Origin of the sequence: Tumidithrix helvetica PCC 7403 (genome assembly GCF_965232925.1) — a bacterium.
Lineage (GTDB): Bacteria > Cyanobacteriota > Cyanobacteriia > Pseudanabaenales > Pseudanabaenaceae > Tumidithrix > Tumidithrix helvetica.
This window is the reverse complement of sequence record NZ_CBDDRA010000034.1, coordinates 1-44945: the sequence shown is the minus strand read 5'-3', so window position 1 is coordinate 44945 and position 44945 is coordinate 1. Positions and strand designations below refer to the sequence as shown.

Genomic DNA, 44945 nt, shown 5'->3' with positions numbered 1-44945 from the left:
TAAGNCTGNCAAGGAAGATCGTAAGGTAGCCTTTCTAGAATACGCTTGGGATATGAGTAGTTGCGATCCTTGCTCGGCAGATCCGCTCACCCCTGAGGAATTACAAAAAGCTGGTGTGTTTTGGTTGGATTCCCCCAGTCCTGGTGTTCCTAATCTAAATTCCAGCTTTAGAAGAGGTAGACCCCAACCTACTTCTAGTCGCGTATTCATCTCTCGTTTCCACGTTCGCTATAGCCGCGATAAGTTCCCCGAAGATTTGATGTTTAAGGAAACTACGAACCAAGAGTCTTTTCAAGGTCGCTATGTCCTGCGCCATGCCTTTGAGGGAGAAGCTCGATGTGAAGCAGGGCAACAGTATCAAAAATCTCTACCTATCCGATACGAAAAAGAGGCAAAAACTTTGGCACAGTTGACGGGATGGAATATCCAAGATATCCGCCGCAAGCTAAAGCTACCTGCAACTGGTACTCAGGGTAGTTCTTTCTGGCGCACAATCTGGAAATAAGCGATCGCAGGTCATTAAAAAAATAGTAGCAAGAGCCGATCGTCTAAGCGATCGGCTCTTGCTTTTTGGTGTTTGACGTTTGGATGATGAGTTAGTCAAGGTTTTAGCATTAGTTGCTTTTGCGATCGCAACACAGTTTAATTTATTAGAACTTACCCTAGAAACCGAATCTATGAAATCAAAGATAAATTTTCTGAATCGCTGCTTTTTAGTTTTACCTGTAGCTGTATCTATCGTTATTTTGAGTGCAATATCAGCGCTGTTAATTGGCATGAGCCCTGGCTACGCTCAAAGTGACTCTGCACTTCAAACCGCCGAGGAGTGTAAAATCCTGCAAACTTCGCTTCAGACCCTAGTAAAAGCATCTGATTTTAAAAATGCCGATCGGATGGTGGAAGTTCTAAACATTTCTGTTCAAGATCTTGAGAAAGCAAAACTCTCAAACCCAGTTTTACAGTCGGTGCGATCGGGCTATGTAAAGGCGATCGCCAATTTGGCACAGGTCGTCAAAGCGATCGGTGCTGAACATCCCGATCATCAACCCCTAAAATCACAATTTTTCAAGCCTTCATTTACCGAATTTAGCAAAGAAATTAGCCCTTGGATTCAAAAAGCTGTGACTGAATGTCCCAATAAATAGACGATTCCCGATCTCAGTCGGTGATTTTTATCATTTTCTGGTAATGCCAAAAACTCCTCTAAGGTCAGCGGTTTTGGAGGAGTTTGTAACATTTTCTCTTTTTCGATTTGGGCTAATACATCTATCTCCAGTACTCACAGCAAATTAGCTTCAAAAGCACCACATACAGAAATCTAAAACCCAAGGCGGGGCTATCCATTTTCGTAGTGAATTAGATCGAAAACTGCTTTAAATCAGCGATTAGCAGAAAAGTTAGACTGATAACTGGCAGCCTGTAGGCGAAACATTTTTTCGTAAAGACCGCCTAAGGCGATTAGTTCCGCATGGGTTCCAACTTCCACAATTTGACCTTTATCTAAAACCACAATCCGATCGGCCATTTGTACCGTAGAGAAACGGTGGCTGACGAGGAAGGTCATCTTTCCTTTGGTGAGTAGGCGAAACCTTTGAAATAGATCGTGTTCCGCGATCGCATCCACAGCCGCCGTTGGTTCGTCGAGAATGAGGATTTGGGCTGAAGTCATAAACGCTCTTGCCAGACCAATTTTCTGCCATTGTCCGCCTGAGAGTTCGATGCCACCCGAAAAAATTTTTCCCAAAATAGTTTGATAGCCGCGATCGAGCGCTGCGATCGTATCCGTTGCCCCCGCATCTATGGCTGCTTTTTGAATGCGGTCTTGATTTTCACGTTCCTTTAGATCGCCAAAGCCAATATTATTTTCCACACTCAGGGAGTAACGGGCAAAATCTTGAAATAGCACGCCGACTTGAGCGCGAAGTTCGCTTAAGTCAAATTCTTGCAAAGGAATATCGTCAATCGTAATCTCTCCTGCATCGATATCGTAAAAGCGCGTGAGTAGTTTGAGTAGCGTTGTCTTGCCCGAGCCATTGATACCCACTAAAGCAATACATTCATTGGGCTGTACCGTAAGGTTGATATTTTGGAGAACGGGTTCGCTTGCTCCTCCATAGGTAAAGCTGACATTACGCAAAGCCAACCCTGACTGCATCGGTACTGGAAATTTTTTAGGGGACTTCTCAAGAGCATGACTGACTACCTGCGGTTTTAGATTTAAAAACTCAAAATATTGGGAAACATAGAGGTTGTATTCATAAATGGTCGCGATGTTTTGCAGAATTCCTTGAATCGCATTTTGAGCCTGTTGAAAGGCTCCCGCATACATGGTCAGATCGCCGACTGTAATCAGTCCTCGTACTGCCTGCCAAATCACCAAAGCGTATGCACCATAAAATCCAATACTCGCGACAATTCCAATGCCTACACGGGCTAATGCCTGTTGGAGTGCCAATTTCTTGGATTCCTGATTAAAGCGATCGCGAATCTCACGATATTCCTTTAAGAAGTAATCTCCCAAATTAAAGAGACGAACTTCCTTTGCAAAAGCTGGATCTGTCAAAATTTCGCCAAAATAGTCAGCCAAACGTTTGCTTTGGGTTTGGCGACGCAGCATCCAAAAGCGCCGACTGGAATAGCGCACGCCCACCCAAAAAGTAGGGAGAGAAGTTAAAAGCAGCAACACAACCACCAAAGGGCTAAACCGCAACAGAAGGGATACGAGCCCTGCAAAGCCAATCAGTTGCCCTGCCAGTTGCGTGAGATTCCCAATCACGCGGAGGGGATAAAAACTGCCACTTTGCTGCGCTCGGTTGAGCGTGTCATAAAACTCAGCGGACTCAAAATGAGCCAGATCCAATTTGGTTGCCTGTTCCAAGAGAATGCCATTGGCATAGAGGGAAAAGCGATCGCTGAGAACCTGCGAAACAAAGGCATTCCCCTGCTGAAGAGCCTCTTGGAGCAATGCCAAACCCAGCCCTAAGCCAGCCAGTCCCAATAGGGGCACAATGTCTAAATTTGACGTACCGATCGCATGAATCACGCGATCGACAATCAGCTTGGTGACATAGAGCTGTGCCACGGGAATTAATGCCCCCGTCACAGTCAAAGCCAAATTTAGCAGTAACCAACCCGATGCTGCCTGCCAAACTAGGCGCATCAATTTTGGCATATTGCTCAGCAAAGACGATAGTTTCGTTGAGCTAGGAGGCTGGGGGCGAGAATGACGCATAGGATTCGGGCGATCGGGGCTGAAATAGGCAATAGTCCAATGTAGCAAGAACGTAGAAAAATTAATTCGCGAATTGACTAGCCAGATCGGACAAGTATCGGTACAATTCAGCGCGTGTAGCTATACTCACCTTGAGTAGATAAAAGCAACTCACAAAATCGGTAGCTTTCATTTAAAATTCTGTGGTGGCAAACCTGAAAACTCAGCAGTCCAGATCGAGTTTCTTCGCGAATCTAATCTGCTGCCTACTCTGTGTAGGCATACTATTGCTTTGCTTTACACCTGCCGTTTTCGCGCAATCGGTGCAAGACCTGCACAACTACCAAAACCTAGTTGAGCAGCAAAAACAGATCGTCCAGAAGCAGCAAGAACAGATCAAAGCGATCACCAAACCCGCGCAAGATCGCCTCGATGCCTTGCGACGCAATGTCAAAGTTACGGCAGAACAAATTCAAGACAACGAGGAAAAACTTAAACAAGCTCAGACATCGCAGCAAAAGTTAGAAAAGAAGCTGCAAGAGCTTGAGTATGACCTCAACCGCAAGCGCACTGCCACGACGGCACGTTTGCGTTACCTGCAAAAACAACAGATGCAAAAGTGGTGGATTTTGCTCTTAAGCAGTCAAGACCTTAACCAGTTTGCCGATCGCCGCCGCCAGATCAATCGCATTTACGAAGGCGATCGCCAACTTCTTGCCACCCTCAAACAAAACACCGACAGAGTTGAGTCTCAGCGCAAGCAAGTAATTACCCAAGCCAATGAGATTGCCTTACTCAATCAAAAGCTGAAATATCAAAAAGCCAACTTTGAAGCTGAAGTTGTTGCCCAATCGAATGTAATCGATCGCTTGAAAAGCGATCGGCGTGCCTTAGAGCTTGCCGAAGATCGCTTAGCTCAAGATTCTCGCCAAATCACCAGTTTGATTTTGGCAAAGGCACAAACAGCACCTGGAATTATGATTATGCCAGGTACGGGGCAACTGATGTATCCCACCGTTGGCGAAGTGACCAGTCCCTTTGGTTGGCGGATGCACCCGATTTTGGGCTATGACCGATTTCACTCAGGTATGGATTTTGGCGCAGACTACGGCAGCATGATCTACGCATCCGATCGCGGTACGGTGATCTATGCAGGTTGGTATGGCGGCTATGGCAATGCGGTGATCGTCGATCACGGCAACGGCTTGACGACGCTGTACGGTCACTGTAGCGAACTCTTTGTGAATGAGGGGCAGACCGTGCAAAAAGGTCAGCCCATTTCTGCCGTAGGTTCGACTGGATTTTCGACTGGGCCTCACTTACATTTTGAGGTGCGTGCTAATGGGGAACCTGTCGATCCCGCTCAGTTTTTATAAGGAAATATCCCATGCGATCGACAGAGTTACTGATGGAACGGTATGACAAAATCGACATTCCACCAATCAAACCAATCGTGACCAGAGTAGAAAGATATGGTTGTAAATACGAAAATTGTGGACAGGAACAAATAGCCGAAGCACCAGTAGGGATGGAGTCAGGAAGTCCATTTGGGGAACGCATCGCCGCCTTAGTGACAACAATGAGATACAGTCACGGGATCAGCTATCGTCGAATGCAGCAAATGATGTTAGAGGTATTTGGCTTAGATATCTCTGAAGGAGCGATCGCCAACCTATTATCAAGAGTCAAAGAACAACTAGGCTCAGAAGTAGAACGAATACATCAAGCACTCAAAAGCTCACGACTAGTATGCAGTGATGAGACAAGTGCCAGAGTAAATGGTAAAAAACAATGGGAATGGGTGTTTCAGAACGAACAGGTGTGTTTCCATATCATTCGACCTTCTAGAGGAGGAGATGTGATTACAGAAGTGATGGGAGGACATCAACCTGAAGTATGGGTGTCAGACTTGTTTAGCGCCCAGAAGACGCATCCAGCCGTAGAATGGCAAGTATGTCTTGCCCACCAACTCAGAGATTGTCAGTATGGCATCGAAGCAGGGGATGAGATTTTCTCAGGCAGAATGAAAAAGCTCTTACTACGAGCTTTTGTAGTACAAAAGCGTTGGGCAGATTTAGCAGAAACCACAGGTTATCAATATCGATGTCGGTTGTATCGAGATCTTGATGCGGTTCTAGCTCTACTGCCCACACAAGAAGATGGAGTTAGATCACAAAATCGTTATCTGGGTTTACGAAAAAACTTATTTCTGTTCTTGGATGACCCGACAATCCCAGCAACAAATAATGCAAGCGAACAAGCACTGCGTTGGAGTGTCATATTTAGGAAAATCACGAATGGTTTTCGTTCCAATTGGGGACGAGATCTATTTGCGATGGTACGTTCTATTGTCAATACTGGAAAGCGACAAGGTTTGTCTGCTTTTGAGTCGATTCTTGCGGCTTTAAACCCTCTTGAATCATTATTTCTTCTGAGTTGAGCAATTACGGATTTTCTCTCAAACGCATTACTTTCTCAGCTACTCGTGGAATATGAGCTGGATCGACTCTTTATACTCCCCATTCCTACCTCGAACTGACTGCTTCTGCTCTAGCCATGACTGAGACATAAACTTAAAATATAAGGCTTTATCTGCCGTTAACATACTCCGAGCGGGAAGTCCTCGTCACCCACAGTTCGGGATGCTCATCGAGGTAGAGATTTTGAGATTTTGATCGTACAATACTGAAATGCTAACAAGGCGAATCCCCTACAGACTTTACCCCACCAAAGCTCAAGAGCAAACCCTCTATGAGTGGCGGAGACTGCATTGTTACCTCTATAACTCAGCACTCGCAGATCGTAGAAATAGCTACCAGCGCCAAGGTAAATCTGTAAACTACCTAGATCAACAAAACCGACTACCCGCCTTCAAAGAAGTGTGGACAGCGTATAAAACACTTGGCTCACAAGCCTTGCAAGTCACCCTAAAACGAGTTGACCTTGCCTATCAGCACTTTTTTGCAGGAAAAGCAGCCTATCCAAGATTCAAATCTATCCGCCATTATTCAGGCTGGACATACCCTGCCATTTCAGGGTGGAAAGCACTAACTGATGGTAAAAATGGCTATTTGGATCTATTGAATCTAGGTAAGATTCAGATGCGAGGACAAGCAAGACAATGGGGCATCCCCACAACTTGCACCATCCTGAACCGACATGGTAAATGGTATGCATCAATCACCGTGAACTGTGAAGTAATCAGAGAAACAGGAGAAGGTGCAATCGGCTTAGATTTTGGCGTGCATCATGCGATCGCCACGAGTAATAGTGAAATTATTGAGGCTCCAAAGTTCCTAGCTAAAACTGCCGAAAAGATCAAAAAGGCAAGTAAACAGAAACGGAGAAAGCAATCACCCAACTATAAGCAGAAAATCAAAGCTTCAAAACGTTGGAAAAAAGCACAAACCAAAGTTTCTAAACTAACACGCAAAGTCGCGAGACAAAGACAAGATTGGGTGCATCAAGCAAGTACAAAGATAGTAAGCAGTAATAGCCTAATTTGTACCGAGCAACTTAATCTCAAAGGGATGACCCGCAAAGCCAAGCAAGGAAGTAAGCGCAAAGCTCAGAAAACTGGGTTGAACCGCAATATGTTAGATGTAGGAATCGGTATGCTCAAATCGGCAATTCAGTACAAAGTCACTGAAGCAGGTGATCAGTATCTTGAGATTCCAACTCAAACAGCTAAACCTTCTCAAACTTGCCCCAATTGTGGCGATCAGCATAAAAAAGATCTCAGTGAGCGTATCCATCATTGTTCTAAGTGTGGCTACACAACCGATCGCGATGTAGCTGCGGCTCAGGTGATGCTCAACTGGGTACTTTATGATTCTGCGGTGTTTGGAACGAACATCGTCAAACGTGGAGGGCAAAGCGCTACTTCAAAGGCTACACTTTGTGGATCGATGAAGCAACTTGGCTCAAAGAAGCGTCAAAAACACGCACTCCTTGCAAATGGGGATTCAGAAACCCCTCACGCAGTGAAACGGAATGCGGGGTAGTTCATATATCGTAGTTAGCTTGGCATGGGATTTTGTATGCAAAAAACAATTTTGGCGGGTTTGGTTTTGGCTGCGGTGGGAGTTGGTATGGGTGCAGCGATCGCTTTTCGCTTAGTCAGTAACAGTACGAGCAGACTCTCAATTGCCACCACCCAATCTACAACCAGCACGCAACCAACCGATCTAACAACCTCTATAACCGAGAATAATCAAGCCATAGGTCAAGGCAAAACTGGCGCAGACAAGTCTTTCTGTCAGTTTAACGCGCTCAACTCGGTTACCAACTCCTTGTATCAAGTGCAGGCGATCAACGCGATCGCTCACGATCCTTTACCCACCTTATCTAACTTTAGTGGGCTCCTAAAACCAGAGTTTCTTGCCAGTTTTACACCTGCACCCTTTCCTAAAATTAGCGATCGCGCCCGTTCTGCTAGCGTGCCCATCATCATGTACCACGACATTACTACCAGCAAAGAGGTGTCATGGGATGTAACGCCCACAGAGCTAGAAGAGCAAATCCAAGCGATCTACGATAATGGACTGACCCCGATTACGCTCGACCAATTGGTCAATCATCTCCGTACGGGGTCATCTTTACCCGAAAAACCAATTTTACTGACCTTTGATGATAATTATGTGGGGCAATATACCTATGCCTTCCCACTCCTAAAAAAATATAACTACCCAGCGGTTTGGTCCGTTCACACGCGCTTTGTAGGTTCAACCGCTGGCAAACCGAAAGCCACATGGGATCAACTCCGAGAAATGCAGCGCAGTGGTCTAATTACGATCGCTTCCCATACGGTCAATCACTACAATATGTTGAAGTTAGATGATGCCAAAGTGGAAGAAGAACTACGCGTCTCCAAGCAGGTGCTCGAAAAAGAATTAGGCATTTTCATTCGCTACTTTACCTATCCTGAGGGTTCTTATAGCGAGCGCATCAAGCAAAAAGTCGCCGAAGTAGGCTATGAGGCAGCCTTGACCATGAGTCTCGATCCTTACCAAGAGAAACCTGCCAATACCTCTGAAGATATCCTCTCGATCATGCGTTACGGTCAGTCTCGCATTCGAGAAGCAATTCCACTTGCCTCGGGTGGAACGCCATCGGAGTCCTTTACCCTATTTCCTAATTTGACCGCTTCTGGGAATAGTGGCATCAATTTCACCACGCCCGTACAAAAGCGACAGGTCAGTATTGATGGCTTTCCCGTAACCTTGGTCTATGGGGGTAGACCTGTAACCGTTCATGCCGATAAGCGCGGCAAAGTCGAAGAGATCATGAAAACTGCCGATGCGATCGCAGCAGTAGATGGAGGTTTCTTTTCCTTAGAACGCATTGATGGCAATAAGATGATTGGGCCCGTTATGAGTCAGTTTTCTAGTAACGGAGGCGTATTTAATCCTGGCAATAAAGGAGAAAATCCACTTTTGAACGGTCGCCCTCTGGTTTTGATTAGTCCGACAGGGATTAAGTTTGTACCGTTTGATGCCAGTAAACATACAAGTTTAGATGCGCTTAAAGCCGAATTGCCCGATGTCACCGATGCTTTTGTCGCTGCTGGTTGGCTTGTCCGCGATGGTAAACCCCAGACCGCAGAAAGTTTTGGTAAGTTGTACGGTTTTGATGCCAGCCGCGATCGCGCCTTTTGGGGCATCGATCGCACGGGTAGACCTGTGATTGGCGTCACCCAAGAAATGATTGACTCGGTAGGGTTAGGCAAGCTTTTAGCCAAGACAGGTTTGCAGGATGTGGTTATGCTCGACTCTGGGGCTAGTGCTTCCTTGGCATATCAAAATCGCTCGATGATGAGTTACGAACCTCGTCCTGTCCCCCATGTTGTGGCACTATTGCCCCCTAATCCCGTCAAAACCGAAGAGACATCGACTGTGACTTGTCCAGTGAGCTTGGCTCCAGCGGCTGTTCCCAGCCAAAATTGAACATCTTATAGAGAGTGTTTGAGAAATACATATAGCAATCCTAAATCAATCGTGAGACAGGATTTTGTGAACTAAACCACTATGCACTTCCAGTGCATAGTGGTTTAGTTTTATTGAAACCTATATCTGGTAGGCATTTATAGCCTGTTCGTTAATTATTGAGAAACGTGTGTGGTTGCCCTAGGGGATGCCCCTTTATAAGATTGAAATTGTGATTTATCATTGGATATAGGTCTTCAGCCAAGTTTCAATATCTTGTCGAAATTCGTTGTTTGGAGCTTCTACAAAGCGATCTTCTGAATTCCCTTTCGAGCTTGATGAGGGAATATATACCTGAATACAGGGATTTGCCTCACGAGCGAAAGTTGTCTTTGCAAGTTGCTTGCCAGTTTTGGACTCATACAACTGAATTTCCAACTCACTACGATACCGATTAAGTTTAAATGGTTTGTCTGTTCCAGCTATTGAATAAGGGCATGATTCCAATAGCTTGGATTTCATGTTTTCGGTAATACAAATCACCAAAGCCGTATTTGGGGGGGATGAAGACATGAATTGCGGCGGCAAATATTCTAGATCGGCTTTAATGAAGTTTGAGCTAGGCTTTTTAGTCACAAATGCAGTGACAACTTTTTTGCTCCCTCCCCACATTTGTTTGTTGTTTGGGAGTGTTTCTGGCGAGGGTCTACCATTTAGGCACACGAGTGGAAGTCGATAATAATCTTCAGGTTTATATGGTTGAGTGGGTTGGGAATTAATATCTGAAGATTTTGGATTTGGCACAGGATCGCTGCACCCAGCTAAAATTGAAAAACTTAATAAGAGAAGACAAAAAGATAATATTTTCAATTTCATAATCCTAACCTAGAGCCTTGCTAGTAAAGTTCAATAGGAGATGTTTGTTGATTGACTACGTATTTGTTTGCGTATTTAGAAAGAACGTATGTGTCCAACTAACTAAACTTCAGCCTAAACAGATTAACTCTGCTAAAAATCCTACACATCATTCATTTATTTAGGTAATTTTTAGATTAACACGATGACTGAGTATTATAGAGCAACGTCCAACATTTAGCCATGGGGAGTGTCAATGGCCGAGTTGAATTCCAAATATCATATTTAGGCGATCGCGTACCCATGTAATCGCCGCAGATTCCGATCTTTTAATTTCCTCTTCATTCAGTAGTCCCATATTAATCAGAATCTGCTGTCGTTCTGAGAGTTTAAGCGCAATTTGTTCGCCAAGTTCTTGATGATCGGTTAACAATTTTTGCAACTGTCTGCGTCCAATTACAAATAGGGTCGTATCGGTCAATGCCCTTACGGTTGCTGTGCGCGGTGTCCCTGTAAGCAGGGCAATTTCCCCAAAAAACTCCCCGTGATGGAGCGTCGCAATGTGAGTGTCTGTGCGCTCAGAAATAATTTCTACGGAGCCAGAGAGAATAATATAAAACGTATCGCTAGGATCGTCTTGCTTGCAAATTATTTGGGGTGGGGCAAAATGTTGACGAAATCCACTTGCAATCACTGCTAACAATTCAGTATCTGTACATCGTTCGAAATAAGAAACTCGTCGCAATAAATCTCGTAGACTGCGCTTACTAACAGTTTTAGCTGTAAGTTTGTTCTTACCTGAACTTGTTGCATCTGTATTTGACTCTGGCTTATCAAAATTGATTTTCTTCTCACCATTTTCATAGCCATTGTCACTAATTTTTTCACTGATTTTGTCACTAGGTGAGTGATTCTGAAATAGGGGTTTTAACGCTTCAATATTCCGAATTCTGAGATCGCGATGGGGATAAGGAATTTCAATACTACGTTGGCGTAGTTCGTATTCAACCCTAAAATTTAAAGCACTTTTAATCGGTTCGTTCTCATTGGGATTGTTGACCCAAACCAACAACTGAAAATCTAAGGAACTGCTACCAAAACCTTTAAACCAAACCTCAGGTGGGGGATAAGAAATGACTCTAGGCTCCGATCTCGCTGCTGCAATTAATGCTTCGGTGAGTAAGAGCGGATCGGTACCATAGGCTACCCCAACAGGTAAATGAATGCGGCAAATATGACCACCATAACTCCAATTTACGGTGTCATTTTCGATGAAGCGCTGGTTGGGTACAATCACAAAAACATCGTCATTCGTTCGCACAATCGTCGAGCGAATCGATATTTTTTCGATCGTTCCTTGCAGTCCATTAATTTCAATGTAATCGCCGACTTTAATCGTTTGCTCGAATAATAAGACTAATCCGCTAATAAAATTGCTAGCAAGATTTTGTAAGCCGAAACCAATTCCAATCCCCAAAACCCCTACGACTACGGTTAAGGAACTAAGATTAATTCCTGCTGTTTGTAAAACAATAACAATACCTAAAACTGTGAGAGAATATTTAACAGAAACGGCTACAGCTTCTTGAAGTCCTCGATTTAATCCTAGCCTTGATAAAAGCGATCGCCTGATGAGTTCCGTAGCGATTCTTGCCACGACAAATACTAAAACAACCTGTATCGTAAGGGATGCTACTGACGCAAAAGAAAACTTCATACCACCGATATCAAAAATCGGATGCACTAGAAAATTGTATAAACTGCTGAGTAGGTTATCCATGAATTTATACGCTGATATCCTGACAGGAATTGTTAGGGAATTTACTTAAATGGTTACTTAAAATTCTTGTGAGAATAAATCAGATCGAACAGGCATAGTAATTTTTCTAGCTAAAGCACAATCACTTTTCCAAAGAGTTAGATCGCAAATAAAAGGTTCCACTGGTTTATTCTGAATCCTATATAAGTCTAGCTGCCTCTTTTCCTGTTGTCGAACATCCTTGCTGCTTTTTATACCATTCTCAATCTAATTATCCATGCGCTTACCCAATATTATTTTGCCCGGTTATCTAGCAGGAGCCTCAGACTATTTTGCAATCGAACAAGCCCTGCGATCGCAGGGGCATCCTGCGCTTGTTGTGCCGCTCAAGTGGTGGGAATGGTTGCCTACAGTAGGTGGGCGTTCGATCGCACCGATCTTAGAAAAACTCGATCGAGCCGTCGAGCAAGTGCGATCGGAGTATGGGGTTTCTAAAGTGAATATTATCGGGCATTCGGCGGGCGGTTGGTTGGCAAGAATTTATCTAGGCGACCAACCCTATTACGATCGCATTTGGAAAGCACGCGATCGCGTAGCGAAGCTGGTTACTTTGGGTACGCCCCACCGCAGCCTCGAACCTTGGACGCGTAGAAATCTTGGCTTTGTTAACGACAATTATCCCGATGCCTTTTATGAGGATGTGCAATATATCTGTGTAGCTGGGCGATCGGTTTATGGTGAAAAAAGCCTCTCTAAGTGGGTCGCTTACAGCAGTTACGAGCTAACCTGCGGTATCGGTAATGCTTGGGGGGATGGCATTACACCCATTGAGGCAGCACACCTAAAAGGGGCTGAAAATCTCGTGTTTGATGGGGTAAATCACTCGCCTAAAGCAGGGACTTGGTATGGCTCACCTGAAATCATCGCAGCATGGGTTAAATATTTGTAGCATTGCTGTTGACGATGGGGTTTGGGGCAAATCTTGTCTAGTTAAGAGGCGATCGCATCTTGAAAACCTAAGCATAAATTACTAGGAAAAATCTGGGTATGAGACTAGACATTTTTAAAAATCCAAGATATATTTCAATTGTGTGAGGAGCGAACAAAAGAAAGAGCCTAGACGAAACAGGGAAAGTCTTAGGCTCTTTCTTTGTTTTGTGGATTTTGGATTTGGGTAAAGTGAATAGTTTTACAGTTCTCGCTCTTGATTGTTAGTCGCGAAAACTAGGCTTAATCTTCCTAGTTCAGCAGACTAAAGTTTTTTCAGGTAAAAAGTCAACCAGTAAATCAAGATGTCACCTTTACCGCATCGCACGAAAGTTGTTGCCACAATTGGACCTGCGAGTAACTCTCGTGAGGTCATTTACCAGTTGATTCAGGCGGGAATGGTTGTGGCAAGACTCAACTTTTCCCACGGTAGTTATGAAGATCATGCCAACACCGTCAAGTTACTGCGCGAAGTTTCCAAAGAACTGAACGTTCCAGTCAGCCTTTTGCAGGATTTGCAGGGGCCCAAAGTGCGCGTAGGACAGTTGCCTGACGGCGCGATCGCTTTACAAGATGGAGATGCGATCTCTTTAGTCCCGATCGCTGATTTTAACAATCAACCCCTCACGATTCCAATAGACTATCCCCATTTGGCGGAAGAAGCGCAAACAGGTACGCGGATTTTGCTGGATGATGGACTGCTGGAGTTTACCGTCACTGAGATTAGCGAATCCGTGGTGAAGTGCCTCGTAGTCAGAGGTGGACTGCTCAAAAGCCGTAAAGGCGTGAACCTTCCTAGTCTCAATCTGCGATTGCCTTCGATGACTGAGAAAGATATCCAAGACTTAGATTTTGGTTTAACGCAGGGGGTTGACTGGATATCTCTAAGCTTTGTACGGCAAGCAGAAGACATTCGCACGCTCAAAGCTTTGCTCAAACAAAAGGGAGCAGATACACCTGTCATAGCCAAGATTGAAAAACCCCAAGCGATCGAGCATCTTGATGAAATTCTAGATGAATGTGATGGCGTGATGGTGGCGAGGGGCGATCTGGGGGTAGAGGTTAATCCCGAACGGGTTCCCTTACTGCAAAAGCGGATTATTCGTGCTTGTAATCTGCGCGGTATTCCCGTGATTACGGCGACCCAAATGCTCGATAGCATGATTCAAAACCCGCGCCCCACACGCGCTGAGGCTAGTGATGTTGCCAATGCCATTATTGATGGAACCGATGCTGTAATGCTTTCTGGTGAGTCGGCTGTAGGAGCCTTCCCAGTGCAATCTGTGGAGATGCTGGTGCGAATTGCGGCTGAAGTAGAGCCAACTTTGGATTTCTCAAACCTGCCGCCCTACGAAATTAATGAGACCCATGCCATCAGCGAAGCCCTGAATGCGATCGCGAGGATTCTCACTTTAAAATGTATTGTTGCTCTCACAAATACTAGCTATACTGCCCGACTCGCTGCTGCCGAGCGTCCTCAACAGCCAATTATTGCAATTACCCCCAATCAGAAAACCTATCAAAGGTTAAATTTGATTTGGGGCGTTTTGCCATTGTTACTGCCTGCAACCTACGATTCCATAGAAGCTCAGATCGATCTAGTGGAAGCGTTGTTATTGAGCAAGAATCTGGTGAAGCCCGATGACACAATTTTGATTTTGGGTGGTATTCCCCTTAAGCAAACAGGCGGCACAAACTTGCTCAAAATTCATAGAATTAAATCTGATGGCAATTTTTCTTAAATTTGCAACAGATCGGATTTTGGGTTCCGCGCTCTGCACGGTCATTTCAAAAAGATATGTTGCAACATTTTTTGAAAATGGTATTAGGATTTATTTTAAGACATGTAGCGTTAATTAAAATTAAGCATATTTTTTAGTTAGGATTCCATTTTGACTGAATCTAAAGGAACTTCTGAGAGTTCATTCCTACATATCTACTCCTCAGATAGGCTATGGGAATGGTTAGAAAAAGAACAGATTAGTATAGGCTTTACGACCTATCAGACTAATCGTCTGATGTTGGTGGGGCGGAAGACTAATGGAAGATTAGCGTTTCATGAGCGACTCTTTGATAAGCCGATGGGACTCTATGCCCAAGACGATCGCTTGTACATGAGTACGCGTTATCAAATTTGGCGATTTGATAACCATTTGGCGAATGGCGAAACCTATCAAGAAGCCGATCGCCTATATGTGCCGAGTCTGAGCTACACCACAGGTAGTCTGAATGTCCACGATCTGGTTTTGGGTCGTGATGGCACACCAATATTTATCAATACGGACTTTAGCTGTCTGGCAACGATCGCTGAGGGCTATAGTTTTGCGCCGATTTGGCAACCGCCATTTATTACCAAACTGGTTGCTGAAGATCGCTGTCATCTGAATGGATTGGCGATGGTGGAAGGAGAACCCAGTTATGTTACTGCTTGCAGCATGACCGACAGCGCCGCAGGGTGGCGATCGCACCGTAATGATGGCGGCATTGTCATGCATATTCCCAGTAATGAAGTTGTGGTCGGAAATCTATCGATGCCGCACTCGCCGCGTTGGTATCAGGGCAAACTCTGGTTGCTGAATGCGGGGACAGGGGAACTAGGCTATGTCGATGACCACAAATTTGTGCCGATCGCCTTTTGTCAGGGATTTGTGCGGGGCTTAGCCTTTTGGGGTGATTTGGCGATCGTGGGACTATCGAAACTGAGGTCGGCGAGTTTTTCGGGATTAGTACTAGAGGAAAGGCTGTTAGCGGAAGGGAAAACGGCGCAATGTGGATTAGTGGTATTCAATCTCCGCACTGGGGAAACTGTCCATTCTTTATTTTTAGATAAGCCAATCGAAGAGTTATTTGATGTGGTGGTCTTGCCTAATGTTGTGCGTCCTATGTCTTTGGGCTTTCAGAATGAAGATATTGAACGGCTGGTGACTTTTCCTAATTCTCATGGATTGGTCACGACTAAACCGACGGTGAAACGTCCTAGGGATAACTCATTGGCGATCGCTGGTTTGCCAACAAAGGAACGAGTGCAGCGCGAAAATCAGGAAGCGCGGGAATATGAAGCGATGGAACGGCAAGAACTTGCTGAGGCAAAGGTCACTGGGGCAAAAATCGCTGAGGCAAAAATCAAATTTCAGAGGGTGTTTCATCTGAATCGTGAGAGTTTAGCGCCCTATGATGCGATGACTTTTCCGAATCTGCAACAACGTTGGCAAAGTCAACCGCAACGGGGCGAAGTAATCGGGGTTTCGGCTTCTTTTTTGGGCGATATGGTTGGTTTTGCGATCGCTGAGTTATTACCCGATTTCAAGGCGGAAATTATTTCGCTGTTTGTCGATCCAGACCACCGCCAAAAGGGAGTTGGCACCAAAATGCTAGCATTTTTGGAACGAGAAATATTTCAGCAGAAGTTCAGCCAAATTACGTTGATTTATGAGCCAACTGCTTTAACAGACAAGGCTTTGGAGCCGATATTTGTTAAGTTGGGCTGGGCTGCACCCCGATCGCTTGCCAATGGGTTAAAGGTTGCTCAAAAGGTTTTATCACCAAAAGTTAATCCTGTTAGTGAAGCGGCTAAGTTGAAGTTTGAGGAAGGGAAAAACCAAGCTCAGGCTCAGAATTTGGCACAGGCGATCGCTTGTTTTCAAGAGGCAATAGGTTTGCAGCCTGACTATGTGGCGGCTTATAACCAATTGGGCAATGCGTTGCAAGGATTGGGGCAGTCGGAACAGGCGATCGCCATTTATCAAAAAATATTAACGATTAATCCCAATGTCGCCGCCGCCCATTGCAATTTAGGTAGTATTTATCAACTGCAAGGAAAGTACGAGCAGGCGATCGCCGCCTATCAAAAAGCCATTGAACTCAAACCTGATTTTGCCTTGGCTCATCGCAATTTAGGCGGGCTATTGGCAAGTCAAGGGCGATCAGACATCCCCAGAGCCGCACCAGAAAGCTAGATTTTGAAAAAACAGCGCTTAATATTTTTTTATCGCTTCCCGCAAGACTAAACCTCAAATGCAAATTTTATGACTAGTATTTTTGTAGAAAGAACAGGTACGGCTAACCCCTTCAATGGCATTGATATCGGAGCTTACAGCGCTCCCACCTTCGCAGATATCGATGGCGATGGCGACCTTGATGCGATTGTTGGTGAAAGGTTCGGCACGCTCAAATATTACAAAAACACAGGTAGTGCCTCCAACCCAGTCTATGCGGAGCAAACAGGTACGGCTAACCCCTTCAATGGTCTTGATGTCGGGGATTCCAGCACTCCCACCTTTGCGGATCTCGATGGCGATGGTGACCTCGATGCGATCGTCGGTGTATTTCGCGGCCGGCTTAAGTACTACAAAAACACAGGAAGTGCCACCGACCCAGTCTATGCAGAGCAAATAGGTACGGCTAACCCCTTCAATGACATTGATTTCGGGTATTTTTACACTCCCACCTTCGCGGATGTCGATGGCGATGGCGACCTAGATGCGATTGTTGGTGTATCGTTCGGCATCCTCAATTACTACAAAAACACGGGTAGTGCCACCAACCCAGTCTATGCAGAGCAAGTAGGTACAGCTAACCCCTTCAATGGTCTTGATGTCGGGTCTTTGAGCAAGCCTACCTTAGCGGATCTCGATGGCGATGGCGACCTTGATGCGATTGTTGGTGAAAGGTTCGGCACGCTCAAATATTACAAAAACACGGGTAGTGCAGGCAACCCAGTCTATACAGAGCAAACAGGCGTAGCTAACCCCTTTAATGGCATTGATATCGGGCTTTACAGCGCTCCCACCTTAGCGGATCTAGATGGCGATGGTGACCTTGATGCGATCGTTGGTGAAAGGTTCGGCACGCTCAAATATTACAAAAATACGGGTAGTGCAAGCAACCCAGTCTATACAGAGCAAACAGGCATAGCTAACCCCTTCAATGGCATTGATATCGGGAATTACAGCGCTCCCACCTTCGCGGATCTTGATGGCGATGGCGACCTTGATGCGATTGTTGGTGAAAGGTTCGGCACGCTCAAATATTACAAAAATACGGGTAGTGCCTCCAATCCAATCTATGCAGAGCAAACAGGCGTAGCTAACCCCTTTAATGGCATTGATATCGGGTATCTTAGCACTCCCACCTTCGCGGATCTCGATGGCGATGGCGACCTTGATGCGATCGTGGGTGCATATGACGGCACGCTCAAATATTACAAAAACACAGGTAGTGCCTCCAATCCAGTCTATATAGCCCAAACAGGTACAGCTAACCCCTTTAATGGTCTTGATGTCGGGATTATAAGCACTCCCACCTTCGCTGATCTCGATGGCGATGGCGACCTTGATGCGATTGTTGGTGAAAGGTTCGGCACGCTCAAATATTACAAAAATACGGGTAGTGCCTCCAATCCAATCTATGCAGAGCAAACAGGTACAGCTAACCCCTTCAATGGCATTGATATCGGGATTTGGAGCACTCCCACCTTCGCGGATCTTGATGCTGATGGCGACCTTGATGCGATCGTGGGTGCATCTGATGGCACGCTCAAGTACTTCCTGAGTAACGCAACTCCAACTCTCACGGGCACACCAGCCACACTAGCGGCAGGAATAGAAGATACTGCCTACACTATTTCCACCTCAGATTTATTACAAGGATTCTTTGATGCTGATGGCGATACCCTCTCTATCTCAGGACTAACTGCCAGCAACGGCACGCTTATCGACAATGGCAATGGAACCTACAATTTTGCTCCCAATGCGAACTTTAATGGCAACGTCAACCTCACCTACAATGTCATCGATGGCAACGGCGGTATTACTCCCGCAACTCAATCCTTTGCGATCGCATCCGTCAACGATGCACCAGTCCTAACAGGCACACCAGCCACACTAAATACTGGCACAGAGGATACCACCTACATCATCAACACCTCAGATTTATTACAAGGATTCTTTGATGCTGATGGCGACACCCTCTCTATTTCGGAACTAACTGCCAGCAACGGCACACTTATCGACAATGGCAATGGAACCTACAATTTTGCTCCCAATGCGAACTTTAATGGCAACGTCAACCTCACCTACAATGTCATCGATGGCAACGGCGGTATTACTCCCGCAACTCAATCCTTCTCTATTGCATCCGTCAACGACGCTCCGATCGTCAGCAATCCCATTCTCGCTCAAACTGCAACCGAAGATTCTCCATTCAGCTTCGCAATACCTACTAACACCTTTAGCGATATCGATGCTGGAGACACCCTCACCTACTCTGCAACCCTCGCCAATGGCAATCCCCTACCGAGTTGGCTGACCTTCAACCCCAGTACTGGAATATTCAGCGGTACTCCCTTGAATGAAAATGTCGGAGCGATCGACGTTAAAGTAACCGCAACCGATACCTCTAACGCTTCTGTCAGCAATACCTTTGCAATTACCATTGCCAACGTCAACGACGCTCCCACAGTAAGCAATCCGATTCTCGACCAAACTGCAACGCAAGGAACTCCTTTTAATTTCCAATTACCAGCCAATACTTTCAGCGATATCGATGTCGGCGATATCCTCACCTACAGCGCCACCCGCGCCGATGGCACTGCCTTACCCACTTGGCTCACCTTTAATCCCGCCACAGGAACCTTTAGCGGCAACCCTGCCAGCGGCGATGTGGGAACCCTCAGTGTCAAAGTCACCGCGATCGATCTGGCAAACACTAAAGCCGAAGATACCTTCGATCTTGTCGTCACTCCCCTATATAACATCATTACTGGAACCTCAGCTGGCCAAACACTTAACGGAACTAGCACCCATGACAAGATTTTCGGTTTAGGCGGCAATGACACCCTTTTCGGCTTTGCTGGGAACGACATTCTCGATGGTGGGTCTGGCAATGACACCCTCAATGGCGGTGACGGTATCGATACCCTAATTGGCGGACTGGGCAACGACACCTATATCCTAGACAGCCTCGATGACACCATCATCGAAGACCTCAACGCTGGAACCGACACCGTACAATCCTCCGTTAGCTACACCCTCGGTGCTAACTTAGAAAATCTCACGCTCACAGGTACGAGCGATATTAACGGGACAGGTAACGAGCAAGTGAATATCATCACTGGAAATGCTGGCAATAATACCCTCTATGGAGGGGATGGAAACGACAGGCTTAGGGGTGGACTGGGCAACGATACCTACATCATCGATAGTGCTGGCGATGTGATTAGCGAAGCCGCAAACGCTGGCATCGATACCGTGCAATCCTCTATCGACTATACCCTTGGCGCTAATCTAGAAAACCTCATCCTTACTGGAAGCGCAATCAACGGTACGGGGAACTCCCTCGCCAATACCATCTCAGGGAACGATCTTGACAATATTCTTACAGGTGGTGCAAACAGTGACACCCTAATTGGCAATGCTGGTAACGATATCCTCGTAGGTGGTGCTGGCAATGACATCCTTACAGGAGGAACGGGTCAAGATCGCTTTACTTTTGATATCAATGCCGTCTTTAATCGGTCAACCATCGGACAAGATAATATTACCGACTTCGAGCTTGCCAACGACAAAATTGTCCTCGATAAAACTACCTTTGCTTCGCTTTTGAGTGTTGCTGGTGATGGCTTTAGTCAGAGCAGTGAATTTGCCGTTGTTGCCACGGATGCAGCCGCTCAAACCAGCGGGGCTTTGATTGCCTATAACAGTACCAATGGCAACCTCTATTACAACCAAAATGGCGCAGCCAATGGCTTGGGAAGCGGCGGACTATTTGCAAATGTCAACGGGAATCCACTCTTAACTGCGAACAATTTCGCGATCGCAGCTTAAAAAGCCCAAGTCAGTTGAATCACAATAATCTCTCGCCCTGCGGGACTGGTGGCGCTCTCAGTCGTGGTGCGATCGCTGACTGAAGGCAACCCAGAACGGCGATCGAAGATCGCTAGCCAACCTGTATCCAGATTCAATCCTGATAAATATTTATCCAACTGCTTTAATCCCTCATTCAGTGGATCGGATCTACCATCGCGCCATACCTTCAAATTGGTTAAATATATCCTATGGCAAATAACGTACAAGTATCGCGGCTATATCTTTGATTTTGGCGATCGCAAGTTCGAGCAATGAAATAAATAAATTAAGAGTTGTAAACATAACTTTAGATAACCGAATAAATATCTTTCGTGTAATTTTTATCCCACCAAGGAGACGATGATACGATTAGCAATGGGCAAGGGTTACTTCTTCGTGCTTCTTACAGATCTAGAATGACTGGTATTTTATTTTTCTGCAACTCCCCTAGTTCATAGGATTTCTCAATATAGCAATCCTATATTGCTTATGAACGTGGTATAGGCTGAAAGCCTTTGCAGGCAGGATGCCTGCGCTACAAATAAATTACAATTCATTTAGGATCGCTATAGCAATCCATTACGGCTGTACCTAACAGGTTCTACAATTAACTCCGCCTTCTTACTTCGTTAAAATCGATCTTAGAGATACATGATGACAAAGCCATTAAATGTGGAATTATCAACGGAACTCGCTCAAACCGTCAAAAGTCAAGCAAAAACTTGTTTTGACAATGCCCATCGCGCCGCTTTAGTCACCAAAGGGGCTAAATATGTCCAAGGCTTTTTGGTCTATGCTGGCTCGCCCTATAAACCGATTGAATATAGTTGGTTAGAATTAGAAGACTGCCTTGTCGATCCCACCTTTCCCCATCTCCATAAAGATGCCGATCGCTTATTCTATTTTCCAGCTCAACGTCTTACGGTCAAGCAACTCAAAGCCGCCATCGATGAAGCCCAAGAAGATTATCCAGATGATGAGGCTTTGCCTGTATATGGCGATGCTCCCTATGAATTTTATGGCGATCGCATGTTGGGTGGAAAGGAATATGCTTTAGCCTTTAGCGAAGCCGAAGCCAAGTGTAAAGAACTCAACAAACCTTCCAATAAACCCAAAGTGATGAATTCCGACGCTACCGATGCTTTGGAACCACTCCCAGAGCCTTCACCAAATTCATCCCAAGATCTCAATGGATAAAACGCCAAGATCGGAAGTAAGCTCTATGACTAAGTTCTATGACTAAAACGATTAGAGAACTGGGCGAACAAGGACTTTTACAACTGTTTCGTCCTTACTGTAGCGATCGCATTGGGGATGATGCTGCCCTCATGGGAGCGACGTTGCCCGATTGCGAGATGGTTGTGACTACAGATATTTTGATCGATGGCGTACATTTTAGCGATCGGACTACCAGCGCCGAGGATGCAGGTTGGCGAGCTGCCGCCGCCAATCTATCAGATTTAGCGGCAATGGGTGCAGAACCTTGGGGCGTGGTGATATCTGTGGGATTGCCACCTGATACCCCTGTGGCATGGATCGAGGGTGTCTACCGTGGGTTTACAGACTGCTTGCACCTATTTGGCACAGAACTCGTAGGCGGAGACACCGTGCGATCGCCTGTACTTACCCTTGCCGTTACTGCCTTTGGACAGGTTCACAAGCATCGCACAATCCAGCGCCACAGGGCACAAATTGGTGATGCCATTTTAATCACAGGTCAGCACGGACTCTCAAAGGCTGGTTTGGAACTATTACTCCATCCCGAACTGGCAGAGAAATTACAGAATGGAAGCTCTTCTATTTCCATTGAGGATACGATCGCAAAACTATATGCCGCCCACCAAAGACCTATCCCTCGGCTGGACATTCCACCCCTCCTCTGGAAGCTTTTAGAATCCCAGCCCCCCTTCCATTCCCCTTTCCCGATTTCAGGCATGGATAGTAGTGATGGTCTAGCGGATGCGATCGCGCAAATATGTCGAGCCAGTGGTGTCGGCGCAAAGTTAGATTGGCAGGCAATTTCAATTCCTGAAGCGATCGTGCAATTGGCAGGCGATCGGGCTTTAGATTGGGTGTTGTATGGTGGCGAAGATTTTGAGTTGGTACTATGCCTTCCCTTAACGCTGGCGGAAGCACTTTTAAAGGAATTACCTAACGCAGCGATCGTTGGAGAAATTATCGCTGAGCAGAATATAGATGGACTGGACATACATCGTACTTTTCAGCACTTTATGTAATACCATTTTCAAAAAATGATGCAACGCATCTTTTTGAAAAGACCGCGCTCTGCGCGGAACCCAAAACCCGATCTGTGGCAAATTCAAGAGAAATTGGTATAACGTGAATTTGGGTTAATGATTTCTGTTATTAATTTTTAATTACTTTGCTCTTGCTTCGCAATTCGTTCAAGGTACTTTGAATGTCCCCATTTTTGAATCAGAAATAGAATTCGATCTGAATTCATCGGCTTGCTGGCATAATCGCTCATCCCTGCCTTTAAACACAGTTCCCGATCGCTTGCCATTGCATTGGCAGTTAAGGCAATAACGATCGGTCGCTCTGACTCGCTAAACTTAGAGGCAATTTGGTGGGCAGCTTCAAGTCCATCCATTTCAGGCATTTGCATATCCATAAACACTAGGTCGTAATGTTTTTTGCAAACAGCTTCTACAGCTTCTCGACCATTGGTAACGAGATCTAAATTGTAGCCTAATGACTTGAGAATGAGAGAAATAACGATTTGATTGACTCGGGCATCTTCGGCAACAAGGATGCTAATCGGTAAAGGAATGATTTGTTCTGATATGACTGGATCGGAATCTTCGGCATCTACTGAGTTAAGGGTACCTTTATTGACAGGCAATGTAAAAATAAACTTGGAACCAGTTCCTAACTCACTCTCTACCCAAATTTGTCCGCCGATCAACTCCACCAATCGCTTAGAAATAGAAAGTCCTAATCCAGTTCCACCATAGTTACGGGTTGTCGAAGCATCCCCCTGCACGAATGCTTGAAATAGTCTTTCCTGTATCTCTTTTGACATACCAATGCCCGTATCTTGGACGATAAATTGCAATTCTGCGGTCAGATCTGACTGCTGCAAACAGGAAACTTGCACAATTACTTGTCCCTCATGGGTAAATTTGACCGCATTACCAATTAGATTTAATAAAATTTGCTGCAATCTCGTGCGATCGCTTTCAATGAAACTTGGTACATCCTCAGCAATTTCAGTTTTTAGTAATAAGTTTTTTGCTTTAATTGCTGGAGACATAAGTTTTGTGGCTTGCAATATCCATTCTCGCAAATTAAAGACTTGAGATTCTAGTTCGATTTTTCCTGCTTCTATTTTAGAAAAGTCAAGAATGTCATTGATAATCTGCAACAAAACATCAGCGGAATCGCGAATGATTTCTGCATATTCTTGCTGTTCGGGATGTAGATTCGCATCTAAAATAAGATTTGTCATACCAATGATGCCATTCATCGGAGTTCTAATTTCATGGCTCATCGTCGCTAAAAACTGGCTCTTTGCGAGGTTTGCTTGTTCGGCAAGAAGTTGCGATCGCATCACCGCCTCTCGTTCGATTTCATACTCTTGACGAATTTGAGTTCCATTGAAATAAAGTACAAACCCCACACAACAAAAGGTAGCTAATAGGTCAAGAATTTGAGCTTTTGCATCGGGATAAGGAATAACGAGCTTCGGATAAATTTGTTCGATGGTAAAAGCACTTGCGATTGAACCTAAATAAATAGCTAAGGCGAATCTTTGCTTGGATAAGACGGTAGAGGTGTACTGTAATGCCACCAGATATATGATTGGAGTAGAACCTCTAACTCCACCATTAAAAAACCATAAAAAAAATAAGCAGCACGATGTAAAAAGAACAAAAGGTAGAGTTAAGGGCTTATAAATGGCTCGGAAACGACTAAAATAATAAAAAAAGCTTAGAACCAAGGAACATAGCACTACGGTTAGATTCACAAGCCAAGTTAAGCCCACTAGAAAGTTAGGTATCAGTGCTGATAACGCAAATAAAATACCGACCCAACATTGAAAATTAAATAGGCGATGTTCTAACGAAAATTCTTCTCTCGAGCCGATTGGCGTGAATTTCCATCGCAACTGCCTAAATATTGTAAGGAAACGATGCATTAAGGGATTTAACGGATAGTTTGACTTGCTGATATCTATTGCTCCAGAGCAATCTGGTAAATTAACGACTAAACATGAATATATAGCGATCCTAAATTGTTTGTAGGACGGGCTAGAAGCTCGTGCAGGCATCTTGCCTGCGCTACAAATAAAAATATGGCATTTAAATCTTACCCTCGAACACCTCAAATTCTAAGGATCTAAAATCATGGCGTTAGACCAACCCATACAAAGATTGTTCCTCCAGATTCGAGGCGTCGTTCAGGGAGTGGGGTTTCGTCCTTTTGTTTACCGACTTGCCACAGAGTTGGAGCTTAGAGGATGGGTACATAACTCCGTCCAAGGCGTGCTGATCGAAGTGGAAGGTCAGCGAGAACAACTCGAAGTCTTTCGGCAGCGATTGGACATAGAAAAGCCGCCGCGATCGCAGATCCACCACATAGAAACTACATGGCTCGATTCCGTGGGTTACAAAGAATTTAGCATTCGCGCCTCTGATGCAAACTCAGCTAACGGTTTAGGCATAAAGTCCCTTAAATCTGCGATCGTTCTACCCGATCTTGCCACCTGCCCCGACTGCTTGGGCGAGATTTTCAATCCTAGCGATCGCCGCGATCGCTACCCGTTTACCAATTGCACCAACTGCGGTCCCCGCTACAGCATTATCAAGGCATTGCCCTACGATCGCAGGCACACCACCATGCATGACTTTCCCATGTGTCCCGCCTGTCTGTCTGAATATACCGATCCCCTCTGTCGTCGCTTCCACGCCCAACCGAATGCCTGCACTGATTGCGGTCCGCAGTTGGAATTATGGGATGGGAATGGTAAGGTTCTTGCTAGTGGCGATCGCGCCATCCTAGAAACTGCGGCTCAGATCGCAGAGGGAAAAATTTTAGCAATTAAGGGACTGGGCGGATTTCATCTGGTTGTTGACGCGCGAAATCGTGCCGCCGTCCAGCAACTGCGCCAACGCAAACAGCGCCCCCACAAGCCCTTTGCCTTGATGTATCCTTCTCTAGCGCACATTCGATCGGATTGTATGGTGTCCGAACTGGAAGAGAACCTGCTGCGATCGCCTGAAGCCCCCATTGTCCTCTTACACAAACAGAGCGAACTTAAGTTCCCTTGCGAGGATGTGGCTCCTAGGAATCCCTATCTGGGTGTCATGCTTCCCTATACACCACTCCATCATTTGTTGATGGCAATATTGCAATTTCCCATTGTCGCAACCAGTGGCAACCTTGCCGACGAACCAATTTGTATCGACGAACGCGAAGCCTTAGAACGCTTAGGGAATCTTGCTGATGCATTTCTCGTTCACAATCGCCCGATTGTGCGACCTGTTGATGATTCCATCGTACGAGTGATGGGCGATCGCCCTATGGTACTGCGTCGCGCCAGAGGTTACGCCCCCCTGCCCCTGCCCTCCTTAATGCCTCGAGGCATTAAGGGAGCAGAGGGAATCCTTGCTTTGGGCGGACATTTAAAAAATGCGATCGCGTTGGGATTTGACGGTCAAATTTTCTTGAGCCAGCACATTGGCGATCTGGAGACGGTTTCAGCCTTTGAGAATTTCCAGTTTGTAATTTCCAGCTTGAGCAGCATTTACGAGTTTCAACCCAAGGCGATCGCCTGTGATGCTCATCCCGATTATCGCTCCAGTCAATTTGCCCAAAAGTTAGGACAGCAATTCAAGATTCCCGTGATTCCCGTACAGCACCACTATGCCCATGTTTTGTCCTGTATGGCAGACGATCAAATCTCGCCTCCAGTATTGGGAATTGCTTGGGATGGTACGGGCTATGGCTTGGATGGCACAATCTGGGGCGGAGAATTCCTATCGATCGCGGAAGCGTCATGGGAACGGGTGGCATATTTTCGCCCATTTCCTTTACCCGGTGGTGAGAAAGCGGTCAAACAGCCCCGACGTGTTGCTTTGGGCATCCTATGGGAAATCTTTGGAGAACGCTTGCGATCGCTTTCCAATTCTAAGACTTTACAAGCTTTTTCTGCACAAGAACTCAATGCGATCGCGGTGATGCTATCCAAACATCTGAATTCCCCCTTAACTTCGAGTGTCGGGCGGCTATTTGATGCGATCGCTTCGTTATTAGATATTTGCCAACAGGCAAGTTTTGAAGGTCAGGCGGCAATGGAGCTGGAGTTTATACTGGATAAGGGAATAGAGTCATCTTACGAATTCGATATCCTAGGTAAAGTAATTGACTGGTCGCCCGCGATCGCATCGATTCTGCAAGATCTCGAATACCAACTCCCCGTCAGTCAAATTTCCGCCAAGTTCCACAATACCTTAGTAGAAACGATCGTTGCAGTAGCTCAGCTCGTCGGCACATCCCAAATTGTGCTCACGGGGGGCTGTTTTCAAAATAAGTATTTAACGGAACGTGCCGTACAGCGATTGAGACAGGAGGGTTTTTCTCCGTTCTGGCATCAGCAAGTCCCACCAAACGATGGAGGGCTAGCTGTGGGGCAGACGATCGCTGTCTTACGCGACATCAGCGCTTTGTAGGACTATAATAGGAACACTTTAAGCATGGATCTATGTGTTTAGCAGTACCGGGCAAAATTCTCAGTATGATGGGTGATGACTTAACGCGATCGGGCAGGGTCAGCTTTGGTGGTGTCGTCAAGGAGGTAAATTTGGCCTATGTCCCTGAAGCCGAGGTAGGAAATTACGCGATCGTACATGTGGGGTTCGCGATCGCAATCTTAGACGAAGCTGAAGCCGAACAGACGCTACGCGATTTAGAGCAAATGGCTTTAGAAGTTTAATATAGCGATCCTAAAGATCCATGAGAGATTCTTTTTTCAGCATAAATATTGTAGGGGCAATTCATGAATTGCCCCTACACACAAATCAAATAGGATTGCTATAGAAGCCTTTAAATTGGCTATGGAAGTGATTTATGAAATTCGTCAATGAGTTCCGCGATGCCAAGATCGCCCAACAATTAGCGCAGGAAATTGCCTCCCTCGTCACCCAACCTTGGACGATTATGGAAATCTGTGGCGGACAGACCCATGCGATTGTGAAGTATGGCATTGACGAACTTCTGCCTAAAAGCATTACCCTGATTCACGGGCCCGGTTGTCCCGTCTGCGTTACGCCCATAGAACGGATCGATCGCGCGATCGCGATCGCTTCCCAGCCCCATGTAGTTTTATGCTCCTTTGGCGATATGTTGCGCGTACCTGGTAGTGCGATCGATCTGCTGGCTGTGAAAGCAACGGGAGCGGATATTCGGATTGTTTATTCTCCCCTAGATTGCTTGAAAATCGCCCAGCAAAATCCCGATAAACAGGTTGTCTTTTTTGCAGTGGGATTTGAGACGACTGCCCCAGCCACAGCAATGGCAATCTATCAAGCCAAACAACTCGATCTCAAAAACTTCTCGATGCTGGTATCCCATGTCTTGGTTCCACCCGCAATGGAGGCGATCCTCAGTTCGTCTGACTGTCGCATACAGGGTTTTTTGGCTGCGGGTCACGTCTGTACGGTGATGGGATATAACGAATACATTCCGATTGCCCAAAAGTACCGCGTTCCCATTGTCGTTACAGGTTTTGAGCCCATTGATGTTTTGCAAGGAATTCACCTATGCGTTCAACAATTGGAATCGGGTAAAGCAGAAGTAGAGAATCAATATACCCGCTCTGTGCGTCGGGAGGGCAACATCAAAGCCATGGAACTGATCGGCGAAGTATTCAAGGTCATACCGCAGCAGTGGCGAGGGATTGGCGAGATTTCTCAAAGCGGTTTGGGACTGCAAGACAACTATGCTGCATTCGATGCTCACCAACGCTTTCCTCTTCCCTTAATATCCAATGAAGTAAATAACAAGAGGAATACTGAATCCGATTTATGCATCAGTGGACTGATTTTACAAGGCATCAAGAAACCGCACGAATGTTCTGCTTTTGGCACTATCTGCACCCCCGAACATCCCTTGGGAGCGCCGATGGTTTCCTCTGAGGGAGCCTGTGCTGCCTACTATCGCTATCGCAAGCATGACGCCATGTATGAAACCTATGTCAAATCCATCCATGTTAAATCCTAAGTCAGAACCTAAAGACTTCCACTTATCCTGTCCTATGCCAATCCAGCAATATCCCCACGTGATGTTAGCCCATGGTGGGGGCGGGAAACTCATGCACCAGTTGATTACCCAGATGTTTGTGCCCACATTTGCGATACCGGCACACTGCCAACATGATGCGGCGGCATTGTATCTCACCAACGATAAAGCGAATACATCCCCATCTAGAATTGCTTTTACAACCGATTCCTATGTCGTTCATCCCTTATTCTTCCCAGGGGGTGACATCGGTTCTATGGCAGTGCATGGTACGGTCAACGATCTGGCAATGGCAGGGGCACGTCCGCTTTACCTCAGTGCCAGCTTCATTTTGGAAGAGGGACTGCCGATGTCAACGCTTTGGCAAATCGTGCAATCGATGCAGCAAGCAGCTCAATTCGCCAACGTGCAAATTGTCACGGGTGACACAAAGGTAGTCGATAAAGGCAAGGGAGATGGCATCTTTATCAATACTTCTGGTGTGGGCATTATCGAACATGACCTAGAGATCGCACCCCAATCCGTACGGCAGGGTGATGCAATTCTCTTAAATGGCGATATTGGTCGTCATGGCATTGCAATTATGGCAGTGCGCGAGGGCTTAGAATTTGAAACCGCGATCGAAAGCGATTCGGCTCCATTGGCGGATCTGGTGCAAATGCTTTTAGATGCGGGAATTGACATCCATATGATGCGAGATCTGACTCGCGGCGGTCTAGCCAGTGCCCTCAACGAAATCTCCCTCGCGGCAAATGTTGGTATTGCGATCGCAGAGAACTCAATTCCTGTGCGAGAGGACGTACAGGGAGCCTGCGAAATTCTAGGCTTCGATCCGCTTTACGTCGCCAATGAGGGCAGGTTTATTGCCTTTATCCCACAGGTGCAGGTAGATAAGGCATTGGGAATTATGCGATCGCATCCCTTCGGTCGTGATGCCTGTGCGATCGGTCAAGTTACTGACAACCACACTAATCTGGTGACGATGCAAACCCAAATTGGCTCTACCCGTATAGTTGATATGCTGAGTGGGGAGCAATTACCACGCATCTGTTAGGCAAGAGTATTCAATCTTTGTGCCTATAAGGTATGGATAGTTTCCTTTGATTACTGTAGGAACGACTTCCTATTTTAAAAGAGCGGGTGAACCCCAAGTTCCAGCCGATCTCTTGCAGCACAATTGCATCATCTATCACTTTGGATGCGATGTTTCCTATTGCACTGAATTAACGTTCGTGGTCAGCGGCTGCTAAGAAACTTTGCCATACCACCAGCAACTTGCAACAGTCCGCTGCACCACAGTTGTTAGCCTGCGCTCACCACTTGTTTGCTAAAACGAGATAGCTACCATACATTGCCATAAGGGGAAAATGCCAACCCAAATACCGTGATGCTTTGCCTGAACCGTAAATCTTAACTCCTGAAAATCCATGCATTTGTAGCCTAAAGTCTAAGACTTTGGGAAAATGTTGGGTCAGATGACTGATACCATACACCGATGTTCCACTCAATTTACTTCTGATGTAGTTAGGATTTGGTGTGGTAAGCAGTAACCTTCCACCAATCTTCAAGACTCTTTGAAACTCGCATAATGTTTTGTCTACGTCAGCAGGGTACAAATGCTCAAGGAACTCGCCAGCAACAATCACATCTATAGATCGATCCTCAATAGGTATATCCGTTGAAAGACCATATACCCCCTGTGAATAGCATTTAGGTAAAGCATCTAATCTCTCTTGGACACAATCAAGCCCCAATAGCACTAGGTTTGGGTTTAGCTCCTTAAGACGTAATCCGCCTCTGCCAGTGTTGCAACCCACATCAAGAACCTTTATGGCTTGTTTTGGAAAAAAGTTGAAAAACTGCTCATATCTTTCCAGAGTGAAAGGATCATGTTCAGAAGCATCTTGTTCGGCATTCTGAACCTCGTACTTCTTGTGTAGATTAACCATATTTCATCTCTCCAAGCTTAACAAGGAACTAAGTAGTTTATAGAAATAGAGATGCGAACCTAATTACTTCACCAAAAAACAATAATATCGTCCCATTAATCATCTCGCGCTCACTTATTCCTGAGCACCTTAAGATAGCTTTCAATTTAGATCCTCACCCACAACTCAGCAGGCTAACTATGTATTATACGGAAACTTTCAGTATAATCACCCCGTAAAGGGTCGTTATACTGAAAGTTTCGGGGTAACACAACTATATTGGCGTACTATACGGAATTTTTCTGTATAACTCACCTAATATAGGGTGTTATACAGAAAAATGTGAATTAGAAAGGCGATCGCAAGTTCGTTATCCATTCGTGATGCGATCTCTCGTATGACAAATCCGAACTTTCTAATTTTTTTGCGATAAACTAGGTCAAGTAACCGTGCAATAAAATTATGGCGATAAAAGTAACTATCCCAGAAGCAAGCAAGCAATTTACCCAACTCATGGGACGAGTTTTACTTGGCGAAGAAATCATTATCTGTGATGACAGTGAGGGACGTATTCCCATTGCCAAGATCGCACCTAGTCGAAAAAAACGCCCCTCGCGCGTGCTGAGACAGAATAAAGGCAAAAATTCCATTGCGCCAGATCTTAATGAACTAGAGAAGCCTCAAAGCCTAATGTCAAAACTTCGCTCAGTTCAGATTGACGCTCCAGAAGACTTTGCCAGCAATTTGGACACTTATATGGGAAAGCTATAGGTGTCAGGGCAAATTTTTATCGATACGTTGTTTGTTGTTGCCCTTGTCAATCCACGCGATCAATATCACCACATTGCCAAGCAATTTTCAGAGCAACTTGAAAACGAGCAGTTCTTGACAACAGAGGCAATATTACTTGAAGTTGGGAATGCATTGTCTCGTAACTATCGCAGCAAAGCCATTGAGATTATTGAGTACTTTTACAGTTCCCCAGAAGTTGAAATCGTAAGTCTTACCCCCGAACTTTTTAGGCTTGCCTTTGCACTTTACAAGAAGCATCAAGACAAGGAATGGGGATTGGTAGATTGTATTTCGTTTATCGTGATGCAAGAGAAGAAATCATCTAAGGCACTTACATTCGATCGCCACTTTTCCCAAGCAGGTTTCCAAAGCCTCATGCGCGATAATGGATAAAAATTGGATTGGTGATTTTCTAAAACAAGGCGATCGCTCAGCCAATAACTCTATTAGCCTGTTTTAAAGGCTCCCCAGATTGCAGAAATGGCTCTAAAATATGGGTCATTGGCAATAGAGATAAAAACCACATGGGGAATTTAGGCGCTTGGTCTATCAAGATCGTCCAAAGTTTTTTACTACTAGGGCAAATCATCGTCCATGTCTTGTTTCGGCGGCGGATACATTGGCGCAACACCAAAGAGCAGATGTCGGCTGTGGGCACAGAGTCTGTCATGATTACTCTGGTCACGGCTAGCTTTGTGGGCGGAGTCTTTACCATCCAAGTGGCGCGGGAGTTTATTCATTTTGGGGCACAACAAGCGATCGGGGGTATTTTAGCGATCGCGCTTTGTCGAGAGCTTGCCCCAGTCCTGACGGCAGTAATTATTGCGGGTCGGGTTGGCTCGGCATTTGCGGCGGAAATTGGCACGATGCAGGTGACAGAGCAAATCGATGCACTCTATATGCTGCGCACCGATCCCATTGATTATCTGGCTACGCCCCGTCTGATCGCCTGCGTATTGATGTTACCCATTTTGACCATTTTGGGACTTTTGACAGGCATGACAGGGGGAATGCTAATTTCTCAGGCAATGTACGGCATTCCCTATAGTATGTTTCTCGACTCGGTGAAAAATTTTTTGCAAACATGGGATTTGATCGCTGCCATGTTGAAATCCTGTGCATTTGGGGCATTGATTGCCGTAATTGGCACGAGTTGGGGCTTAACCACCACAGGCGGAGCCAAAGGGGTCGGAGAATCAACCACAACAGCCGTAGTTACCGCACTCTTGGCAATCTTTATTAGTAATTTCTTCTTATCTTGGCTATTCTTTAATGGTGCGAGTTCCACCATCGTTAGATAATTAACAGTTGAACATTGACAGTTGTTAATCTTTTAAGGAACTCACAGATAACTTAATAACTGGTATTTGATAACTGACCACGAACTACGAGAAGGACTGGAAACTGATTATGGTACAAGAAATTCAACTGCCTGTTGTTGCCACAAAGAATGAATGGACAATTCTCGATAGCGAAAAGCTCTATCGCATTGATGGTTGGGGCGAGCCTTATTTTAGTATCAACGAAGCAGGACATGTGACTGTTTCACCGATGGGCGATCGCGGCGGCTGCATTGACTTGTTTGAACTGATCCACGATCTCAAGCAACGCAACCTTCGTCTTCCCATGTTGCTGAGGTTTTCAGATATTCTCGCCGATCGGATCGAACGCATCAACTCAACATTTGCTAAAGCGATCGCACGCTACAACTACAACGGCGTCTATCGTGGGGTTTACCCCGTTAAAGTCAACCAACAGCGTCAACTGGTCGAGGAGTTGGTCGAATTTGGCAAGCCTTACCAGTTTGGGCTAGAAGCAGGTTCTAAACCAGAACTCCTGATCGCGCTTGCCACGCTCAAAACCCCTGGGGCACTGCTGATCTGCAACGGCTATAAAGATTTGGAATATATCGAAACCGCACTGCTATCACAACGGTTGGGGCAAACGCCCATTATTGTTCTAGAGCAACTCGAAGAAGTGGACTTGGTGATTCAAGCCGCGACCAAGTTGGGCATCGATCCAATTTTGGGTGTGCGAGCCAAGCTCAGTTCTAAAGGCATCGGTCGTTGGGAAGACTCGGCAGGAGATAGAGCCAAGTTTGGGCTGAGTATGTGGGAAATTTTGGAAGTGATCGATCGCCTGCAAGCGGCTGGTTTGCTCGATTCTTTACAGCTATTACATTTCCACATTGGTTCGCAAATTAGTTCGATCGGCGTAATTAAAGATGCGCTCAAGGAAGCAGGGCAGATTTACGTGCAGTTAGTGGCGCTGAATGCCAATATGAAGTATATCGATGTCGGTGGCGGATTGGGGGTCGATTATGATGGTTCCAAAACCAACTTCTATGCTTCTAAAAACTACAGCATGCAAAACTATGCCTATGACGTAGTTGCCGCCATTAAAGAAGCCTGTGCTGCGAAGAACATCCCCGTTCCCACCTTGGTGAGCGAAAGTGGAAGAGCGATCGCTTCGCATCAATCGATCTTGATCTTTGATGTGCTGAATACCAGTGGAGTTCCCAACAGCCCCATCGAGCCTTTAGCCGATGGCGAACATCTGATCATTCGCAACCTGTTTGAGACGCTTGAGAATATCAATGTGAATAACTATCAAGAGGTCTATCACGATGCCGCACAGTTCAAAGAGGAGGCAGTGAGCCTATTTACGTTTGGCTATCTCAGCCTGAGAGAACGGGCGAGAGTGGAACGCCTATATTGGGAATGTTGCGATCGCATTCTCAAGATCGTGCGCCAACAAAACTACGTGCCCGACGATCTCGAAGACCTAGAGCGGATCATGGCGCATACCTACTACTGTAATTTCTCGGTATTTCAGTCGGCTCCCGATAGCTGGGCGATCGATCAACTGTTCCCGATTATGCCGATCCATCGCCTCAATGAAGAACCCACTTGTCGCGGCACGTTGGCAGATCTGACTTGCGATAGCGATGGCAAGATCGATCGCTTTATCGATCTGCGCGATGTGAAATCCGTATTGGAACTCCATCCCTTTTATCATGGGGAGCCTTACTACCTTGCCCTGTTTTTAGGCGGAGCCTACCAAGAGATTCTCGGCGATCTGCACAATCTATTTGGCGATACCGATGCTGTGCATATTCACATGACGCCAAGGGGCTATCAAGTCGAGCATGTCATCAAGGGCGACTCGATGACGGAAGTCCTGCAATACGTGCAGTACAGCCGCGAAGGGATGCTTGAAAATCTGCGTCGCGAAACGGAACGCGCTTTGCAAGCAAAGCAAATTACCCTCGCTGAGGCTAGATTGCTCTTGCAAAACTACGAACATAGTTTAAGCGGTTACACCTATCTCAGCTAGGATTCTATTTAGGGATAATTCTCAATGGGGGAGCGCATTTAGATTCATATTATTGCCAAAATAAATGTTTTTTCCGATCGCTCTTTCCATTGGTTTTATTGGCGGTGCATTCCTCGGTCAATTTCTGGCTAGACGAGGGATTACGGCTGATAATGCCCTACTTCAACGACAAAAGCAGGTCTATTTAACTGGCGCTATTTCTCTTGCAGTCAGGGGTTCACAAGCTGGTGAATAATCCAAGCTAGATCGAGATGGTCAGAAAAAGTACCCATTTCTCCCGACTCGCGAAAGCCAAGTAGACGATGCTCATCTTCAAAGTTCAGATTCTTTGCTGCGAGTGAAACCACCTCGACCTCTGATTTTTTAGCAGTATCTAGGAAATTTCAGCCTTGCCTTGATCCTACACTTTGCGATCGCAATTTTTCCTAGTCGTAAATCTCAAAGAACTCACGCAAAGGAAACGATTAAATAGCTATCTTGAAACTTTGCACCTGTTGCTTGTTTGCCTGCGAGTTCAGTTGGCAGAAATATATTTCGTCTTTGATCGCCTGCTTCGATCGTCACCTCAGGGCCTGATTGAATCAATTTTACTTGTCGCTTATCAAATGTCGGTAAAAATAGCTTTACTTGCTTAGTGGCAATATCGATCGCCACAGGAACGGGGGCAAGGTCAGCAGCCATATGGCTAGGAATTACCAATTCGACTGGGCGATCGGGCATTACATGTACGGGTAAAGGTGAAAATTCCCGATCGCTAATTTCCGATCGCGCAAATACGCCACCCACGGTCAAACCAACTTGTTGGGCACTGCCCCAGAGATATTTTGCTGTCGCGAACGCGATCGGATCGGCAGTCGTTACCAAGTAAGCCGCCACGCGATTTGGATCGTTGACCGCCTTTAGCCCCTTAGTCAAAACATTATTCATTTCGCCAGCTTGTTGCGTGATGTCATCCGTAGAGGAGACCTGCAAAATACTGCGTAAAATTGGCTCGACAAATGGCGAGAGTGCCTGTCCCAATGCCGACCCCGTGAGCACCTGCCGAAATCGTCGCAGATACCAACCCAAAATTTCAGGCATTCCCAACATGCGCAAGGTAATCAGATCGCCGATGCCGTCGTAAACGATCGCATCATATTTCCCTTCAGCATCGCGTTCGCGCAAAAAGCTTAACCCCAGAGCCGCATCCATTCCTGGTAAAATGCCCAACTCCTGCCCATAAACCTCCTTAAAAAAAGGCGTGCGTAGAAACTGACTCTCTAAGCCCTTCATTTTTTCCCAGTACCGTTCGAGCAGCGTCGTGGACTGCAAATGCACTGCTGATAACCCCGAACTCACCTGTTGGGGATCGCTGGTCAGTTCTGTTTCTAGCATTTGACTGAGGCTAGGGCCAGCCTGTTGCCCCACCAAGAGCACCTGTTTCCCTTGACTGGCAAAAGCTCTAGCGATCGCGATCGCAGTGGTCGTCTTACCTACGCCACCCTTACCTAAAAACGTCAAAATTTGGCTCATGTTGTTTGGCTTTTAGCTTTCAGCTTTTAGCGCTTAGCTTTTTAAAAAGGTCTGTTTTCAGTGTCAATCCCCAAAATCATTCTAGCCACTAGCTAGTGGCTAACTGTCCTGATTATTCACTTTTTTTCTGAGGATGGGGCTGGGTGTAAAGTAAGGCACTTTCACTGCGGCAATCGTGATCGGATCGTGGGTGCGAGGATGTGTTCCCTGCCTAGAGGCGCGATCGCGCACGCCAAACTTGCCAAAGTCGCTGAGCAAAATCGATTGTTGCTGCGAGAGCGCCCGCGAGATGCAAGTTAGTGCCGCTTCTAAACTCGCAGAAGCCATATTGTGGCTGAGTCCATCGACCTCAGCCATCATGCCACGAATGATATCCTGACGATTTAGATCGGCCATGCTGCAACTCCTCAAGAATGAATCAGTGAGGTTAGGTGGTTTCCAAAAGAAATTTTACTGACCCACGTTGCCCGCACGATGTCGAAGCAACGCGGATATTCTCATTTGCTCAGCCAACGTGGATATTCAAACGCTCGAAAATCGCTTGAAAGCAACCTCCTAATAAGCAACCAATTCTAACTCATCCGAAAAAAACCAAGTGGATCGATTATCAGGGAAGGTAACGATGTAGCCCCAGCCACCACCATCAACAATTTTTTCTTCTTTAATCACGCCAACTTCGCCAACTTTACCTGCGACATTTTTGCTGACGCTGTCTTTAAAGGAGCGAACACGAACTTTCTGACCCACTTTCATAGTTATTAATTTTGTACTTAAACTTATCAATGCTTAGAATTCTCTTAAAGAGTTTACATTAATTTTTGGATCAAGTTTTGGGATTAGGATAGGAGAGATTGCAGGCAAAACAAGTAAGTATTGCTTTTGACAATATCCATACAATTTTTCAGGCTAAACATCGATCGTATGCCAGTAACTCACGCACATTTGCAGACATGGAAGCAACAAGGACGAGCGATCGCTGCCCTAACGGCTTCTGAATATGCGATCGCCAAAATCATCGATCGAGCTGGGGCAGACCTAATTTTGGTAGGGGATTCTCTTGCCATGGTTGCCCTGGGGCATCGCAATACCTTACCGCTTACCCTCGATCAAATGATTCACCACGCCCAAGCGGTCAGTCGTGGGGTTACCAATGCCCTCTTGGTGGTGGATTTGCCCTTTTTAAGCTATCAAATTAATTACGAACAGGCCTTGCAGTCAGCAGGGCGAGTTCTCAAAGAAACTAATGCTCAAGGGGTCAAACTCGAAGGGGGGTATCCTGACATGATCCATACGATTGGCAAACTGGTGCAGGCTGGTATCCCAGTGATGGGGCATATTGGGCTCACACCGCAGTCCGTGCATCAACTGGGCTATCGCGTCCAAGGGGTTACACCTGATGTGGCAGAAAAACTTTTTTTGCAAGCCAAGGCGCTAGCAGAGGTGGGAGTTTTTGCCATGGTGCTGGAACATATGCCCTCTGAGTTGGCAGAAAAAATCACGCAAACGGTTCCAATACCCACGATTGGGATTGGTGCAGGCAGTGCCTGCGACGGTCAAATTCTCGTCACCCATGACTTGCTGGGGCTTTCTGACAAACAACCACCATTTGCACCCAAGTATATCGACTTAAGCGAGGCGATCGCAACCACGGTAGATCGCTATTGTCAAGATGTGCGACATCGCACCTTTCCAACCGTGAAACCGCCCCACTAAAGCTATTCCAGTTATTCAGTGTTTGCCAGTAATTTTGATGAACCCACTAGACAAAATGACCAATCTAGAAAGCGATTCTGCTTGGGATGCATACGACCGCGTTCGAGACCAATATGACCAAGCCCCCTACCCAGATTTCCCGATCGCTTATTCGCCTCGACAAGCCATTAACACCCTATTTCCCTATGACTTAACTACTGCCTACTATCTCAGAGATCGGATTGTAATCTCGCCCAAAGGTAAGCTAATTCTCGATGTTGGCTGTGGCTCAGGCGTAACTACTCACTACTTGGCTGAAGCAAATCCTCATGCAAAGATCGTTGGCATTGATATTTCGCCTGTTTCCATTCGGATTGCCGAGAAACGTCTACAACATCACGGGTTTCAAAACGTTGAGTTTTATGCCATTCCCATAGAAAATGTGCCAGATCTGGGAAAAAAATTTGACTATATCAACTGCGATGAAACCCTTTACCTTTTACCCGATCCCCAAGCAGGGCTCAAGGTAATGCAGTCTGTTTTGGCAGAGCATGGTGTAATCAGGGCTAACTTACACAGCGTCTTTCAACGAGCTAATCACTATCGATCGCAAGAGTTATTCAAGTTTTTGGGATTAACAGAAGAATGCTCTCAAGAAACCAGCGTTGCCACTATTCGCGAAATATTGGAGTCGCTAGATGATTCGACAGTTATAAAAAGAGTGACTTGGCTTGAGTCGGTCAAAACTGACGAGGCAATCTTAATGAATTTCTTACTGGAAGGCGATCGCGGCTTTACCGTGCCTGAGATGTTTGAGTTGATTCGGAATGCCAACTTAGAGTTTTTGGGTATGGTGAACGAGCGCTTTTGGCATATCCCAAATTTGTTTCAAGACAGCCAAAAAATTCCTGAATATCTCGATCTCGCCTTATCGATCGCTACGGACGAGCAACGGCTGCACCTTTACGAGCTAATGCATCCAGTCAATCGACTTTTAGATTTTTGGTGCGGTCATGTCGGTGTCCCTAAAACCTACCTGCCCCCTGTGGAATGGGAAGATTCGATGTGGCATCATGCCAAAGCTCACCTGCATCCACAACTTAAGACCGATCGCTTGAGAGCCGATCTAGAACAAGCGATCGCTTACGAAACCCCTTTCAATATTTCTGCCCATATCAAAGTAACAACTCCTGATGCCATCACGTTATTTACGCCTTCGGCGATTTGCCTCAAACTCCTGTGGGATCGCCCTCAAACGATGCCAGAATTAATCCAGACTTGGTTAAAGATCAAGCCGCTCAACCTCTTAACCATGCAACCTGTAACGACAACCGAAGCATTCGAGCAGTTGAAGCAGATCTTGACAGATTTAGAGTCTCTGATGTTTGTAATGCTGGAAACCTGTAGGGATGAAGCATTCGGACATCAATCTCCTTAGCTTCTATAGTAAGATCGTTCTCCGAATGCTTCGCCCTAAATCTCGGATCCTTTTACCCTTTACCTATTTATGTCATACACCAATCGCACCGCAAAAGTGCATCGCCAAACTGGAGAAACTGACGTTACTGTGGCGCTAGACCTAGATGGACGCGGCAAGGGAGACGTGAATACAGGCATTCCGTTTTTAGACCATATGCTGCAACAGATTTGTTCCCATGGATTGATCGATCTAGACATTCGGGCGACGGGGGATCTGCATATCGACGATCATCACACCAACGAGGATGTCGGGATTACATTGGGCATGGCGTTAGGCAAAGCGTTAGGCGATCGCAAGGGGATCGTAAGGTTTGGTCATTTTGTCGCACCCTTAGATGAAGCTTTAGTGCAGGTTGTGCTTGATTTTTCGGGGCGCCCCTATTTGGTTTATGGGCTAGAAATTCCCACACAAAGAGTGGGTACCTATGACACGCAGTTGGTGCGAGAATTTTTTCAAGCGATCGTCAACCACGCCCAAATCACCTTACATATTCGTCAACTCGATGGGGTGAATTCTCATCACATTATTGAGGCAACATTTAAGGCATTTGCACGGTCTTTAAGGATGGCGATCGAAGCCGATCCGCGACGGGCTGGGGTGATTCCCAGTTCCAAAGGTGTTTTGTAGGCACCTTTAAGTGTCCGAGATGATTGTAGGTCAACTTAAAGTAAGTTTTTCGAGGGGATACATCATGAAATTTCTACGACTCGTGCCTTTGCTAGGCGCAATTTTGTTGCCTGGTGCTGCTTTTGCCCAATATCCGATCATTTTTAACCACATTAAAACGACAAATCTTACTCAAGAAGAATGCGTAGACAATGCTGGGGCAGCGATGAGACGGGCAGGCTTTACCAAAAATTTTGAGTTTATCGGTAGCGGTGCCTTTGGCGTCAGGGGCAGATACAGCGCCTCAATTCGATGTGTAGCCGATCGCCGCATTGTGTTTTTTGCGGTGGCAGGGCCCGATAACCAGACCGCTTCCGATCTAGTCGAGGAATTGCAAAACACCTTTTAGGTGATTTCCATCAAACAAAATTCCTAACATAGCAGTCCTAAATAATTTGAGCGTAGGGGCAATTCATGAATTGCCCCTACGCTCTATGCAGAGGAAAAAGCTCTCATGTATCAAATAGGAGCGCTATCCTTACTTGTTTGCGAACGTAGTACGGGCTTCTAGCCCTTGCAGGCAAGATGCCTGCGAATTACAGCTACAACTCATTTAGAATTGCTCTATAGGGGCAGTACTACTGTGCTTGCCCCTATACAATGGGTGGAGAAGATTCTGATGACCTTAAATTGTGCATAATGCTGATTTTGTGCAGTGAAATGTGGAGCTTATTCGGTCATCTTGCGCTTTACAATTAGAGTCAAAGCAAAATTGTATCTTTTGCTCCAGTTTTAGTAAGTTTAAAGATAAAAAGAATGTCTGACCGCCCCATCCTGCTTGATTTTGAAAAGCCACTGGTAGAGTTAGAAGGAAAGATAGAGCAGATCCGCAACTTATCACAGGAAACCAATGTTGACGTTAGTGGCGAAATTCAACACTTAGAACAGCGTGCCGATCAGCTCAGACGGGAAATATTTCATAACTTAGGACCGATGCAGCGGATGCAGATTGCCCGCCACCCACGTCGTCCCAGTACGCTCGATTATGTCCAAGCCATCACCGATGAATGGCTGGAATTGCATGGCGATCGCCGTGGTAATGACGATCCCGCCTTAGTCGGTGGCATTGCCAAATTGGGGGATTGGTCGGTGGTTATTGTGGGGCATCAAAAAGGGCGAGATACCAAAGATAATATCGCTCGTAATTTTGGTATGGCTGCCCCCGGCGGGTATCGTAAGGCCTTACGGCTAATGGAATATGCCGATCGCTTTGGTATGCCGATTGTCACCTTAATTGATACGCCAGGAGCCGATCCCGGGGTATCTGCCGAAGAGCAAGGACAGGGGGAAGCGATCGCGGTTAACCTGCGTCAAATGTTTAGCTTTAGCGTACCGATTATCTGTACCGTCATTGGTGAAGGTGGCTCAGGTGGGGCATTAGGGATTGGGGTTGGCGATCATTTAATGATGTTTGAAAACTCTGTCTATACTGTGGCTACGCCAGAGGCATGTGCCGCAATTTTATGGCGAGACTCAGCAAAGGCTCCCAAAGCCGCAGAGGCACTAAAAATTACCGCCAACGATCTCGAACGACTGGGAATTATCGACCAGATCTTAGCTGAACCCTTAGGGGGTTCCCATCGCGATCCCCTAAAAGCTGCTGCCGCACTTAAATCTGCCCTCATCAATAATCTAGAACGGCTAAGCAAAATGGAGGTCAGCGATCTGCAAGAGCATCGCTATCAAAAGTTTCGCAAAATGGGCGTTTTTCTAGAAGGTTAACCATGAAATCTGCTACATTTGGCTTAGTGAATGATTTAGTACATTTGGCTGATACTTTGAGGTAAAGCTGAATAGTTCTGGTCAATTGGGGCTATGTACTTTATGATTCACCCTTTAAAGAATTGGATAAGGGAACATACTGTCATGGCGCAAATCAACCTTTTAGAACAGGTGCGGATTGGGAATACAAAAGTAATTTCCTCCTTGATGAATCGTCAGCTCAGCGCTCAAGGCATGGCTGTAGAGGTAGATCGTCAGGATGACTGTATGCAAATTTCCATTACCGATCTGGGGCGATCGCTCAATGGTAGTAGGAAAGTTCCCAATCGCAAGGCTTTAGGGGTGATGATCCAAAAGTGGCTGATTAAAATCGGTGTTGGCAATGTGTCTAGGGTTCGCATTTCGTGGCAACGATCGAAGCAATCTGAGCCAGTCTGGATCGATGAGTTTGCCCTTCCCTCAGATAGTCAAAGCGTTTCACCTGTGAATGCCCACCAGAACCGACCAAATTTGCAACCAAATCCTCATCCTATTTCTCGCACATCTCAGACCAAAAGTCCCTATATAAAATTTCAAAGCGCTCCGAGCGCATCTAGCAAGACGCCGAATTTGAATGGTCGCGATCGTGGCGATCGCGACGATCTTGTCATGGAGCTTCTGGGCGAATTCAAAGATCCGCTATCGCAACTGGCATACCCACAAACTGCAACCTTTCAAGCTGATATCTTGAGAAGCAGCTCACAAAATATGGATCTCAATCCACCGCTACTTCCATTACCTGCTTTACCTCCTGTGACACCCTTGACCGTCATGGGGTTTTATCATGGCAAAAAACATCATACCAGCCTCAACCCTGAGTCAAAGAGCCCAAATGGAACTGCTTCCTCAGATTTTCTCACCCATGCCAACAAGACTTCTCTAAGCAAACTGAATCAATTTTCCCAAATCATTGCTCAAACACCTAGCCTGCCCATCCAAATCTTGCAATACTGCATGACTTGTCTTTTTCTTGTGGCGCTGATTCCCGGCATACATTACCTAACAGGAAGTTTTCATCTAGGAAAGGGTGTGACCTCAAAATTTCTAGGAAATACGCTAAGCAATTATAATGGGGCGGAATACATCTCCCAGAGAATCGCAAGGCACTCATGACCGAAGACTCCCCAATTCTCCCTATGCATGTGTGCGTTACATTTGGTACGCGCCCAGAAGCGATTAAACTTGCGCCTGTGATTCGATTTTTGGCGCAGAGCCCAGAGTTTAAAACCACAATCATCTTAACTGGACAGCATCAAGAGATGGTGGCTCAAGTGATGAATTTGTTTGAGTTGCAAGCAGATTACGACCTTGCGATTATGCAGCCCAAGCAAACGCTGACCCAAATTACCTGTGGCAGTTTGGTGGGTCTAGAGCGACTATTTTGGCAAATCAAGCCCCAAATCGTGCTGGTTCAGGGAGACACAACCACTGCCTTTGCTGCGGCTCTCGCGGCTTTTTACCAACGCATTCCAGTCGGTCATGTGGAAGCTGGCTTACGCACCGACGATTTATTTAATCCCTATCCCGAAGAAGGCAATCGTCGTTTGGTATCGCAAATCGCCCAACTTCACTTCGCTCCTACATCCATGGCAGTGGAGAACCTTCGCGCCTCTGGTGTAAAGGAAGGAATTCACAATACTGGGAATACAGTAATAGATGCGCTGCTGCATGTCTCATCGCGATCGCCTGTTTGTGATGTTGCTGGACTAGATTGGTCAGCCCATCGAGTGATTTTGGCGACGGTGCATCGCCGCGAAAATTGGGGCGAACCTCTGGAACAGATCGCACGGGCTTGGTTAGAAATTCTCGATCGCTTTCCTGATGTGGCTCTGGTCTTGCCACTACACCTCAATCCTGTCGTGCGGCAACCTTTGCAAGCGCTCTTGGGAGATCGCGATCGCATCTTTTTGACGGAACCTTTTAGTTACGAGCAGTTAGTGGGCGCGATGCGGCTATGCTACTTAATCATGACTGATTCTGGCGGTCTCCAAGAAGAGGCTCCTAGCCTTGGTAAACCCGTACTGGTTCTGCGCTCCAATACGGAAAGACCCGAAGCGATCGCGGCAGGGACAGCTAAACTTGTCGGTACGGAAACGAAGGGAATTGTAGAGATGACGACCGCAGTTCTCAGCGATCGCGCCATCTATCAAAGCATGGCAAATGTGGCGAACCCTTTTGGTGACGGACAATCTAGCCAACGCATTGCCGATATCATTCGGGCTTATTTTAAGGTTAGTGGTTAGCTTTGGGGATCTGAGAGCGATCGCGATAGAATAAGGTCAGTAGCGATCGCTTCTGCAAGCAAGGAGTAGCAAGCAAATGACACAAGCACTAACGCCACCAGCGACAACTCTTTACGATCTCGACTTTTTAGCATGGACAGAAGCAACCGTCGGTCATTTGCGATCGGGCAATTTCGACCAGTTGGATCTTGAGAATTTGATTGAGGAGATCGAGGCTTTGGGAAAGTCAGAAAAGCAAGAGTTGAGAAGTCGTTTGAACACCTTGCTGGAACATCTGCTCAAGCGTATTTATGTTGCTTTGCCCGATGAATATCATGGCTGGGAGTGCACGATCCGCGAACAACGCAAACAATTAGCATGGCTTTTGGAAGACTCCCCCAGCCTAAAATCTATTTGGGAAAAGACGTTTGAATCAGCTTGGCGTTCTGCTCTTAAAGATCTGCGTCAAGAGTATAGAAGTTATCAGTTCCCCGATACATGGCAATATAGCCCAGCGATCGACGATCTGCTCAACGTGAATTTTTGGGAGTAATAGAAAGAACTTGGAGCTTTCATCTTCTCCCCCCTTTTTTCAAGGCAGGGCTGTTTCATTCTTGAGATAGAAGAAATAAAAAAGATAAATATAGGTAAATATATGGTTGTTTACCTATATTTAGTCTGAAAGACGTGGAAAAGAGCTTAATTGACTATCTCAAA

37 protein-coding genes and 1 pseudogene are annotated in these 44945 nt (G+C 46.0%); 29 read left to right on the top strand and 9 right to left on the bottom strand.

Going from position 1 to position 44945, the window contains the following annotated elements; genetic code table 11:
- Positions 1 to 9 precede the first annotated feature (9 nt).
- Together ACP2WE_RS22700 and ACP2WE_RS22695 are read left to right on the top strand one after the other, a co-directional pair.
- Positions 10 to 505 (top strand): annotated as a pseudogene (locus ACP2WE_RS22700) (DUF2330 domain-containing protein); the annotation flags it as partial.
- Between the two features lie 79 nt (positions 506 to 584).
- Positions 585 to 1145 (top strand): hypothetical protein, encoded by a 561-nt coding sequence (locus ACP2WE_RS22695; protein WP_425217804.1) that lies wholly within the window; start codon positions 585 to 587, stop codon positions 1143 to 1145.
- A gap of 233 nt (positions 1146 to 1378) precedes the next feature.
- Here ACP2WE_RS22695 and ACP2WE_RS22690 read toward each other — a convergent pair whose 3' ends face one another.
- The gene (locus tag ACP2WE_RS22690; RefSeq protein ID WP_425217803.1) at positions 1379 to 3280 is read right to left on the bottom strand and encodes an ABC transporter ATP-binding protein; all 1902 of its coding nucleotides are present in this window, start codon (positions 3278 to 3280) and stop codon (positions 1379 to 1381) included.
- A gap of 254 nt (positions 3281 to 3534) precedes the next feature.
- Between ACP2WE_RS22690 and ACP2WE_RS22685 the strand changes: the two genes are divergently transcribed.
- The 4 genes from ACP2WE_RS22685 (at position 3535) to ACP2WE_RS22670 (ending at position 9156) form a co-directional block, all read left to right on the top strand.
- Positions 3535 to 4587: a murein hydrolase activator EnvC family protein gene (locus ACP2WE_RS22685; RefSeq protein WP_425217802.1), complete on the top strand. Its 1053-nt coding sequence runs from the start codon at positions 3535 to 3537 to the stop codon at positions 4585 to 4587.
- An 11-nt stretch (positions 4588 to 4598) separates the two neighbouring features.
- Entirely contained in the window at positions 4599 to 5651 is a 1053-nt protein-coding gene (tnpC, locus tag ACP2WE_RS22680) for an IS66 family transposase (RefSeq protein WP_425217801.1), read from the top strand.
- Positions 5652 to 5901: 250 nt separating this feature from the next.
- The gene (locus ACP2WE_RS22675) at positions 5902 to 7215 is read left to right on the top strand and encodes an RNA-guided endonuclease InsQ/TnpB family protein (RefSeq protein ID WP_425217800.1); all 1314 of its coding nucleotides are present in this window, start codon (positions 5902 to 5904) and stop codon (positions 7213 to 7215) included.
- Positions 7216 to 7251: 36 nt separating this feature from the next.
- Positions 7252 to 9156, top strand: a complete 1905-nt coding sequence (locus tag ACP2WE_RS22670) for a polysaccharide deacetylase family protein (RefSeq protein WP_425217799.1) — start codon at positions 7252 to 7254, stop codon at positions 9154 to 9156.
- Between the two features lie 219 nt (positions 9157 to 9375).
- Here the strand turns inward: ACP2WE_RS22670 and ACP2WE_RS22665 are convergent, their stop codons facing one another.
- Both ACP2WE_RS22665 and ACP2WE_RS22660 read right to left on the bottom strand, forming a co-directional pair.
- Positions 9376 to 9939 carry a hypothetical protein gene (locus ACP2WE_RS22665; RefSeq protein WP_425217798.1) on the bottom strand — a complete coding sequence of 188 codons (564 nt, stop codon included), beginning with the start codon at positions 9937 to 9939 and terminating at the stop codon, positions 9376 to 9378.
- A 304-nt stretch (positions 9940 to 10243) separates the two neighbouring features.
- Complete coding sequence (locus ACP2WE_RS22660) at positions 10244 to 11770, bottom strand: cyclic nucleotide-binding domain-containing protein (RefSeq protein WP_425217797.1); 1527 nt, start codon at positions 11768 to 11770, stop codon at positions 10244 to 10246.
- 256 nt (positions 11771 to 12026) lie between these two features.
- Between ACP2WE_RS22660 and ACP2WE_RS22655 the strand changes: the two genes are divergently transcribed.
- The 4 genes from ACP2WE_RS22655 to ACP2WE_RS22640 all read left to right on the top strand — a co-directional run bounded on the left by ACP2WE_RS22655 (position 12027) and on the right by ACP2WE_RS22640 (position 20559).
- The gene (locus ACP2WE_RS22655; RefSeq protein WP_425217796.1) at positions 12027 to 12698 is read left to right on the top strand and encodes an alpha/beta hydrolase; all 672 of its coding nucleotides are present in this window, start codon (positions 12027 to 12029) and stop codon (positions 12696 to 12698) included.
- A 343-nt stretch (positions 12699 to 13041) separates the two neighbouring features.
- A complete protein-coding gene (pyk, locus tag ACP2WE_RS22650) occupies positions 13042 to 14478 on the top strand; it encodes a pyruvate kinase (protein WP_425217795.1) in 1437 nt (478 codons plus the stop codon).
- A gap of 150 nt (positions 14479 to 14628) precedes the next feature.
- On the top strand, positions 14629 to 16692 hold the full coding sequence (locus tag ACP2WE_RS22645) for a TIGR03032 family protein (RefSeq protein ID WP_425217794.1): 2064 nt from the start codon (positions 14629 to 14631) through the stop codon (positions 16690 to 16692).
- Positions 16693 to 16761: 69 nt separating this feature from the next.
- Positions 16762 to 20559, top strand: coding sequence for a cadherin-like domain-containing protein (locus tag ACP2WE_RS22640; RefSeq protein WP_425217793.1), 3798 nt, complete (start codon positions 16762 to 16764; stop codon positions 20557 to 20559).
- On the opposite strand, the gene ACP2WE_RS22635 is transcribed toward ACP2WE_RS22640, so the two are convergent.
- The gene (locus ACP2WE_RS22635) at positions 20556 to 20717 is read right to left on the bottom strand and encodes a hypothetical protein (protein ID WP_425217792.1); all 162 of its coding nucleotides are present in this window, start codon (positions 20715 to 20717) and stop codon (positions 20556 to 20558) included. The genes ACP2WE_RS22640 and ACP2WE_RS22635 overlap by 4 nt on opposite strands.
- 517 nt (positions 20718 to 21234) lie before the next feature.
- Between ACP2WE_RS22635 and ACP2WE_RS22630 the strand changes: the two genes are divergently transcribed.
- Positions 21235 to 21777: a hypothetical protein gene (locus ACP2WE_RS22630; RefSeq protein ID WP_425217819.1), complete on the top strand. Its 543-nt coding sequence runs from the start codon at positions 21235 to 21237 to the stop codon at positions 21775 to 21777.
- Positions 21778 to 21815: 38 nt separating this feature from the next.
- On the top strand, positions 21816 to 22817 hold the full coding sequence (gene thiL / locus ACP2WE_RS22625) for a thiamine-phosphate kinase (protein ID WP_425217791.1): 1002 nt from the start codon (positions 21816 to 21818) through the stop codon (positions 22815 to 22817).
- Between the two features lie 137 nt (positions 22818 to 22954).
- Here the strand turns inward: thiL and ACP2WE_RS22620 are convergent, their stop codons facing one another.
- Positions 22955 to 24391, bottom strand: a complete 1437-nt coding sequence (locus ACP2WE_RS22620) for an ATP-binding protein (RefSeq protein ID WP_425217790.1) — start codon at positions 24389 to 24391, stop codon at positions 22955 to 22957.
- Positions 24392 to 24947: 556 nt separating this feature from the next.
- On the opposite strand from ACP2WE_RS22620, the gene hypF reads away from it, so the two are divergent.
- The 4 genes from hypF (at position 24948) to hypE (ending at position 29893) form a co-directional block, all read left to right on the top strand.
- On the top strand, positions 24948 to 27272 hold the full coding sequence (gene hypF / locus ACP2WE_RS22615; protein WP_425217789.1) for a carbamoyltransferase HypF: 2325 nt from the start codon (positions 24948 to 24950) through the stop codon (positions 27270 to 27272).
- A 32-nt stretch (positions 27273 to 27304) separates the two neighbouring features.
- Positions 27305 to 27535, top strand: coding sequence for a HypC/HybG/HupF family hydrogenase formation chaperone (locus tag ACP2WE_RS22610; protein WP_425217788.1), 231 nt, complete (start codon positions 27305 to 27307; stop codon positions 27533 to 27535).
- A 134-nt stretch (positions 27536 to 27669) separates the two neighbouring features.
- A complete protein-coding gene (gene hypD, locus ACP2WE_RS22605; protein ID WP_425217787.1) occupies positions 27670 to 28821 on the top strand; it encodes a hydrogenase formation protein HypD in 1152 nt (383 codons plus the stop codon).
- On the top strand, positions 28793 to 29893 hold the full coding sequence (hypE, locus tag ACP2WE_RS22600) for a hydrogenase expression/formation protein HypE (protein WP_425217786.1): 1101 nt from the start codon (positions 28793 to 28795) through the stop codon (positions 29891 to 29893). The genes hypD and hypE overlap by 29 nt, the downstream gene beginning before the upstream one ends.
- Positions 29894 to 30152: 259 nt before the next feature.
- Here hypE and ACP2WE_RS22595 read toward each other — a convergent pair whose 3' ends face one another.
- Positions 30153 to 30788 carry a class I SAM-dependent methyltransferase gene (locus ACP2WE_RS22595; protein ID WP_425217785.1) on the bottom strand — a complete coding sequence of 212 codons (636 nt, stop codon included), beginning with the start codon at positions 30786 to 30788 and terminating at the stop codon, positions 30153 to 30155.
- Between the two features lie 441 nt (positions 30789 to 31229).
- Here ACP2WE_RS22595 and ACP2WE_RS22590 point away from each other — a divergent pair, with 441 nt between their 5' ends.
- From ACP2WE_RS22590 to ACP2WE_RS22570, 5 genes are all read left to right on the top strand, one after another.
- Positions 31230 to 31538: a type II toxin-antitoxin system Phd/YefM family antitoxin gene (locus ACP2WE_RS22590; protein ID WP_425217784.1), complete on the top strand. Its 309-nt coding sequence runs from the start codon at positions 31230 to 31232 to the stop codon at positions 31536 to 31538.
- Complete coding sequence (locus tag ACP2WE_RS22585; RefSeq protein WP_425217783.1) at positions 31539 to 31952, top strand: type II toxin-antitoxin system VapC family toxin; 414 nt, start codon at positions 31539 to 31541, stop codon at positions 31950 to 31952.
- Positions 31953 to 32083: 131 nt separating this feature from the next.
- Positions 32084 to 32860, top strand: a complete 777-nt coding sequence (locus ACP2WE_RS22580; RefSeq protein ID WP_425217782.1) for an MlaE family lipid ABC transporter permease subunit — start codon at positions 32084 to 32086, stop codon at positions 32858 to 32860.
- 109 nt (positions 32861 to 32969) lie between these two features.
- Positions 32970 to 34895, top strand: coding sequence for a biosynthetic arginine decarboxylase (speA, locus tag ACP2WE_RS22575; RefSeq protein WP_425217781.1), 1926 nt, complete (start codon positions 32970 to 32972; stop codon positions 34893 to 34895).
- Positions 34896 to 34959: 64 nt separating this feature from the next.
- Positions 34960 to 35130 carry a hypothetical protein gene (locus ACP2WE_RS22570; protein WP_425217780.1) on the top strand — a complete coding sequence of 57 codons (171 nt, stop codon included), beginning with the start codon at positions 34960 to 34962 and terminating at the stop codon, positions 35128 to 35130.
- A 212-nt stretch (positions 35131 to 35342) separates the two neighbouring features.
- Here the strand turns inward: ACP2WE_RS22570 and ACP2WE_RS22565 are convergent, their stop codons facing one another.
- The 3 genes from ACP2WE_RS22565 to petP form a co-directional block, all read right to left on the bottom strand.
- Positions 35343 to 36407: a Get3/ArsA fold putative tail anchor-mediating ATPase NosAFP gene (locus tag ACP2WE_RS22565; protein ID WP_425217779.1), complete on the bottom strand. Its 1065-nt coding sequence runs from the start codon at positions 36405 to 36407 to the stop codon at positions 35343 to 35345.
- A 99-nt stretch (positions 36408 to 36506) separates the two neighbouring features.
- Positions 36507 to 36803, bottom strand: coding sequence for an HU family DNA-binding protein (locus ACP2WE_RS22560; RefSeq protein WP_425217778.1), 297 nt, complete (start codon positions 36801 to 36803; stop codon positions 36507 to 36509).
- Between the two features lie 159 nt (positions 36804 to 36962).
- Positions 36963 to 37160 carry a cytochrome b6f subunit PetP gene (petP, locus tag ACP2WE_RS22555; protein ID WP_425217777.1) on the bottom strand — a complete coding sequence of 66 codons (198 nt, stop codon included), beginning with the start codon at positions 37158 to 37160 and terminating at the stop codon, positions 36963 to 36965.
- Between the two features lie 168 nt (positions 37161 to 37328).
- On the opposite strand from petP, the gene panB reads away from it, so the two are divergent.
- The 8 genes from panB (at position 37329) to ACP2WE_RS22515 (ending at position 44781) form a co-directional block, all read left to right on the top strand.
- Positions 37329 to 38120, top strand: coding sequence for a 3-methyl-2-oxobutanoate hydroxymethyltransferase (gene panB, locus ACP2WE_RS22550; RefSeq protein WP_425217776.1), 792 nt, complete (start codon positions 37329 to 37331; stop codon positions 38118 to 38120).
- 55 nt (positions 38121 to 38175) lie between these two features.
- A complete protein-coding gene (locus ACP2WE_RS22545) occupies positions 38176 to 39537 on the top strand; it encodes a class I SAM-dependent methyltransferase (protein ID WP_425217775.1) in 1362 nt (453 codons plus the stop codon).
- A 69-nt stretch (positions 39538 to 39606) separates the two neighbouring features.
- A complete protein-coding gene (gene hisB, locus ACP2WE_RS22540; protein ID WP_425217774.1) occupies positions 39607 to 40206 on the top strand; it encodes an imidazoleglycerol-phosphate dehydratase HisB in 600 nt (199 codons plus the stop codon).
- 64 nt (positions 40207 to 40270) lie between these two features.
- On the top strand, positions 40271 to 40594 hold the full coding sequence (locus tag ACP2WE_RS22535) for a hypothetical protein (protein ID WP_425217773.1): 324 nt from the start codon (positions 40271 to 40273) through the stop codon (positions 40592 to 40594).
- Positions 40595 to 41001: 407 nt separating this feature from the next.
- On the top strand, positions 41002 to 41967 hold the full coding sequence (locus tag ACP2WE_RS22530; RefSeq protein WP_425217772.1) for an acetyl-CoA carboxylase carboxyltransferase subunit alpha: 966 nt from the start codon (positions 41002 to 41004) through the stop codon (positions 41965 to 41967).
- Positions 41968 to 42111: 144 nt separating this feature from the next.
- Positions 42112 to 43119, top strand: a complete 1008-nt coding sequence (locus ACP2WE_RS22525) for a hypothetical protein (protein WP_425217771.1) — start codon at positions 42112 to 42114, stop codon at positions 43117 to 43119.
- Entirely contained in the window at positions 43116 to 44249 is a 1134-nt protein-coding gene (wecB, locus tag ACP2WE_RS22520) for a non-hydrolyzing UDP-N-acetylglucosamine 2-epimerase (RefSeq protein ID WP_425217770.1), read from the top strand. Before ACP2WE_RS22525 ends, wecB begins: the two co-directional genes overlap by 4 nt.
- A gap of 76 nt (positions 44250 to 44325) precedes the next feature.
- The gene (locus tag ACP2WE_RS22515) at positions 44326 to 44781 is read left to right on the top strand and encodes a DUF29 domain-containing protein (RefSeq protein WP_425217769.1); all 456 of its coding nucleotides are present in this window, start codon (positions 44326 to 44328) and stop codon (positions 44779 to 44781) included.
- The last annotated feature ends 164 nt before the right edge of the window (positions 44782 to 44945 follow it).

Coding starts and splice junctions, on each gene's coding strand:
- speA (WP_425217781.1), top strand. CDS start 32,970: ATGGTACAAGAAATTCAACTGCCTGTTGTTGCCACAAAGAATGAATGG.
- ACP2WE_RS22545 (WP_425217775.1), top strand. CDS start 38,176: ATGACCAATCTAGAAAGCGATTCTGCTTGGGATGCATACGACCGCGTT.
- panB (WP_425217776.1), top strand. CDS start 37,329: ATGCCAGTAACTCACGCACATTTGCAGACATGGAAGCAACAAGGACGA.
- wecB (WP_425217770.1), top strand. CDS start 43,116: ATGACCGAAGACTCCCCAATTCTCCCTATGCATGTGTGCGTTACATTT.
- ACP2WE_RS22640 (WP_425217793.1), top strand. CDS start 16,762: ATGACTAGTATTTTTGTAGAAAGAACAGGTACGGCTAACCCCTTCAAT.
- ACP2WE_RS22515 (WP_425217769.1), top strand. CDS start 44,326: ATGACACAAGCACTAACGCCACCAGCGACAACTCTTTACGATCTCGAC.
- ACP2WE_RS22530 (WP_425217772.1), top strand. CDS start 41,002: ATGTCTGACCGCCCCATCCTGCTTGATTTTGAAAAGCCACTGGTAGAG.
- ACP2WE_RS22565 (WP_425217779.1), bottom strand. CDS start 36,407: ATGAGCCAAATTTTGACGTTTTTAGGTAAGGGTGGCGTAGGTAAGACG.
- petP (WP_425217777.1), bottom strand. CDS start 37,160: ATGAAAGTGGGTCAGAAAGTTCGTGTTCGCTCCTTTAAAGACAGCGTC.
- ACP2WE_RS22610 (WP_425217788.1), top strand. CDS start 27,305: ATGTGTTTAGCAGTACCGGGCAAAATTCTCAGTATGATGGGTGATGAC.
- hisB (WP_425217774.1), top strand. CDS start 39,607: ATGTCATACACCAATCGCACCGCAAAAGTGCATCGCCAAACTGGAGAA.
- tnpC (WP_425217801.1), top strand. CDS start 4,599: ATGCGATCGACAGAGTTACTGATGGAACGGTATGACAAAATCGACATT.
- thiL (WP_425217791.1), top strand. CDS start 21,816: ATGACTAAAACGATTAGAGAACTGGGCGAACAAGGACTTTTACAACTG.
- ACP2WE_RS22570 (WP_425217780.1), top strand. CDS start 34,960: ATGTTTTTTCCGATCGCTCTTTCCATTGGTTTTATTGGCGGTGCATTC.
- hypE (WP_425217786.1), top strand. CDS start 28,793: ATGTCAAATCCATCCATGTTAAATCCTAAGTCAGAACCTAAAGACTTC.
- ACP2WE_RS22595 (WP_425217785.1), bottom strand. CDS start 30,788: ATGGTTAATCTACACAAGAAGTACGAGGTTCAGAATGCCGAACAAGAT.
- ACP2WE_RS22630 (WP_425217819.1), top strand. CDS start 21,235: ATGACAAAGCCATTAAATGTGGAATTATCAACGGAACTCGCTCAAACC.
- ACP2WE_RS22535 (WP_425217773.1), top strand. CDS start 40,271: ATGAAATTTCTACGACTCGTGCCTTTGCTAGGCGCAATTTTGTTGCCT.
- ACP2WE_RS22655 (WP_425217796.1), top strand. CDS start 12,027: ATGCGCTTACCCAATATTATTTTGCCCGGTTATCTAGCAGGAGCCTCA.
- ACP2WE_RS22675 (WP_425217800.1), top strand. CDS start 5,902: ATGCTAACAAGGCGAATCCCCTACAGACTTTACCCCACCAAAGCTCAA.
- ACP2WE_RS22560 (WP_425217778.1), bottom strand. CDS start 36,803: ATGGCCGATCTAAATCGTCAGGATATCATTCGTGGCATGATGGCTGAG.
- ACP2WE_RS22660 (WP_425217797.1), bottom strand. CDS start 11,770: ATGGATAACCTACTCAGCAGTTTATACAATTTTCTAGTGCATCCGATT.
- ACP2WE_RS22525 (WP_425217771.1), top strand. CDS start 42,112: ATGGCGCAAATCAACCTTTTAGAACAGGTGCGGATTGGGAATACAAAA.
- hypD (WP_425217787.1), top strand. CDS start 27,670: ATGAAATTCGTCAATGAGTTCCGCGATGCCAAGATCGCCCAACAATTA.
- ACP2WE_RS22670 (WP_425217799.1), top strand. CDS start 7,252: ATGCAAAAAACAATTTTGGCGGGTTTGGTTTTGGCTGCGGTGGGAGTT.
- hypF (WP_425217789.1), top strand. CDS start 24,948: ATGGCGTTAGACCAACCCATACAAAGATTGTTCCTCCAGATTCGAGGC.
- ACP2WE_RS22590 (WP_425217784.1), top strand. CDS start 31,230: ATGGCGATAAAAGTAACTATCCCAGAAGCAAGCAAGCAATTTACCCAA.
- pyk (WP_425217795.1), top strand. CDS start 13,042: ATGTCACCTTTACCGCATCGCACGAAAGTTGTTGCCACAATTGGACCT.
- ACP2WE_RS22580 (WP_425217782.1), top strand. CDS start 32,084: ATGGGGAATTTAGGCGCTTGGTCTATCAAGATCGTCCAAAGTTTTTTA.